57 protein-coding genes, 1 pseudogene and 1 riboswitch (2 of these 59 cut by a window edge) are annotated in these 57,443 nt (G+C 38.8%); of the genes and pseudogenes, 29 read left to right on the top strand and 29 right to left on the bottom strand.

The window, feature by feature from the left end:
- The 5 genes from PLEUR7319_RS0115000 to PLEUR7319_RS0114980 form a co-directional block, all read right to left on the bottom strand.
- Positions 1-759, bottom strand: the 5' portion of a protein-coding gene (locus tag PLEUR7319_RS0115000; RefSeq protein ID WP_019506047.1) for a DUF1338 domain-containing protein. The gene continues 159 nt to the left of window position 1, outside the view; 759 of the gene's 918 nt are visible here — the first part of the coding sequence; the start codon lies at positions 757-759; its stop codon lies beyond the left edge, outside the window.
- Positions 756-2,072, bottom strand: a complete 1,317-nt coding sequence (locus tag PLEUR7319_RS0114995) for an acetyl ornithine aminotransferase family protein (RefSeq protein WP_019506046.1) — start codon at positions 2,070-2,072, stop codon at positions 756-758. Before PLEUR7319_RS0114995 ends, PLEUR7319_RS0115000 begins: the two co-directional genes overlap by 4 nt.
- A gap of 67 nt (positions 2,073-2,139) precedes the next feature.
- Positions 2,140-3,633 carry an aldehyde dehydrogenase family protein gene (locus PLEUR7319_RS0114990; RefSeq protein ID WP_019506045.1) on the bottom strand — a complete coding sequence of 498 codons (1,494 nt, stop codon included), beginning with the start codon at positions 3,631-3,633 and terminating at the stop codon, positions 2,140-2,142.
- A gap of 340 nt (positions 3,634-3,973) precedes the next feature.
- The gene (locus PLEUR7319_RS0114985) at positions 3,974-5,044 is read right to left on the bottom strand and encodes a hypothetical protein (RefSeq protein ID WP_051044437.1); all 1,071 of its coding nucleotides are present in this window, start codon (positions 5,042-5,044) and stop codon (positions 3,974-3,976) included.
- A 163-nt stretch (positions 5,045-5,207) separates the two neighbouring features.
- Positions 5,208-6,287: an ATP-dependent 6-phosphofructokinase gene (locus tag PLEUR7319_RS0114980; RefSeq protein WP_019506043.1), complete on the bottom strand. Its 1,080-nt coding sequence runs from the start codon at positions 6,285-6,287 to the stop codon at positions 5,208-5,210.
- Between the two features lie 450 nt (positions 6,288-6,737).
- Between PLEUR7319_RS0114980 and PLEUR7319_RS0114975 the strand changes: the two genes are divergently transcribed.
- Positions 6,738-7,217, top strand: a complete 480-nt coding sequence (locus tag PLEUR7319_RS0114975; protein ID WP_019506042.1) for a GNAT family N-acetyltransferase — start codon at positions 6,738-6,740, stop codon at positions 7,215-7,217.
- 221 nt (positions 7,218-7,438) lie between these two features.
- Entirely contained in the window at positions 7,439-8,848 is a 1,410-nt protein-coding gene (locus tag PLEUR7319_RS0114970) for a glycoside hydrolase family 140 protein (protein WP_063822275.1), read from the top strand.
- 46 nt (positions 8,849-8,894) lie between these two features.
- Here the strand turns inward: PLEUR7319_RS0114970 and PLEUR7319_RS0114965 are convergent, their stop codons facing one another.
- Positions 8,895-10,058, bottom strand: a complete 1,164-nt coding sequence (locus PLEUR7319_RS0114965; RefSeq protein WP_036800080.1) for an RNA-guided endonuclease TnpB family protein — start codon at positions 10,056-10,058, stop codon at positions 8,895-8,897.
- A 456-nt stretch (positions 10,059-10,514) separates the two neighbouring features.
- Between PLEUR7319_RS0114965 and PLEUR7319_RS0114960 the strand changes: the two genes are divergently transcribed.
- Entirely contained in the window at positions 10,515-11,186 is a 672-nt protein-coding gene (locus PLEUR7319_RS0114960) for a Fe2+-dependent dioxygenase (RefSeq protein WP_019506039.1), read from the top strand.
- Between the two features lie 43 nt (positions 11,187-11,229).
- On the opposite strand, the gene PLEUR7319_RS0114955 is transcribed toward PLEUR7319_RS0114960, so the two are convergent.
- Complete coding sequence (locus PLEUR7319_RS0114955; RefSeq protein ID WP_019506038.1) at positions 11,230-12,123, bottom strand: LysR family transcriptional regulator; 894 nt, start codon at positions 12,121-12,123, stop codon at positions 11,230-11,232.
- A 133-nt stretch (positions 12,124-12,256) separates the two neighbouring features.
- Between PLEUR7319_RS0114955 and PLEUR7319_RS0114950 the strand changes: the two genes are divergently transcribed.
- Both PLEUR7319_RS0114950 and PLEUR7319_RS41320 read left to right on the top strand, forming a co-directional pair.
- Positions 12,257-12,958, top strand: a complete 702-nt coding sequence (locus tag PLEUR7319_RS0114950; protein ID WP_026102532.1) for a type 1 glutamine amidotransferase domain-containing protein — start codon at positions 12,257-12,259, stop codon at positions 12,956-12,958.
- A 37-nt stretch (positions 12,959-12,995) separates the two neighbouring features.
- On the top strand, positions 12,996-13,154 hold the full coding sequence (locus PLEUR7319_RS41320; RefSeq protein ID WP_019506036.1) for a hypothetical protein: 159 nt from the start codon (positions 12,996-12,998) through the stop codon (positions 13,152-13,154).
- Positions 13,155-13,163: 9 nt separating this feature from the next.
- Here PLEUR7319_RS41320 and PLEUR7319_RS38170 read toward each other — a convergent pair whose 3' ends face one another.
- Positions 13,164-13,577 carry a NirD/YgiW/YdeI family stress tolerance protein gene (locus tag PLEUR7319_RS38170; protein WP_019506035.1) on the bottom strand — a complete coding sequence of 138 codons (414 nt, stop codon included), beginning with the start codon at positions 13,575-13,577 and terminating at the stop codon, positions 13,164-13,166.
- An 886-nt stretch (positions 13,578-14,463) separates the two neighbouring features.
- Here PLEUR7319_RS38170 and PLEUR7319_RS0114935 point away from each other — a divergent pair.
- Complete coding sequence (locus PLEUR7319_RS0114935; RefSeq protein WP_019506034.1) at positions 14,464-15,144, top strand: hypothetical protein; 681 nt, start codon at positions 14,464-14,466, stop codon at positions 15,142-15,144.
- Between the two features lie 426 nt (positions 15,145-15,570).
- On the opposite strand, the gene PLEUR7319_RS0114930 is transcribed toward PLEUR7319_RS0114935, so the two are convergent.
- Complete coding sequence (locus PLEUR7319_RS0114930) at positions 15,571-16,341, bottom strand: SDR family oxidoreductase (RefSeq protein WP_019506033.1); 771 nt, start codon at positions 16,339-16,341, stop codon at positions 15,571-15,573.
- A 749-nt stretch (positions 16,342-17,090) separates the two neighbouring features.
- On the opposite strand from PLEUR7319_RS0114930, the gene PLEUR7319_RS0114925 reads away from it, so the two are divergent.
- Both PLEUR7319_RS0114925 and PLEUR7319_RS0114920 read left to right on the top strand, forming a co-directional pair.
- Complete coding sequence (locus PLEUR7319_RS0114925; RefSeq protein WP_019506032.1) at positions 17,091-17,702, top strand: chromophore lyase CpcT/CpeT; 612 nt, start codon at positions 17,091-17,093, stop codon at positions 17,700-17,702.
- Between the two features lie 65 nt (positions 17,703-17,767).
- Positions 17,768-18,616: a DNA-formamidopyrimidine glycosylase gene (locus PLEUR7319_RS0114920; protein ID WP_019506031.1), complete on the top strand. Its 849-nt coding sequence runs from the start codon at positions 17,768-17,770 to the stop codon at positions 18,614-18,616.
- Between the two features lie 310 nt (positions 18,617-18,926).
- On the opposite strand, the gene PLEUR7319_RS0114915 is transcribed toward PLEUR7319_RS0114920, so the two are convergent.
- The 7 genes from PLEUR7319_RS0114915 to PLEUR7319_RS0114885 all read right to left on the bottom strand — a co-directional run bounded on the left by PLEUR7319_RS0114915 (position 18,927) and on the right by PLEUR7319_RS0114885 (position 26,983).
- Positions 18,927-19,925 (bottom strand): sirohydrochlorin chelatase, encoded by a 999-nt coding sequence (locus tag PLEUR7319_RS0114915; RefSeq protein WP_019506030.1) that lies wholly within the window; start codon positions 19,923-19,925, stop codon positions 18,927-18,929.
- A gap of 33 nt (positions 19,926-19,958) precedes the next feature.
- A riboswitch (cobalamin riboswitch) is annotated at positions 19,959-20,121 on the bottom strand.
- 60 nt (positions 20,122-20,181) lie between these two features.
- The gene (locus PLEUR7319_RS0114910) at positions 20,182-21,252 is read right to left on the bottom strand and encodes a metallophosphoesterase (RefSeq protein ID WP_371265396.1); all 1,071 of its coding nucleotides are present in this window, start codon (positions 21,250-21,252) and stop codon (positions 20,182-20,184) included.
- A 93-nt stretch (positions 21,253-21,345) separates the two neighbouring features.
- Positions 21,346-22,368: a response regulator gene (locus PLEUR7319_RS38165; protein WP_019506028.1), complete on the bottom strand. Its 1,023-nt coding sequence runs from the start codon at positions 22,366-22,368 to the stop codon at positions 21,346-21,348.
- 363 nt (positions 22,369-22,731) lie between these two features.
- The gene (locus tag PLEUR7319_RS0114900) at positions 22,732-23,832 is read right to left on the bottom strand and encodes an extracellular solute-binding protein (protein ID WP_019506027.1); all 1,101 of its coding nucleotides are present in this window, start codon (positions 23,830-23,832) and stop codon (positions 22,732-22,734) included.
- Entirely contained in the window at positions 23,807-24,427 is a 621-nt protein-coding gene (locus PLEUR7319_RS0114895) for a hypothetical protein (protein ID WP_019506026.1), read from the bottom strand. Before PLEUR7319_RS0114895 ends, PLEUR7319_RS0114900 begins: the two co-directional genes overlap by 26 nt.
- 10 nt (positions 24,428-24,437) lie before the next feature.
- Positions 24,438-25,157, bottom strand: a complete 720-nt coding sequence (locus PLEUR7319_RS0114890; RefSeq protein ID WP_019506025.1) for a hypothetical protein — start codon at positions 25,155-25,157, stop codon at positions 24,438-24,440.
- 80 nt (positions 25,158-25,237) lie between these two features.
- Positions 25,238-26,983, bottom strand: coding sequence for a VWA domain-containing protein (locus PLEUR7319_RS0114885; protein ID WP_019506024.1), 1,746 nt, complete (start codon positions 26,981-26,983; stop codon positions 25,238-25,240).
- A 430-nt stretch (positions 26,984-27,413) separates the two neighbouring features.
- Here PLEUR7319_RS0114885 and PLEUR7319_RS0114880 point away from each other — a divergent pair, with 430 nt between their 5' ends.
- Entirely contained in the window at positions 27,414-27,839 is a 426-nt protein-coding gene (locus tag PLEUR7319_RS0114880) for a hypothetical protein (RefSeq protein WP_019506023.1), read from the top strand.
- A 155-nt stretch (positions 27,840-27,994) separates the two neighbouring features.
- Here PLEUR7319_RS0114880 and PLEUR7319_RS0114875 read toward each other — a convergent pair whose 3' ends face one another.
- Positions 27,995-29,479 (bottom strand): alkaline phosphatase D family protein, encoded by a 1,485-nt coding sequence (locus PLEUR7319_RS0114875; protein WP_019506022.1) that lies wholly within the window; start codon positions 29,477-29,479, stop codon positions 27,995-27,997.
- A gap of 354 nt (positions 29,480-29,833) precedes the next feature.
- Between PLEUR7319_RS0114875 and PLEUR7319_RS0114870 the strand changes: the two genes are divergently transcribed.
- The gene (locus PLEUR7319_RS0114870; protein ID WP_019506021.1) at positions 29,834-30,178 is read left to right on the top strand and encodes a 4a-hydroxytetrahydrobiopterin dehydratase; all 345 of its coding nucleotides are present in this window, start codon (positions 29,834-29,836) and stop codon (positions 30,176-30,178) included.
- Between the two features lie 23 nt (positions 30,179-30,201).
- Here PLEUR7319_RS0114870 and PLEUR7319_RS0114865 read toward each other — a convergent pair whose 3' ends face one another.
- Positions 30,202-30,891, bottom strand: a complete 690-nt coding sequence (locus PLEUR7319_RS0114865) for a phosphoribosyltransferase (protein WP_019506020.1) — start codon at positions 30,889-30,891, stop codon at positions 30,202-30,204.
- A 284-nt stretch (positions 30,892-31,175) separates the two neighbouring features.
- Between PLEUR7319_RS0114865 and PLEUR7319_RS0114860 the strand changes: the two genes are divergently transcribed.
- Both PLEUR7319_RS0114860 and PLEUR7319_RS0114855 read left to right on the top strand, forming a co-directional pair.
- Positions 31,176-33,398, top strand: coding sequence for a transketolase (locus PLEUR7319_RS0114860; protein WP_019506019.1), 2,223 nt, complete (start codon positions 31,176-31,178; stop codon positions 33,396-33,398).
- Positions 33,399-33,444: 46 nt separating this feature from the next.
- Complete coding sequence (locus PLEUR7319_RS0114855) at positions 33,445-35,289, top strand: type I polyketide synthase (protein ID WP_019506018.1); 1,845 nt, start codon at positions 33,445-33,447, stop codon at positions 35,287-35,289.
- A 50-nt stretch (positions 35,290-35,339) separates the two neighbouring features.
- On the opposite strand, the gene PLEUR7319_RS0114850 is transcribed toward PLEUR7319_RS0114855, so the two are convergent.
- On the bottom strand, positions 35,340-36,179 hold the full coding sequence (locus PLEUR7319_RS0114850; RefSeq protein WP_019506017.1) for a peptidoglycan-binding protein: 840 nt from the start codon (positions 36,177-36,179) through the stop codon (positions 35,340-35,342).
- 57 nt (positions 36,180-36,236) lie between these two features.
- Between PLEUR7319_RS0114850 and PLEUR7319_RS35455 the strand changes: the two genes are divergently transcribed.
- From PLEUR7319_RS35455 to PLEUR7319_RS0114810, 7 genes are all read left to right on the top strand, one after another.
- Entirely contained in the window at positions 36,237-36,995 is a 759-nt protein-coding gene (locus PLEUR7319_RS35455) for a S9 family peptidase (protein ID WP_144054315.1), read from the top strand.
- A 64-nt stretch (positions 36,996-37,059) separates the two neighbouring features.
- Positions 37,060-37,725, top strand: a complete 666-nt coding sequence (locus PLEUR7319_RS35450; RefSeq protein WP_019506015.1) for a hypothetical protein — start codon at positions 37,060-37,062, stop codon at positions 37,723-37,725.
- A 350-nt stretch (positions 37,726-38,075) separates the two neighbouring features.
- On the top strand, positions 38,076-38,255 hold the full coding sequence (locus tag PLEUR7319_RS0114835; protein WP_019506014.1) for a hypothetical protein: 180 nt from the start codon (positions 38,076-38,078) through the stop codon (positions 38,253-38,255).
- 51 nt (positions 38,256-38,306) lie between these two features.
- On the top strand, positions 38,307-38,468 hold the full coding sequence (locus PLEUR7319_RS41315) for a hypothetical protein (protein ID WP_019506013.1): 162 nt from the start codon (positions 38,307-38,309) through the stop codon (positions 38,466-38,468).
- Positions 38,469-38,581: 113 nt separating this feature from the next.
- A complete protein-coding gene (locus PLEUR7319_RS0114820; protein ID WP_019506011.1) occupies positions 38,582-39,118 on the top strand; it encodes an MAPEG family protein in 537 nt (178 codons plus the stop codon).
- A gap of 73 nt (positions 39,119-39,191) precedes the next feature.
- The gene (locus PLEUR7319_RS0114815) at positions 39,192-39,692 is read left to right on the top strand and encodes a cupin domain-containing protein (protein WP_019506010.1); all 501 of its coding nucleotides are present in this window, start codon (positions 39,192-39,194) and stop codon (positions 39,690-39,692) included.
- Positions 39,693-39,758: 66 nt separating this feature from the next.
- Positions 39,759-41,045: a glycosyltransferase gene (locus PLEUR7319_RS0114810; protein ID WP_019506009.1), complete on the top strand. Its 1,287-nt coding sequence runs from the start codon at positions 39,759-39,761 to the stop codon at positions 41,043-41,045.
- An 88-nt stretch (positions 41,046-41,133) separates the two neighbouring features.
- On the opposite strand, the gene PLEUR7319_RS0114805 is transcribed toward PLEUR7319_RS0114810, so the two are convergent.
- Positions 41,134-41,748, bottom strand: a complete 615-nt coding sequence (locus tag PLEUR7319_RS0114805) for a class I SAM-dependent methyltransferase (protein ID WP_019506008.1) — start codon at positions 41,746-41,748, stop codon at positions 41,134-41,136.
- Between the two features lie 239 nt (positions 41,749-41,987).
- On the opposite strand from PLEUR7319_RS0114805, the gene PLEUR7319_RS0114800 reads away from it, so the two are divergent.
- The 5 genes from PLEUR7319_RS0114800 to PLEUR7319_RS0114780 all read left to right on the top strand — a co-directional run bounded on the left by PLEUR7319_RS0114800 (position 41,988) and on the right by PLEUR7319_RS0114780 (position 46,064).
- Positions 41,988-42,335, top strand: coding sequence for a hypothetical protein (locus PLEUR7319_RS0114800; protein WP_019506007.1), 348 nt, complete (start codon positions 41,988-41,990; stop codon positions 42,333-42,335).
- Between the two features lie 240 nt (positions 42,336-42,575).
- Entirely contained in the window at positions 42,576-42,905 is a 330-nt protein-coding gene (locus PLEUR7319_RS40715; protein ID WP_144054313.1) for a hypothetical protein, read from the top strand.
- A gap of 27 nt (positions 42,906-42,932) precedes the next feature.
- Positions 42,933-43,313, top strand: a complete 381-nt coding sequence (locus tag PLEUR7319_RS0114790; RefSeq protein WP_019506005.1) for a hypothetical protein — start codon at positions 42,933-42,935, stop codon at positions 43,311-43,313.
- Positions 43,314-43,693: 380 nt separating this feature from the next.
- Positions 43,694-44,803 carry a hypothetical protein gene (locus PLEUR7319_RS0114785; protein ID WP_019506004.1) on the top strand — a complete coding sequence of 370 codons (1,110 nt, stop codon included), beginning with the start codon at positions 43,694-43,696 and terminating at the stop codon, positions 44,801-44,803.
- Positions 44,804-45,158: 355 nt separating this feature from the next.
- Positions 45,159-46,064 (top strand): alpha/beta fold hydrolase, encoded by a 906-nt coding sequence (locus PLEUR7319_RS0114780; protein WP_019506003.1) that lies wholly within the window; start codon positions 45,159-45,161, stop codon positions 46,062-46,064.
- Between the two features lie 12 nt (positions 46,065-46,076).
- Here PLEUR7319_RS0114780 and PLEUR7319_RS0114775 read toward each other — a convergent pair whose 3' ends face one another.
- From PLEUR7319_RS0114775 to PLEUR7319_RS0114760, 4 genes are all read right to left on the bottom strand, one after another.
- On the bottom strand, positions 46,077-47,348 hold the full coding sequence (locus PLEUR7319_RS0114775) for a pentapeptide repeat-containing protein (protein ID WP_019506002.1): 1,272 nt from the start codon (positions 47,346-47,348) through the stop codon (positions 46,077-46,079).
- Between the two features lie 121 nt (positions 47,349-47,469).
- A complete protein-coding gene (locus PLEUR7319_RS0114770) occupies positions 47,470-49,278 on the bottom strand; it encodes a serine/threonine-protein kinase (RefSeq protein ID WP_019506001.1) in 1,809 nt (602 codons plus the stop codon).
- Between the two features lie 138 nt (positions 49,279-49,416).
- Positions 49,417-49,956, bottom strand: coding sequence for a GIY-YIG nuclease family protein (locus tag PLEUR7319_RS0114765; protein WP_019506000.1), 540 nt, complete (start codon positions 49,954-49,956; stop codon positions 49,417-49,419).
- A gap of 55 nt (positions 49,957-50,011) precedes the next feature.
- A complete protein-coding gene (locus tag PLEUR7319_RS0114760) occupies positions 50,012-50,338 on the bottom strand; it encodes a hypothetical protein (RefSeq protein WP_019505999.1) in 327 nt (108 codons plus the stop codon).
- A 378-nt stretch (positions 50,339-50,716) separates the two neighbouring features.
- On the opposite strand from PLEUR7319_RS0114760, the gene PLEUR7319_RS0114755 reads away from it, so the two are divergent.
- The 3 genes from PLEUR7319_RS0114755 (at position 50,717) to PLEUR7319_RS0114745 (ending at position 52,030) form a co-directional block, all read left to right on the top strand.
- A complete protein-coding gene (locus tag PLEUR7319_RS0114755; protein WP_019505998.1) occupies positions 50,717-51,097 on the top strand; it encodes a hypothetical protein in 381 nt (126 codons plus the stop codon).
- A gap of 125 nt (positions 51,098-51,222) precedes the next feature.
- A complete protein-coding gene (locus PLEUR7319_RS0114750) occupies positions 51,223-51,582 on the top strand; it encodes a hypothetical protein (RefSeq protein WP_019505997.1) in 360 nt (119 codons plus the stop codon).
- Positions 51,583-51,646: 64 nt separating this feature from the next.
- Entirely contained in the window at positions 51,647-52,030 is a 384-nt protein-coding gene (locus PLEUR7319_RS0114745; protein ID WP_019505996.1) for a hypothetical protein, read from the top strand.
- A gap of 277 nt (positions 52,031-52,307) precedes the next feature.
- Here the strand turns inward: PLEUR7319_RS0114745 and PLEUR7319_RS35445 are convergent.
- The 4 genes and pseudogenes from PLEUR7319_RS35445 to PLEUR7319_RS40705 form a co-directional block, all read right to left on the bottom strand.
- Positions 52,308-53,482: pseudogene (locus tag PLEUR7319_RS35445) on the bottom strand (RNA-guided endonuclease InsQ/TnpB family protein).
- A gap of 103 nt (positions 53,483-53,585) precedes the next feature.
- Positions 53,586-53,945, bottom strand: coding sequence for a hypothetical protein (locus PLEUR7319_RS0114735; RefSeq protein ID WP_019505995.1), 360 nt, complete (start codon positions 53,943-53,945; stop codon positions 53,586-53,588).
- Positions 53,946-54,304: 359 nt separating this feature from the next.
- Positions 54,305-54,700: a hypothetical protein gene (locus PLEUR7319_RS0114730; RefSeq protein ID WP_019505994.1), complete on the bottom strand. Its 396-nt coding sequence runs from the start codon at positions 54,698-54,700 to the stop codon at positions 54,305-54,307.
- A 374-nt stretch (positions 54,701-55,074) separates the two neighbouring features.
- Positions 55,075-55,440 (bottom strand): hypothetical protein, encoded by a 366-nt coding sequence (locus PLEUR7319_RS40705; protein WP_144054312.1) that lies wholly within the window; start codon positions 55,438-55,440, stop codon positions 55,075-55,077.
- A 189-nt stretch (positions 55,441-55,629) separates the two neighbouring features.
- Here PLEUR7319_RS40705 and PLEUR7319_RS0114715 point away from each other — a divergent pair, with 189 nt between their 5' ends.
- On the top strand, positions 55,630-56,493 hold the full coding sequence (locus tag PLEUR7319_RS0114715) for a carbohydrate ABC transporter permease (RefSeq protein WP_019505991.1): 864 nt from the start codon (positions 55,630-55,632) through the stop codon (positions 56,491-56,493).
- A gap of 72 nt (positions 56,494-56,565) precedes the next feature.
- Complete coding sequence (locus PLEUR7319_RS0114710; protein WP_019505990.1) at positions 56,566-56,928, top strand: DUF4864 domain-containing protein; 363 nt, start codon at positions 56,566-56,568, stop codon at positions 56,926-56,928.
- A gap of 12 nt (positions 56,929-56,940) precedes the next feature.
- Here the strand turns inward: PLEUR7319_RS0114710 and PLEUR7319_RS0114705 are convergent, their stop codons facing one another.
- A protein-coding gene (locus PLEUR7319_RS0114705) for a hypothetical protein (RefSeq protein ID WP_019505989.1) crosses the window boundary here: on the bottom strand, positions 56,941-57,443 show its 3' portion. It continues 1,147 nt past the right edge of the window; the window shows 503 of its 1,650 coding nt (coding positions 1,148-1,650); its start codon lies off the right edge, out of view — the gene reads right to left on this strand; the stop codon is at positions 56,941-56,943.

Below are 57,443 nucleotides of genomic sequence, written 5' to 3'. Positions count from 1 at the left end.
TAGAACGGGAACTGATTCAATCACAGATTGAGTTGCAGTTTGCTTTAAACCACTAGCTTTTCCGCCTTCAAAGCTATCTTTCATTGGCACTCCTTGATTAGCTAGAGCATGAGCCGTACTTTCAAGATCGGGATAGATGGGGGTATTCTGACGATTAACGTAACCAGTGAAGTGATTCACACTGTAGCCATGCAAAAGTACCCAGGCTCCATACTGGCTAACTTCATTAACTTCTTCTACAGTAGTTCGTTTGGGCGGTGTCCAAGGGCGAGTAAAGATAGAAATCAGAGCTTTGGCGATCGCTTTTTCATCTTGCTGTGATGGAAGAGATGATTTTTGCCAAGCAGGTAGAGAGGAGAACGAACCAGATTGCACTGTATCTAGAATCGACTGAGCAATTGATGATGGTAATTGCTCTACAATCAGTTCGCTAATAAAGAGTTTCGGCAGATCGTATTGATCTTGTTCAGGATGACGATAGTGACGAGCATACAGATGGCGATCGCGAAAATGATATTCTCCTGCTGCCTCGTAGCCTAACCATTGCACAATACTTTCTAAGTAAGGAATTCCTAAATTTATCTTCCCGTCCGTACTATCCACCTCTAGTCGCAAGGAACGGAAGGCAATATGATCGTTAGCAACTGTGCCTCCTGCTGCTTGGATCATATTTTCATAGACACGGGCGTAGGCAACTCTTTGACGATAAATTAACCAGAGTTGAGTCCATAGTTCTTGAGCCAGGCGTGGAGAGTTCATGGGTAATTTTTCAGTATTTTGGTCAGAATATTTAAAGCGATATCAATCTGCTCGGCTGTAATTACCAGAGGAGGACAGAAGCGGATTGAAGCGCGACCGCAGCCAAGTAGTAATAGACCCCGATAAAAAGCGTCTTGGAGCAGGCGATCGCGAGTAGCAGTATCAGGATTACCATCTTGGTCAAAGATGTCGATTGCAACCATCAATCCTTTACCGCGAGGCAGCGAAATATAATTAGAACTTGTAGATAACTGGGTTAACCCTTTTTGTAACTGTTGCCCTCGTTCCTCAGCGTTCTCCATTAAGCCATTTTCCAATAGTTGCAAGGTAATATTAGCTGCTGCACAGGCTACTGGATTGCCCCCAAAAGTATTGGCGTGGGAACCAGGAGGCCAAGTCATAATTTCTGACCTGGCTATTACCGCCCCCAAAGGTAAACCACTGGCAATTCCTTTTGCTACGGTAATGATATCGGGCATCACCCCCCAATGTTCAATAGCAAATAGTTTTCCCGTGCGTCCCATACCTGATTGCACTTCATCAACAATGAGTAGGATTTTATGGCGATCGCATATCTCTCGCAATCGTTGCAAAAAGCCATCATCGGGTACTATATAACCTCCTTCTCCTTGAATTGCTTCAACCACAATGGCAGCTACATCTGAAGGCGGTAGCATCGAGGTGAATAAAGTTTGCTCTAGATAATCTAAACTAGCGTGAGTGCCATAAGGAATATGGGTTACTCCTGGGACTAAAGGACCAAAACCCTGCCGTTGGACAGATTTAGAGCCAGTGAGAGACATTGCTCCATAAGTACGTCCATGAAACCCACCCAGAAAAGCAATTACCCGCCAACGCTGAGTATAATACCTGGCTAATTTTAAAGCCCCTTCCAGGGATTCAGCGCCAGAGTTAGTAAATAATACTCTTGCCTTAGAACCTTGATCGGGCTGGGGAAATGGGGCTTTTGCCACTAGGGTCTCTGCTAGCTCCATCAACGGTTCGTAATAAAAATCCGCCCCACACATATGCAATAGCTGTTGTGACTGATCGTTAATTGCTTGAACAACTTGGGGATGAGCATGACCCGTAGCTGCCACAGCAATTCCGGCAGTCATATCCAAAAAGATATTTCCATCCACATCTTCAATTAAACAACCTTCACCTCTTTTTACCACCAGGGGATATTCTCGGGTGTAGGAAGGTGAGGTAACAGCGCGATCGCGCTCAATGATAGCCTGGGCTTTAGGACCAGGAAGGGACGTGACTAGTTGGGGTCCTTGAAGATTATGGGAGTGGGTTACAGTTTGCATAGGTATAACTTGGATCGGAGTTTATTGTAGGGGCGAAGGGCTGTTCGCCCCTACTGGAATATGGGAATTACCGATTATCAATCTGGGCGCGTTGTAGTTGTCCAGAAAAATCGACATACACGGTTTTCCAGTTTGAGAAGATATCTAGGGCAGTACTACCAGCTTCTCTATGACCGTTCCCAGTAGCTTTCACCCCACCAAAGGGCAGATGCACTTCTGCTCCAATGGTAGGACCGTTAATATAGGTGATTCCCGCTTCAATATCCCGCATTGCCTGGAAGGCTCGATTCACATTCTGGGTATAGACGGCAGAGGAAAGACCGTAGCAGGAATTGTTGAGAACGGCGATCGCCTCTTCAAATGAATCTACCTCAATCAGGGAGACTACGGGACCAAAGATTTCTTCCTGGGCTACGCGCATTTCAGACTTTACTCCGTCAAGAATGGTAGGTTCAAAGAAATATCCCTGTTCTAACCCTTCTCCTTGAGCTGGATGACCTCCAGTGAGGATGGTTACTCCTTCCTCCTGTGCCAGTTCCAGATAATACTTTACCCGATCTAACTGAGCAGCATTTACCAAGGGACCAACATCAGTGTTTGGGTCAATTCCTGAACCTAAGCGCAATTTACGAGTTTGTGCCAATAGCTTAGCTGTAAAATCTGCTTTAATATCTCGATGTAAAATTAATCGGCTAGTGGCAGTACAACGCTGTCCTGTAGTGCCAAAAGCTCCCCATAAAGCCCCCTCTAAAGCCAGATCGAGATTAGCATCTTCCATCACAATCTGGGCATTTTTGCCTCCCATTTCCAAGGAAACTCGCTTATGGGTACGACCACAGATGGCTGCTACCTCAGCTCCAGTTTTGGAAGAGCCAGTAAAAGAAACTAAATCAATCCCAAAATGATCGGTTAACGCACTACCGACCTTCTGTCCTGTTCCATGAACCAAGTTAAACACCCCTGGTGGTACTCCCGCAGCAGCAAAAATTTCGGTGAGTATAGTAGCGCAGGCAGGCACATCTTTAGCTGGTTTGAAAATCAGAGTATTGCCACATACTAGAGCAGGGAGTGCTTTCCAACAGGGAATTGCCACTGGAAAATTCCAAGGTGTGATTAGTGCTGCTACCCCAATTGGCATCCGCATAGTCATAGCAAATTTGTTACCCAACTCTGAAGGGGTTGTCTGACCAAACAAACGACGACCTTCTCCAGCATAGTAAAATGCACAATCAATTCCTTCTTGAACATCACCTCGGGCTTCTACCAAAACCTTTCCCATTTCCCGACTCATGAGAGATGCTAGCTCTTCTTTTCGAGCCTGTAATCCCTCGCCGATGCGGTGAACAATTTCTGATCGCACTGGCGCAGGTACTAGCCGCCAGGAAGAATAAGATCGTCGAGCAGCAGTAACAGCAGCATCTACATCAGCTCGATCCGACTTAGGGGCAGTAGCGACCAGTTCATTCCAGTCTGCTGGATTACGACTTTCAAAAGACTCTCCCGATTGGGCAGATTTCCACTGTCCATCAATGTAATTTTGACAACTAAGTGGTGCGCTCACTGGCTCATCCTCCTTGACATAGCGACAAGAGATTAAGTGAGGTGTTTTGTGTCTCAAATCCTTAAACAGCGAAAGTTTGAATTTTTCGTTGTATGGAATGGTTTTACTAGTTAACCTCACTGACCATTAAAGATTAACTTTCTTCCCTAATATTGGCTACTAGCATTCCAACATAAACGATGGCACATAGAATTTACTCTTAATTAGCAATACAAGGGAAAAAACTTTAGTATTATTGCTTGGTCTTCTTCAATTATAGGAGTTTCATCCAAAGCGCAGCCATTTTAGCTAATAGCTGATAGCTAATAACCAATGAATGCGAATACTACTAATTAGTTAATTAATTATTAATAGCAGACTCACTTTCGGTAATTACTTTCAGACGAACTATGCGATCGCCTTCTTCATCTAGAGGTACTTCAATGATGTCGCTAGTCAGAGATTCTAAACAGGTTAAGAGCGATCGCAATTGGGGATTAGATGCCCCCGTTTCCACATACAGGCGATCGGCAACATTGCCCATCCGTTTCCAAGTAGTATAAAGTTTGCCTACCGTTTGTTCGAGGGTAGTGGCTTGTTTAACTAGGTCCGCAGCAGTATTAATACAACCAAGGCGTAGAGCTTCTTCTAAAGCCATCTCCATATCCACTGCCTTATCCCTTAGGGTTTGTACCTGGGCTGCGGCATCAAGATATTTGGCTAAGTTTTTGGCTTCGGTGGTCATCATTTTGACCGTATCAATATCTGGACTTTCGGCAATTTCTTTTCTAATTTCAATTAAATGAGAATCAGGCAACTTTTCCATTTCCCTTACTAAGGGGGCAAGATGACGAGTAGGCAAGGAGCCTTCTGCTGCTTTTTCTTTAATCTCATCGGGAAGTAACTCCGAACTCATTGCTGTCCATTCGTCAGAGAGTTGTTTCACTTCCCGACGGGTAATGCGATCGCCCTTATGGGCTGCCTCACTTACTAACTGCTGCACTTCTGGAGCAGAGTTAGCAGTTTCGACAAATGCCCTTTTACTGAAGTTATTGATACTATCGGGATCTAACATTCCATCTGCCAATAATGTATCAGCACTATTTGCCAATTGAATTAGAGCATAAGCCTGAGACTTTGTAATTTCTCGGTCTTTTAACCAATTAAGAAATCCAGCACCTCTCCCTTCTCCGCCTTTCTTTTCCCGATCTCTGATTGAGCGTAAAATCCGCCCCCGCCAAATATCTGTTTGCAGATCGAAGCGATCGCATATTTGCCAGATCGTATCTAATTGATGTTGGAACTCCGATTCTTGAATGGCATCATCCTCTGGATCGGGCAAATTAAAATTAAAATCTGCCGGAATCTCCAAAGCAGCAACGATTTCTTCTGGAGAAACCCTTTTTCCATTAGCCACGGTCGTGTCATTCATGCGGAACGTTAAATAATATGTAAGTGCAGGTTGGCATAAGATCGCACTGAATCAGATTTGATCATGCGATCATTACCTAGGTTATTATGCCAAACAATAACAATCGATAAATTATCAATTGTTCATTATCCTCCTTCGAGGACGTAGTCAATTATTTATTGATTCAGTCTCCCAGACAAATACCTAAACCTCTAGCAGTTTTAACTAGAGTATCTTCTGGATCTACCGCTCGATAATTTTTGATCGCATCATCAATAGGGATGCTAGTAACTTGTCTATCTTGCCAAGCAACCATATGGTCATATTTTTCTTGAGCAATTAACTCCACAGCGGCTACTCCAAAAGCCGAAGCCAGAATACGATCTAGAGGCGAAGAAATGCCCCCCCGTTGAGTATGTCCTAAAACGGTGACTCTAGTTTCTGCCCCACTTTTTTGCGTAATTTGTTCCGCCAAATATTGACCAATTCCCCCTAAACGGCAATCAGCAAAATGACCTTGCTCCAAAATATCACCCGACTCAGTACAAACTGCCTCCGAGACAACGGCGATAGAATAATCTTGTCCTCTGGCTTGTCTTTTTTTAATATGTTGACAGATATTGTCAAGCTTATAGGGAATTTCAGGAATCATAATCATATTTGCTCCTCCAGCGATGCCTGCATTGAGAGCAATGTGCCCAGCATCTCTGCCCATTACTTCTAAAACCATCACTCGACTATGACTTGCAGCAGTAAAATGCAAGCGGTCAATAGCTTCTGTGGCGATATTAACTGCTGTATCAAAGCCAATAGAACGCTCAGTGATACCAACATCATTGTCAATGGTTTTGGGGATACCGACTAAATTGATACCTCCCTGTTGTGCTAGCTTTCGCAGAATAGCCAAACTACCATCTCCACCAATGCCAATTAGGGCATCCAAATCAAGTTGCTTGTAACCCTCAATAATTTCAGCAGAACGATCTGCCATGGTACCGTCTGACATCGGGAAAGCAAAAGGATCGCCCTTATTAGTTGTACCTAAAATTGTTCCCCCCATACTTAACAGACGATCAACTTGGGTTATATCTAAGGGGATAGCCTCTGGAGGACGGCTCATTAAGCCATGAGTAGCTTTACAGATACCTAAAACTTCCCAACCATAGACATTAACTGCACAACGAGTTACCGCCCGAATGACCGCATTTAATCCTGCACAGTCACCACCACTGGTCAAAATACCAATTCGTTTTCTTTCTGGCATTTTTTGATATTTGATTACCTACATTTAATTACCTACGCTTTAATTTTTCTGCCTGATGGTAATCAAAAGGATAAAGTTAAGCAAATTTCCATAAATGAATGTTAAATATCACTGATTTCAGTTGGAAAAAACTTAATTGAGAACTTCGTGTCTAGCCAAAAAAGACCAAATTTCCTCATAAGCCTGAATCATCATACCTGTGGTAAGTGCGAGATGACCACCTCTCAATCTCGGAAAGTTGAACATTCACTAGACGAGAGTTACCAATGAAGATAGCTAAGGCACAAATAAATATAAGGCTGCTACGTTTTATGATCTTTCTTTTCATTTTTTAGTTAGCTTATCTATTGTTTTAAATAGTTAGCCCAACTAAAACGCATCTAGTTTGAAACCTGTAGTTTTTAATGTAACTGTTTGAATCCTCCGGTATATTCTTGAGGTCATACCAAAATGCAAATTGAATCATACGACCCACACCACCTTGATGCAGTTATTCGTCTTTCGCTTCGGGCATGGACTCCGGTCTTTGATTCGATTCAGAAAGTGATGAACGCCGATGTATACCAGGCATTCTACCCCGATAATTGGCGTGTGAGCCAGCAAAAGGCTGTCGAGAACGTTTGCGCTGCGGAAGATACAAATGTATGGGTTGCTATCGATATAGGTTCCACAGTAGGTTTTGTAGCCGTGAAACTAGACTCCGAGTCCAGCATGGGTGAAATCTACATGGTAGCTGTCGATCCAGACTTTCAAGGTCAAGGCATTGGTAGCGCTCTAATAGAATTTGCTCTGGATTGGATGAAAAATGCTGGAATGTCTGTTGCGATGGTTGATACCGGAGGAGATCCCGGTCATGCCCCAGCACGTCGCACCTATGAAAAGGTCGGCTTTGAGCTGTTACCGATCGCCAGATACTTCGAGAAACTCTAAGTACAGTTGTAAGCCTCAAGATGTATTTGGATATTAGCTCATCAATTGCGATTGGCTTTGCCACTGCCCGAAGGGCAATCGCCATATAACAATCCCAATGACCGAGACAGGGTAAACCTTTAAGTTATTGAAAGGAAATTTAAATGCTTAATAGTAAATATCAATCCTTAAAATGTTTTATTTTACTTGGCTTAGGTGCTCTAATATTGATCGGATCTAAAATGCCAGTTCATGGTCAGGAAGGCGAGAACTTGAAAGGTTTAAATGTTGATGAAAGTGGACATTATCTGGTTTCAAAAGATGGAAAACCTTTCTTTTGGCTTGGAGACACTGCCTGGGAACTGTTTTCCAAACTGAACCAGGATGAAGTTTTAAAATATTTGTGGGATCGCAAGAATAAACAATTTAATGTTATTCAAGCGCGGATTATTGGTTTGCAAATTACTCAGCCAAATGCCTTTGGACATACTGCCTTCGATAATGGAGATCTTGACCAACCAAATGAAGACTATTGGCAACATGCAGATTTTATAATCAAACAAGCAGAGGAACTAGAACTTTACATGGCTCTTTTGCCAGCTTGGAGCAAAGCCCATGTGGAAAATAAGGGTAAGTCTGATGTTGGTTTAAGCTTGAATCCTAAGCGAGCATACCGTTATGGTCTTTTTCTAGGAGAGCGATACAAAAACTCGAACAATATAATTTGGATTTTGGGTGGTGATGTCCAGCCGACTAAACACAAGGTATACGATGAACTAGCCCGTGGCATTATTGAAGGTTATGGGCAGGAGAATTCTGATAACCTACTAATGTCATATCATCCCCCTGGTGGTACATTTAGACCCCCAGCAACATCAAGCGGCGAATTTTATCATGACAAGCCTTGGCTAGATTTCAATATGATCCAATCGGGGCATAGGCTCGGTAACAAAAATTACGAAAGAATTACTGAGGATTTTCAACGAACTCCCGTTAAGCCCACAATTGATTCTGAGCCTGGTTATGAAAAACATCCCATTCTTCATAATTTTAAAAACGGTCAATTTTCAGCATGGCATCTCCGCCGTCGTGCTTACTGGTCTATATTGGCAGGTGGATTTGGTTTCTCCTATGGCGGAAATGGGATCTGGCAGATGGATCAACCGGGAAATATCAAAAAATTTTCTCATCATAATTTCTATTGGTATGATGCCCTGCACTATGAAGGGGCTTATGATATGGCACACGTTCGACGATTATTTGAGTCTCGCCCTTTTATTCAACCGACTCGCATTCCCGACCAAAGTATTTTGATATCAGCTCCAGGAACTGTAGATGATCGCGTTCAAGCAGCCAGATCAGATGACTACAGTTACTGGATTGTATATATTACCAATGGACGCACAATAAAATTGGATCTTTCTCAACTATCTGGGACAAAAATTAATGCTTGGTGGTTTAATCCCCGAGACGGCTTAATATATGACTCAGACCTGCAAGTCACTGGGCAACCATTTGCGGTTTTCTCTAATGAGAAACGTCAAACTTTCGATCCACCAGAACAACCCAAACCAGAAAATGATTGGATACTTATCCTTGACGATGCTTCCCAGAAATATCCTGTTCCTGGACTGACATCCTCCCAACACTGACCGCTTGCGGTACAGTGTGGGGTTCCCAACTCAACCACCAAACTTATCAAAGCTCGCTTTCACTTATTTGACAGAGGTTCAAATGTCCTTGGGCGTTAATTCGGGAGTGCCCCCCCCTACTCAAATATTCCAATCCTTTTGCCAACAAATTACGGCTGGCATTTTCGTCTCTATCGAGAATACAGCCACACTCGCAAGCATGGGTTCTTTCAGACAAAGACTTTTTAACAATTCGATGACAAGAACTGCACTCTTGACTGGTGTACTGAGGTGGAACAGCAATGACAATTTTGCCAAAAACTTGTCCATAGTATTTCAACCATTCAAAGAATTGTCTCCATGCAGCGCAGGAAATGCTTTTGGCAAGATGACGATTCTTGACCATATTAGGCACCGTCAGTTTCTCAAACACCACCAAATCGTTAGATTTGACTACGCATCTTGCCAACTTCACGGCAAAATCTTTACGCTGGCGCGAGACTTTCAAGTGCTTTCTTCCCAGTTTATTAATTGCTTTTTTGCGCTTATTAGAGCCTTTAACCTTGCGACTAACCCGTCTTTGCAGACGTTTAAGAGCTTTTTCCGATTTTCTCAGATGACGAGGATTTTCAACCTTGTTACCTCGATTGTCGGTATAGAAGTGCATCAATCCAACATCAAGAGCAATCACTTGTTCGGTTGGTTGAACTTCTTCAAGTCGGTTAATGGCAACACAAAATTGAACATAATACCCGTCTGCTCTACGCACAACTCGAACTCTTTTGATTTGTTTGGGTTGATAATAGTTCAAGTCGAATGCTCCCATCATACGAAAGCTACCAGCCTTAAACTTGTCGGTGAAGGTGATAGATTGTCTATCTTCAGAGAGTTTGTAGCCAGTAGTTTTGTATTCAACAGAACGGGATTTTTTGAATCTGGGATAACCTTTTTTTTTGATAGCTGGATTTTTGCAGTTGTCATAAAAACGCTTAATCGCAGCCCACGCTCGTTCGGCAGATGCTTGACGAGCTTGAGAATTTAGCTTTTTAGCCCATTCGTATTCTTTAGCCAGAACCGCACACAGAGCAGACAAGTCGTATTGTCCGACACCGCGATTATCTATCCAGTGTCTCAGACAACTATTTCTGACAAAACCAGCAGTGCGAATCATTTCATCAATGACCGCAAACTGTTTTGTAGAACCTCTGAGTTTGGCTTCGAGTACAAACAAGACCAATATCCAAATATCTTATGGGATTATTTTACCATAAGGTCTGCTGACGCAGGGAGCGTTTGTTGGTCAAAATTCATCTCAACACCGACCTTCGGTACGGTGTGAGCCTTTTTTTGACATTTAAGGTAATTTTAGATGAAGAGTAAAAAGTTCTTAGTCGTTAGTCATTAGTTTTTAGTCGTTCAAATATAGTCTTAAACTATACCCAAACGAGTTTTTAGCACTCTTTTTTAAACTAAAAACTAAAAACTAAAAATTTCAGATATAGCGGTTCTCATAGTTATGAGGTACACTCTAAAATCCTGATTTTGGCTAATGGCTAATGGCTAATTGTCCATTGTTAATTAAGATGTACCTCACAGGTCTGAGAATTGCTATAAATAAATCTGCATCTAAGTTGTTATCTTACTTTAATTGCGCAATGCCAAAAATTTTATCTCCAGCTAAAATATTATGATTTTCTCAATCGATCAAATTCTCTCCTCTGAGGATTTAGCCGAGATCAAACAGGTTCTTCAGCAAGCAGAATTTATTGACGGTAAACTTACAGCGGGTTGGCATGCTAAGTTGGTTAAAAATAATCAGCAACTGAAATCAGGAACATCTCAAAATGAATTAAAAGCCAAAATTCGTGCTGCTTTAGCTAAAAATTCTTTATTTCAGTCTACTGTTCGCCCTAAATCAGTTCATTCTTTGCTTATTAGTCGTTACGATGTGGCAATGTCTTACGATACCCATGTAGATAATGCACTCATGAAAGGCAAATCTGGCTTATGCCGTTCTGATGTTTCTTTTACTCTGTTTCTTGACTCACCTCAAGACTATGAAGGAGGAGAGTTAGTAATTGAGGGAGTGCAAGAAGAGCAAAGTTATAAACTGGAGGCAGGTTCAGCTATTTTTTATCCTTCAACCACTTTACACCGTGTCAATCCTGTTACTAAAGGTACAAGGCTAGTCGTAGTAGGCTGGGTACAAAGTATAATTCGTGATGCCAGCGATCGCGAAATCCTCTTTGATTTAGATACTGCGCGTCGCGCTATTTTTGCTAAATCAGGTAAAACTCCGGAATTCGACCTCATTTCTAAAAGTATTGCTAACTTACTCCGTAAATGGGCAGATGTATAGCCACCTGTGATTCAGGCTATTTAGCTAACTAAAGTCTTAATTGTTATAAGAAATTTTGTAGTTCTGCTAAAAGGCGATCGCGAACAAAAGTTACTCTTGGATGTCTGAGATTACCTTTATTCCAGACCAAATATAAATTGTTAACAGGTGGTTGCTCTGGATTGCTGAGTAAAGATAGAGTACCGTTTTGTAGCTGTTCTTGACAAAGATATTGAGGTAATACTGTATAACCTTCTCCTAAAGAGACCAGTGATCGCACTATTCTGAGATCGGGAACAGTAATTGCTGCTTGGTGATTAATTTGAATTTGAAACACTGTGTCGAAATAGTCACGAATTAATGGCAAGTCCTCATCGTAAGCAATTAGAGGTTTTGTTAATAATTCCTGAGGAGAAAACGGCTTAATCAAATTATGTTTTGCCCAATCGGGTGCAGCAACTAAAATCAGGGTTTCTTGTTGAATGGGGTGAAAACCCAAGGCTTGATTTTGCGGTTGAGATGCAGTTACCGCCAAGTCAATCGCCCCATCGTTTAATAATTGGTAGATACGTTCTTTTCCTCCTAAGTGTATTCTGATCTTGAGATCGTGACCCAGCAAGGAAACAATAGCAGGAAGTAATTTGGCACTGAGGATCTCGGCTGGTGTAGCTAAGTGAATCGTCCCAGAAATATTGGCAATTCTAGCTCGTGCTGCATTAAATTTGACTTCGATTTGTTCTAGATGAGGAGCGATAGATCTGGCTAAATCATCGGCGATCGCAGTTGCCTTAACTCCTCTTGCATGGCGGACAAATAATTTTTTTTCAATCAATGTTTCGAGAGCTTTAATATGTGCTGATGCTGCTGGTTGCGTCATATGCAGTCTCTCAGCAGCTTTAGTTATCGAACCCAAACGGTATGCTTCAAGAAAAGTGCGTAATTGATCGAGATTATTCATTACTAGGGAACGGTAATGTTTCTAATTGCTAGCTATAAAATAAATTATGACTGTCATTAAAAACTATAAGTTCTTTTTTTACAGAGCCTCGGATAAAGTGAAGAAAAGTCAAGCAATTTTTTTCAAAACAACTATGAGTTCTCTGAAAATTTTGATCATCGTTACCTCTCATGCTGTTATGGGTAATACTGAAGAACCTACAGGTCTATGGCTAGAAGAATTAACAACACCCTACTATGCTTTTATTGATGCTGGTCTTTCAGTCTCTATTGCTTCAATTGATGGTGGTGCAATACCAATTGACCCTCGTAGTCAAAAATCTATTGGTGAAAATGCTGCTAGTGTAGATCGCTTTTTACAAGATCAATCTGCTATGGCAGAAGTTAAAAATACTCCAGGAGTAAATAATGTTGACCCAGAACAATACGATGCGATTTTTCTTCCGGGAGGTCACGGTACGATGTGGGACTTACCTCAAAGTCAGCCTTTAGCTACAGTTATTTCTCAAGTTTATGCTCAAGAAAAAGTTGTCGCAGCGGTTTGTCACGGTCCTGCGGGTTTGATTAATGCAACTAAGCCAGATGGAAGTCCTTTGGTTGCTGGACATAAAATTAGTGCTTTTACTAACTCAGAAGAGGATGCGGTAGGACTTTCCGACACCGTACCTTTCATGCTGGAGAGTAAATTACGAGAATTAGGGGCAAATTTTCATGGAGTTGATGACTTTCAACCCTTTGTTGTAGAAAGTGGCAATTTAATCACTGGTCAAAATCCCAGCTCATCTCTACTCGTCGCCAAAAAAGTTTTAGAAGCCCTTCAAGTAAAAGTTTCCTGACAAAAGTAAAAGAGAAAAACTTGAGACCAAAAAACCAATGAATCAAATAATTTCTCAACAAAAAACTATTCAATTATCAGCGATCGCTAAAGAATCAAGCATTGCACCAATAGCTTCCGTGCAAGCAATTGGAGATCTACGAGCGATCGCTCATAACAACTTAAATCATCTAATAAAGATGATTGAAAGTAGATAGATTAAGTTGCTAACGGCTAAGAGATTTATTTAAATTAACAACTTGAAGCTGATTTACCTTAATCTGAATATCCTCTGGAGTTAAATCTTTTTCTTTTTCTTCTAAATGCTCAGACTCAAAATCAATTATCCCCGAGATTTCCAGCATTGTATCCTGATCATAGGGATAATTGGCATCTTGAAGTTCAACTGTAATTTCATTGGTGCCATCCGTGAAAATATAGTCTGTTCCGTTAGAGTCTGCTTCATCTGACATTTTTTCAATGATTTTGCCCTGTAAGGTCACTTCTTTTCCGTCAATGGGGTTATCTAAAACAGAAGAAACAGTCTCTATTTTTGTTTGGCTCCAAGCATTTGCACAAACCAAAGAATTAATAGCTATCAAAGCAAAAACTGTATTGATTTTCTGGATACTTCTAATCATGATTAACAAAATTATCCAACTAAATTTTACTTAAATCGATTAACAAATTTCATACTCGAACAGACAAAATACACGCTCCAGTATGAAAGAAGTCGTAATTTGGATATAAACCGTGTCTACTTTGAAGGTGAGAGATACTGAATTCATCTCAGCATCTACAATTACCTGGTTAAAACCGGTAGTTCTTCAGATAACTTTAATTTAGGGGAAAGGGAAAAAAATCAATCAAATAAAACTTTAAGTTACCCCATAAGCATTTTCTAAAAGCCACTAAAATCGATGACTTTCAAAAATAAGATTAATATTTTGATAACACTCTCAGTTTTAATACACTAAGCCAAGCAAAAAGGTACACTAAGCCAAGCAAAAAGTTATTCTTGCAACACGTTATGAAGGTAATCATACCATAATAGCATCTTAAATTAAGTGACAGTTAAGTGATGCTAATGCATAGAAGTCATATGTCTCGAAATCTGTGAACATTAGACAGATTTGATTTGATTAAAAAGATATATTATTTCAGTCCTTAGCCCTGAATAAGTGTTTTAGATTACTATCCATGATGCTAATTAATCTTGACTTTATTTCAGTCTTTAGTCCCGAATAAGTGTTTTAGATTACTATTAGTGAGCGCCAAATACTGTTAATCTTATTTTAGTCTTTAATACTAGATAAGTATTCTAGATTACTATAGGCGATCGCTAATTAGTCTTGACTTGAGATACTATTATGCGCACAAGATTTGCCAAATTTAACCATAATACTTAGTTGTGGTTGATTTCTAAAAAGATTATCAACTTAATCTACAAAAAAGTAAAAATAAATTTTGTATCCCATGAGTCTTATAATTGCTATATATCAACTCTAATTTTAGTAATTAAAGTTTATGTTGGATCTAAAAGATTGTGCTATAAATTCAGATGATCGATTAACATATCTACAAGAATCAAAAGAAAATTTTGATTTAAATTCTCTTGAATCTATTACAGATTTTGGTTTTTGTGAAGATCAAATTACCGTTGATATGGCAACTACGTTACCAATAAATGAAGTAGTTGATACAGATAGCTCCCCGGAAATCATTTCCGATGCTAAGGAGAAATACTTAACGAACCAATATCCTAATCTTTCTATTATTTCCTCTGGGATAGAAGAAAATGATTCAGGAGTTTTAGAGGTTTTTTCGGAATTAATTACCTCTGAATCTTGGAGTACCTATTTTAATGATTTTCATAATTCTCATTTCTTTTATGGACTGCAAGATTACAAGATATGGTTACAAAAATCTGGCTTTAAAATTAAGCGTCTAGAATTAGTCCAAAAAAGTATTGCTCATCAAGGAAAAGAAGGATTATTAGGTTGGATACGAACTTCTTGGATGCCTTTTACCAAATCTGTACCTAGAGATAATCGAAATAACTGTATGATCCAATATATAAATTTATACTTAGAAAAAAATTCCTCAGATTCTCAAGGATTAATTAATGCTTCAGTGGTGAGATTAAAAGTTGGTGCTGGTCACACCCCCACACTTGAAACGGATGAGGCGACCAGTTCCCGAAGTTAATTCCAGCACGCGATCGCCATCTTTAGCTTGATTGAGAAAGAAAGATACATCAAGGTCGGTTTTGACGTAAGTATCCTACCAATGAGCTATTTGAGAATAATCCATTGCAGACATAACGATATACTTCTCTGAACGAAAGAATTGATCCGAATTATTACCTTAAAAGCTTTTAGCTCTAAAGTTTACGCTTTGTAAACGGCTGATAGCTGATAGTGAGACAGTCCTAAAGGACATTGTGCCCTTGCCCTAAAGGATACACCTTCGGATATGGTATACCGCTTCGCATATTGCGTTGGGCGGGTTCCCAAGGGGCTGTGGGCGGAACCTGCGTCCGCCCTTTATAAGCCCCGTCGACTTGAGCAAACTATCGTTGGCGGAGCCTTCTAGAAGAGTACCCGAAGGGCTGATAGCTGCGGCTATGCCGCTTTACACTGTTGGGGCCGAGAACAGCAAAATCTTTTCTAGTAATTGAGGAAAGATACGTTGACACCACACCGCAAGGTAACTCTGCCAACCCACGAGAATCTCGCCAGAATTTTTATAAAGCCCTGATATCAATGCCCGAGCTACTTTCTCTGGAGTCATGGGCATAACCCAACGAAATAACCTTAGATTACGTGCCATATCAGTATCAGTTAATGTGGGCAGCAGGGCAATAACTTTGATATTGTGACCGGCTAATTCACTCCGCAGAGCTTGGGTAAAGCCAAGGATGGCGAACTTGGTTGCTGAATAAGTTGACATAGTGGGAGCTGCCACCTTACCCATCAAACTAGATACATTGACAATGGTGCCTTCTTTTTGGTTAGCCATTCGTTTAGCCATCAAACGAGTAATGGTCATCATTCCCAGCAAATTGATCGAAATTTCTTCTTCAACTTTGGGGAGTTGAGTTTGTAAAAACGGTGCTTGGTGGGCTACTCCGGCACAGTTAACCAGTAAATGAATTGGTCTATGAGTACGCCATGCTTGGGCGATCGCAATGTTAATCGAAGATGATTTGGTTAAATCAACAGATAAAGTAGTGACCTTAACCCCCATATTGGTAATCTCTGCGGCAACTTCTGCTAATCGTTGGCGATCCCGGGCTACTAACAGTAAATGTTTGATTCCTTGTTGGGCTAATTCTAAAGCGATCGCTTTACCTATGCCCCGAGAAGCACCCGTAACTAAAGCTGTTTTTCCTTTAATATTCATAATTTCACCTCCCTACTATATTGCTTGAAAATAGAAATTATATTGCGTGATTATTAGTCTTTAGATGATGTTTAATTGAGTAAATATACAAACAGCCAAGTTGTTGAACTTACGAAAGTTCAATTATTTTTTCTAATATGCATAAAAATCTTTATTTATGCATTTAGCTTGTTAGAAAGACTAATATTTGTCTATATTGTTTCTTGTGGTGTATTGAGATATACCAAAAATGTTCTAGTTTAGAGTAATTTGCTATCTACTTATACTTCAATTAGTAGCTAATATCTTTTGAGAATTTTTATGCAATTCAAGCATCTGTAATGATTTATATTACTACCAAATTATTGGGGACATATAAGAAATAACTTTTGCGTGTTTTGGTTACTTTACACACCTTAACAAAAAAAAAATTAAATTGAGGTGATTTTTGGTATTAACGATTGCATTTAGCAAATTTCCGATTGGGACATAATTTGTAATCCAGTAAGCACTTGGCTTCTCGGTTTAACTTTAGATAAATTTATAATAAAGATAAATTTTGCTAATATCTAATCGCTTTACCGACATCTACCTCTTGATGGAAGCTAAAAGCTAATAGCTAATGGCTAATAGCTATTTATTAGTCATCATTTTGGTTTTTTTTGAAGATGGCAGATACTAAGAAAAATAATCGGTAATTTGTTTGACTGACTGAAAGCTCTAAAATCAGATACAACGGCTTTGCCAGATTTTTTAGAAGATATATTTAAATGACTCATTCTCAAGATATTGCGACCCTTAACCGTTGGATGGCAGCAGATTTTAGCAATCAAGCTCAAGCGTATGCAAATCCGCCATTTTTTGCCCATATTCGCGTCTGTATGCGTCCCTTACCCTATAATTTGTTGGACGGTACCAGTTTATTTTTAGAACAGGCTTATGATTTTATGCTCAACCAGCCCTATCGTTTACGGGTCATTAGGTTAAGTGCAGTAGATGATCGCATTGAGTTGGAAAACTATAAAGTAAAAGAGCAAGAGCGATTTTACGGTGCATCTCGTAATTTGGATTTGTTGAGTAATCTCACTCCAGATTTAATCGAGAAAATGGAAGGTTGTGATATGAACGTGACTTGGACAGGTAATAGTTTCCTGGGAGAGATCAAACCAGGAAAAGCGTGTATTGTGGAACGCCAAGGCAAAGTAACCTATTTAGACAACAGTTTTGAAATTAATGGCACTCAACTAATTAGCTATGATCGGGGACGAGATCCTGAAACAGATGAACTAGTCTGGGGATCAGTAGCGGGACCCTTCGAATTTAGTCCCCTGGAGAGTTTTGCCTCAGAAGTAATTTCTGCTAAAGATAAAAGTGCGACCTAAGATCAGTTTCATTCAGACTGATAAACTATTCTTGAACTAAATTGAACTGAGGAATAGTTTGCACCTTGCCAGAACTACCAGAAGTAGAAACAGTCCGCAGAGGATTAAATCAATTAACTGTTAAACAACCAATCCAGGGAGGAGAAGTTTTATTAGCGAGGACTTTAGCTTATCCTGCTGACATAGAACAATTTTGGCAAGGTATTACAGGAGTGGGGATCAGTCAGTGGCAAAGACGGGGGAAGTATCTTTTGGCTCAGTTAGAGAATGATTCTGGAAAACCTGCTGGATGTTTGGGAGTACATCTCCGTATGACGGGACAATTATTATGGGTCAAGCAAGATAACCCTCTACAGAAACATACTCGTATTCGTCTCTTGTTTGACGGAAATCAAGAATTACGATTTGTGGATACCCGTACATTTGGTAAATTTTGGTTGGTACCACCTCAAATAGAACGAGAGTCAATTATTACGGGACTACAAAAACTGGGACCCGAACCTTTTGATGCTGATTTTTCCTTAGATTATTTTACTCAGAAGCTAAATAATCGTCGTCGTCACATTAAAACTTTGCTTTTAGATCAAGCGATCGTCGCAGGTATTGGCAATATTTATGCTGACGAAGCTTTATTTAAAAGTGGGATCAAACCGGACACCCTAGCCAATAATTTAACAGCCAGACAAATAAAACGATTGCATCAGGCAATTATTGATGTTCTGCAAACTGCCATTGATAAAGGTGGTACTACCTTTAGTGACTTTTTAGACTTGTTAGGGGTTAGCGGCAACTATGGTGATACAGCTTTAGTTTATGGCAGAAAAGGAGAACCTTGTCGAGTCTGCGGTACTCCCATAGAGAAAATAAAGCTAGGAGGGCGATCATCGCATTTTTGCTCCAATTGTCAGGATTGAGAAGCGAGAATTCGGAGTTCGGAGTTCGGAGTTATTAGTTTTAAACTGAGTTCGAGATAAGTTGGAAGACTTATTGAGCAATTGATTGAACATGGGGGACGCTGGGGTTTCCAAGGGGCTGTGGGGCGAAGCGTTTTCGCCCCCTTGTACGCCCCGCCCAGCATGTCCAACCACGTTGTTGAAAAACCATGATTTTCCTTAAATCATGAAAAGGTAGGGAGAAAATAAGACCAAAAAGCTTAGAGCTTAAAGCTTAAAGCTGACCTCACCCTTAAATTGTCTTAACCCGAACAGGGGTTAAGTAAATCGCTCAAGGTGTTTTCCAAATGCGCTGATGATAATCTTCTAGTTTGGCGTAGGGATCACCATTAGGGTGATGATGATGGTGTCCGTGATGGTGATGAGCATGATGATGATACCCGTTTCCATGTCCATCTACTGCGGCTAAGCGAAACTTGCACATTTCACAATTCATCGCTACTTGCCCTAACTGAGCTTCAATTTCTCGCTCTCTAATTACCTGTAATAGTTGAGGTGCAATTCCCATTTCAGATAAGCAGGCAATATCGATATCGGGGTGTTGTTCCTGTTGTTGAGCGGAAATGTTAATGATTTTGGACATCAAAGTCCCCGTAAATAGAAAATAAGGGAGAACAATAATGCGTTTGGCTTGATATAGGTATGCCCGACGAAAACCTTCTTCTAAACGGGGATGACTAATACCAATAAAACAAGTTTCTACTGTCTTGTAACCACTTCCTTCCCAGATTACTCTAGCTAGTTTGCAGACATCTCCATTGGCATCGGGATCGCTAGAACCTCTCCCGACAAATAATAAGACAGTATCTTCTCGGGAGATATTGTGGGGATTTTTATCGGGTCGATCTAATTCTGCCAAGCGATCGCGCCACAGCTCGATAATTTTCGGCGTGATGCCAAAGTGACGACCATAATTAAAGCTTAACTTTGGATAAGGCGATCGCGCTCGATCTAGTTCGTTGGTAACGTCAAATTTGTTATGTCTGGCAGCAAACAACAAAATTGGCAAAGCAGTAATTTCTGTATAGCCTTGCTCGATACAGGCTTCTACTCCTTGTTGAATTGTTGGCTCAGTTAGTTCTAAAAAACAGGGAATAACAGGACGAGAAGTGTCTAATTTTTGGTAGGTTTCGACAAAATCCAGAAAAGTTTGTCTACCACTTGCGTTTCTGGTACCATGACCGATTGCTAGTAAGGGTTTGGGATTGGGTAAAGGTGGTAATTGCAGTGAATTAAAAATCGATCGCTCTAAAGAATTTGCTATAACCATTAGTTGAATATCCGTACCTCGCAGATATATATGGAGTTAACTGTTGCAATCGGCGGGCATCCTGACTAAGAGATTTACGATAAATATTCACATATATATCTCATCACAGTTGCGGGACAGCGTTGGATTTTCACCAATCTTTCCCCATTACTTCTAATGGCTGATTTCCATTAGAACCGATTATCTGGTAGCTCGGACTTAATGGTAACTTTTATAAGATTAGTTTTTTCTAAATTAAACATAAATTATATTTGCCTTAGAAATCATGTCTAAAAATAGTACCGTTCTCTCCCGTAATTGATAGAGGGAGTTCTTCTAAAGAAATTATTTCCCAAGTGCTGGGATCGTAGGTGGTATAGATAAGCTGGGTTTTTGTCAGATCTAAATCAACAATCGTGATGGTTTGGTGAGGCAGGGCATCACTATGAATTAATTGTCTTGATCCCTGACCTAATGCTCCTGCGTGCAATAATTCTAATTCCCCTTTTTTACCTGGATAGTATGCGTGATGATGTCCACTAATATATAGGTGAACTTGATTTTTTTCTAAGAGCGATCGCAATTCTTGAGCATTAGCTAAGTATTCCCCTGGCTTATTTTTGGTGGCCGCGACAGGATATAGAGGTAGATGTCCAATGGAAATACGCATGGAAGCTTGTTGGGCTGCTTCACTTTTTAGTGCCTTCTTAACCCAAGCTAATTGTTGTTCAGAAATAATATGAGTACTAGCATCCCAGACTAAGAAAAATATACTATTTTGCCGAAAACTATAATAAAAAGGAAAATTAGCCCGATCTACGAAGTCTAAACCTAATTTATGCTGCTTTTGACTCCAATATGCTTTAGCTAAATCTCTCTCGTTTTCAAAAATCAAGGTTTGGTTCTTAATTGCTCCTGAACCATCATGATTACCAATAGTAAATCCAAAAGGAATATTGTATTGACGTAAAGGCGCAGCCACATGACGATCAAAAGCCGTCCACATAGCTTCAATTTGTGACTGGGTAAGGGATGCTTTTTGTCCGGCAATCATATCCCCACCGGAGAGAACTAAATCAGGTTGCCATTCTGGTATTAGGGCGATCGCCCGATCCACTTCGGGTTCGTATTCTGTTGAACCATACTGACTATTAAGATCGCTAATCACGACGATCCGGAAGTCTTTGCGAGGTGGTAAATATAAGTCTTGGACAATAGTTTCTGTTTGAGACGATATTTCCTGAGCTGATTCTATTGAGCTTTGATTAGCTAGCGTGTAGTGAAAACAAAAACTTGAGATCAATCCAACAATTAACATCCACGTAAAAGCAAATCGTCGTCTATCGATCATCGGAAAATAGATTCTCAATTTGTACTAAAACAAAATTATTCTAATCCTACAGATTAATATGAACAATATTTCTAAGCTGATTTTTGATTTTCATCTCTCTGAACCGAGGATATCTGACTCTAGTTGTGGATGAACTTTGACTTGGCTAGTATGAACTTTATTAACTCCTTTAATAGTTTTGGCGATATTTTCCATACGCCTTAAAATAGCCGTATCAGCAATTTTTCCTTTCAAAATAATAGCATCGTGTTCTTGGGCTACATGAACAGTAGAAATACCTTTGATTAATGGATCTTCTTCAAAAGCCCTAGTTACTCTTTGAGCTATGCCATGAAGACTAAATTCTCCATCAATACCAATTCTTTCTGTAGGAATATCATTCTTTTGCAGACTATGGGTTTTAGTATGAAGATTAAACAGAGTTAACCCAATTATTGGCATAGTGAGCAACCAAAACATCCAGATCAGCCACATATATTTTGTCTGATTAATTAGATTTTTTTTAATTTTAGGTAACTCTTGAATATTATTATTTAAGCTATTATTTAGTCTATCAATTTCTGCTTGATTTTTGCGACAGGTAGATTGCAAATTGGCAATTATTTGATGTGTTTTTACATAAGTTGGTCTGGCTTCTGGCAACTTAAGATCGGGCTTTAAAGGAGTTATCTGTTTTAGTTTACTTAAGATCACACCTGAGTCTGTATGCACTAATAATTTTTCAAGTAGTCCAGGTCCAATTTGAGTATATCCTTTATAAATGTTGCGAATAGCTATAGCAATATCTTCAGCATCCGTATCTTTTAATAGATAGCCTTTGGCTCCCATAGCCAAAGATTTAGTAATATAGTCATCAGTATCATAAGAAGTAAGGATTAAAACTTTAGTATTAATAAATTTATTAGTGATTTCTTTGGTCGTGCTAGCTCCATCTAAACCGGGCATTTCCATATTCATTAATACCACATCTGGTTGCAGTGCTTTTACTTGGTCGATGGCAGCAAAACCATTGCTTGCAGTACCAACTATTTGCAAATCTTTTTCTGGTTCAAGAGATATTTTGAGTGCTTCTCGAACCATTTTTTGATCGTCTACTATCAGAATGCGAATCATGCTAAATCAATAAATTAATTATAAAATAATCACTCTAAAAACCAGAATGCTTAAGTATTTTTAAGTACTTGTTATCACTTACTATTTATTACTTACTATGATTGCCTATAGTTATTTTTAATGTAAACTGCTTTACACAATCTTTATTCCCCTATAGGGAGTAGCTTCATACAGCGTTGATCAAATTAGTAAGGTATCGCCAATTAACTATCAACTATTTACAATCAACAAAAAAGTTATTGACCGTATTTCATTTAAATGAAAATCTTTATATAAGTAGTATCCCACTAAAGTAGCGATAAAAAATAGTCTTTAGGCTTTTTTGAATATTAATTTGATAACTTTTTTATAACTGCTCAATAATTAACGAACTCGATTCCATAAACGTTGAATCTCGGCAATTTCCTGTGAATTTGGAGGTTGTTCTATCTTTACGGAGGGATTTGAGATGACACCAGGAATATTTTGTGACCAAGGGCTATTAGAAACCGATGATAAATTTAGATTTGGAATTACAGGACGAAAGCCATACTGGACAAAAACCTGTTGTTGTTGTGGCTGGGTAATAAAATCAATAAATTTCTGAGCTACTTTAGCGGTATTTTGATCGATATTTTGTCGGACAATAGCAGCAGTAGCAATAGTTTGAATAGTTGGATTGGGATAGTATATTTGGTATGGTTGGCTCTGGGCAAGTTTAGTTTGAGACCAACGATGTAAAGCAATACTTTCATATACTGTAGCTACATCTCCATCGTTAGCACCGCGGGTAATAAATTCTTGTAGCAAAATATCCGTGGAACGGGGTGCTTGATATACTGATTTTTTAATTAGGGTATACAGAGATTCAAGTTCTGTCTGGGTATTGTTGAGAGAATTATTTTGTTTGGATTGCCCCCATAAGCTCAAAGTTAATTGACCGCTATTAGAACGAGTGGGATTAGTCATGACAAAATCGAAGCTACCCCAGTTAGATTTCCCGCCAATTTTTGACCAGTTCCTTTGTTGCATTGCTCGTTCAATACTGGACCAAGAAAAATTACCATCAGCAAAAAGAATATCGCCTCGTTCCTGCCAGGCTATTGCCACTAAAATAGTTTTGGCGATCGCTTGAGGAGAATAGTAAAATGGTTCACTATTATTTTGTGCTTTCCAGCGATTATCTAATTCGGATAAGATTTGTTCATTTGCCGGAATTAAAATAGCTGGGCTAAAATCATTTTTTTGGTCAATATAATTATTAACCATATCCTGAGAACCTTGAAATTTTAATTCTAAATCTACGCGAGAATTATTCTGCTCAAATCTAGTTTCTAACTCTTGTAACGGCTCTTTTAATTCTGTTCCACTAACAACAATAATAGTTTGTTTAACCCCAGGTATAGGTGCATAGGTCAAACCTAAAGAAGCTAAAATAATTCCTAAAGAAGTAATAATTTTATTTTGCTTGGATTGATGAATCATGTTCTTGGGTCACTGTAAATTTATTGATTTGTCTGAATATAGGTTGAACAATAATAATCAGAATTAACCAGCCTAAAATTGATATAAATATATTGATGTAAAAATATTTACTTTGAGGATATATTTTTAAAACATTATTTCTGATATTTAAAAGATAAGATTTAGGATTAGGCTGTTCTTTTATATAGTTGAGTATCACTTCTGCCGTAGATTGTGCATCAGATAAATAGGAGTAATAGTTATATAAAATAAGACCATTTTCTGTTTTCAAGTAAAGGTTATATTTTTTTTCTAATGTTCCATATCGTTCTTTACTATCTCTGATTTTATGAACTGAACCAGTTATCTTGTTTTTAATTACAACATCTATTAATCTAAAAGAAGTTTTTTCTTGTCTAATTAACCGATCAAATCTTAATTCTTCTTGTTCGCAGATTACATAGTTTGGTTCTAAGCGATCGCAAATAGTTTTAGCTCCCACTGAAGTCAGAAAAATAATTGAACTAGAGAATAAAAAGTAAATTAATAAAATTGTCCCAATAAATGTATTACCAATAAATCTAACTATCAAGTTACTTATCTGTTTAGAAAACATATACAGTTATTTAGATAATTAATAAATCAACATTTGCCTGTACAGTTTTCAGTTCCTCACTCAATTCTTTTAATTCATTGATTTCTTCTGAATTATTCAAATTAGAAGTTTGTAAGCGATTTTGCAACTGTTGTAATAATCCTGCCGATTCAATCACTAAAGTATTTAAAGAAACTACCTGTGCTTGACGAGCATCTTGACCTTGTTGTACTAATTTAAGATTATTTTCCAGACTGGCTACCAATTGTTTTAATTGTTTTTTAGCAATACCAGAGCTATTTTGTTGTTTAGCCTTTGCTTCAGCTAATTGTTTTTCTAGTTCAGCTATCGATAATAAAGAATTAGAACCTTGTAAATGTTGTACTAATTGCTTGACTTTTTCCGGTAATTCTTGGGTGCGATCGCAGGCATACTCAACGGCTGTAAGTAATTCTAGTTGTGTTGATGAAGTCAACATTTGTTGGGCTTCGTTGCGTAAGTCTTCAGCTTTGTCAATCAATAATATTACTTGCTGTTGTACTGACTTAATTTCTTTAGCTAATGCTGGATTATCTAAATTAATTTTATTGATTTCATTTTGACTCAAAAGAATAGAGGTTCCCGTGGCGATCGCCGTTGCAGTCGGCAACATAATTAAACTAGGTAAATGAATTAGGCGTATTCCAATTACCAAAGTTATTCCCCCAGCTAAAATAGCTAACGGATAATATAATGGATTGACTAATTTCATAATTTTTACTGATTAATAATATTGTCGGATAAGAAATTAATTCATAACTATTAATTGTCAATTGTCAATTGTTCACTAAATTAAAATTCCACTTGTAAATCTGCCATCAAACTAGAAATAGTTTGTGGATTACCTTTGCGATAGTATCCTCCATTTAACTCAGCAATCTTTTGTAAGGCTTGAGGATTAAATTCTCCCTCTTGTCCATAACCAACTGTAAAAAAAGCAATATTTTCTCCCGATTCAAAATTACTTTCTTGCAATTTCTGTGAGAGTTGTTGAAGATTTATTTTGGAGCCAGAATCTTCGCCATCAGTTAATATCAACACAGCATTAATGGCATCTGGACGAGGATTTTTGAGTAACCAATCACGAGCATAAAGGCTACTATCGTACAGTCTTGTTTTGCCATTAGCTTTCAAGTTACTAATGAATTTTATACCTTTATTTTTTCCAGCTTGATTGCCTTCCACTAATACTGGAGGATTAATTTGAGAATTAAAGCTAATTAACGCAATTTTTTCTTTTTCTCCTAAGTTTTGAATATAGTTCAGTAAAGTACTTTTGATGGCTGCTATTTTAGTTCCTTGCATCGAACCTGAAGTATCAACGACAATTGCGACTTGAGAAGCTTTTTTGGCATAATTTTGCCAACTTTCTAACATCGCCTCTACAACTTCAGGCTGGGGTGGACGATAAGATTCATACTTTGGTTGAGGATTAACACCAAATTGAGGTGAAAATTTCCTGCCTAACTTGACTCCAGGAACACCGGGACGTAAGCCTAAATTAGTAGCAATTTGTTGAACTTTTGGTTGACGCATAAACTCAATTATTTTAGTTGCAGCTTCTTTTTCTGCTGAACTTACCCAAGGAGCATTGGGTAAAATTGCTCGTATATTAGAACTAAAAGTAGCTTGAGGATAAACAGCCTGGTATTGAGTTTGATTATTACCCGTTTGGCTATTAGCTGATATCACCAAAGATTCATAAACTGAACCAACAGAAGCCCAAAATACACCATTTTCTACCATTGAACGCGCTAGATTTCCGGTAGATTTGCCATAGCGAGTGATTTTACTTTGAATCTCTTTGACTTGCTGTTGATATTTTTGTACATCTGTTATGGTTAAATCTTCAGGTTGTTTGTTAGCAACAGATGTAAATTGAGCAACTAACGTTTGTAAACCAGAATTGGAGCGAGTTGGTGCAGTATGAACATAAGTAATAGGTATGGGTGGCGCACTACTATCTAGCTGTTGATGATTTTCGGTTTTGGCTAAAGTTGTGTAGAGATCGTTACTTTTTTCCAATCCTTTAGCAAATTGCTTTGTGGTCATAAAAACCATTGGACTATAGGCAATTAAAGGAGAATCAGTAATGCTAGGAATATAATTTTGTCCGGGGAAAAGTTTATCCATTTGATAAACCAACTGGCTTTGATAAATTTCTCCATCTACAGAAAGTAAGGTCGGAAAATCTGCTGCTTCGGGGGTAATATTACCTGTTTGAAACTGCTTAGCTAAAGCAAGTACATCTTCCACCACATCTCCACTACCCTTAGCTTCGCAGGTCAGGTAAAAATTTTGTCCATTATTAATTTTCGGTTGAGTTTGATTTAATTGAGTTGCTGCTTGTCGGCAGAATTGAGCTAAATCACTACCAACTAAAAATTTGACTTCAAATCCTTTGGTACTAGGGTTACTATTTCTACTTTGATTTGTTTGGCTGTTACTACAGGAGGTTAAAAACAATAATGTAGATAAAAAAGTAACAATAATACTTTTTTTATTTCCTGATTGAGTAAAAAAACACCAATATTTCATAAATATATAATTTTGATTGGTTATTAGATAGAAACTTGCCGTAAATGATATTTTGATCAACTGAACATTACAGGAGCTTTGATTATAAAGTTCCCAAAAATTCGGTATTAGTAACAGTTAATATCTTTAATAACCTGCTTGATTTACTCGGTTAAACTAAGCGAAGGCAATTTTATTATTAGTTTTAATTTTTCGTTTTTAGGAACTAGCAGACCACCAAAGTAATCAAATAAGAAAAGTAATAATTCGCGCTTAATGATTGAATTTGAATTTTTATGGCGATTAGGCTTCGCGCGATGGCGAAGCCGAGTCCTTTAGGGTAGCCGACCGATCGCCAAATTAAGCTAGATATATTTTGAGGAGAAATGTGCATATTCTGTCAACTCGAAACGTAATCAATAATTAATACAAACTTTTAAGGTAAAAAATTATGTCTAAGAAATTCTTATCTATTGGTATAGCTGCCGCAACTATATTATTAATTCCCAATGTTGTTCGTGCGAACCAAGTAGTTATTCAGCACGGAAGCAGCAGTGCCACAGCCGTTGGCAACAATAATTTTGCTGCTAGTGGTGTTCATCAGTCTGCAGTCCAAAACCAGCATGGCAATCCCAATGGCTCTGGACAAATGGTCATTCAAGGGGGGCATAGTAATGCTGCCGCCATTGGTCAAAATAATGCAGTAATTAATCACATCGATCAAGCTAGTGTTCAAAATCAACACGGAAACTATGGAACTCCTCAGAATCAATTAGCAGTGCAACAGGCTACAGGGAATTCAGCAGCGATCGGCGAAAATAATCTAATTATTAATGGTACGGGTCAATACAATCTACAAAATCAGTGGAGTTATTAACAAAAAGCTGATAGTGAGACACTTCGTTGCGAGGGTTCCCCTCGTTAAAGAAAGTGTCGTTGGCGGAGCCTTCTCGAAGAGTACCTAAAGGGCTGATAGCTAATAGCTATCAATTCCTAAGGAAGGAGGAATCAGGAAAATGTACAAGCTTCTTACTAAAAAGTAAAAGTATGTTGAATCAAAGTATTTTTCATTCTTTTTAATTCAACTTTTACTTCAATCTTATTACCATCATCAATAAAGTTTAATACTCCCCATTGTCCTTTTCCGACAATAGCGCCATTTTTACTTTTTACTTTTGAATCAATAATATATTTTTTACCGTTATATGGTCCACCTTTAAAAGATGATCTACTATCTAAAGAAGCTGCATGAATTACAGGAAAAGAACCACCCCCTCCTATTGCATAATTGTTAGCTGTTCCTTCTGCGCCATCATCTAATGCCAACATATGTGCATCGCCAGAAATCATCAGTAGTTTATCAATATCATTTTCTTTAACAAAATTAGCAATTAAGGTTCGTTCTTGATGAAATTTATTCCATGAATTAGTTGGCGCATCTGGTTCGGCTATCCAAGGAATACTGTTAACCCAAATAGTTAGTCCTTCACGGTTATTTTTTTGTTGCTGTTTGGCAAATTTTAGCTGTTCAAAAAACCATTCTGTTTGTTCCTTACCTAGAAGAGTTCGATTAAGTTTGCCTACTATACCGATCTGCTCTTGATGAAAACGATTGTCAGTCATAATAAATCTAACTCTACCAATAATAAAAGATTGATAGATAGCACCGCGACTTTCAATTTTGTTTAATTTTTCTACCAGAGGATAAGAAGGTACTTGTTCTCGATAAGCTTCACTAGCTACATACTTTAAATTATAAGAACTATCAGAATCGTCAGTTCCATAATCATGATCGTCCCAAATATATGCTAGAGGAATATTTTGATAGAGATTTCTCTGTCTAGATTGATTCATAATCAGATCGTAATTATCTCGATAATCATCAAGCTGATTTTCTTTTAAACCTAGAAAAGGCAAATCATTTCTATAGTGTAAATCTCCCATGTGAATAAACATTGCCAAATTAGAATCTTGTCCGGATTTAGCTTGGTATTTATATTGTCGAATGAGATCGAATACTTGAGAGTTACTCACACCATAGCTAGAAAACTGGCTTATCGTACCACCAGCACAGGAAGAACAGGCGATCGCAAAATCATATGGCTGATTAACTTTTACTGTTTTAAATTGTAATGTTCCTTGACGAGGATATCTCCGACCATCGGCAATAATTACGTAGTAGTAAATAGTATCTTCTGCTAAATCAGTTAGATTAAACGTGGCTATTTGATTATTTAATGAACTAGTTTTTGCTTTTTGTATTGCCTTATTTGTCGGATTTAAATCGGTATTTGTATGATAAAAAACTTGAATGTAATTTTTGCCTTCTTTAACTGGATGATTTAGTTTAGCTTTGATAGTTATTGAGTTGTCAGTGACTGCACCAATCCAGCACCAATCACATTTGATCGTATTTAATTCTTGAGTAATAGATTTTTTAGGATGAGCAAGTAGACAAAAAAGTATAGCTAAAAAAAATCTACGATTAAATCTACGGTAAATCCAAAATTTTTGCATAGAAGTTATCTCAATCTTTATTGAATAAATTGAATTAAAATTCGTCGATGATTTCTAAGCGTAGTTTTTGGTGTGCAACAAGCGATCGCGAAGCGTACCCTGCGGGTAATCGCCTCTGGCGGTGGGCGGAGCCCAATCGCGGTTGCGAAGCAAGTCCGTAGGACTCAGCGTACACCCATTCGAGTGCAAGCCCTGCGGGTAATCGCCTCTGGTGGTGGGCGGAGCCCAATCGTAAATTGATTTGATTAATGAAGGTTAAACCCATAGGGAATCGATTAAGAGTAGACTGAGAATAAATAGATCTCCACAATTGACTATTTACTTATAGTTTGAATCAAAATTGGAGTAAGGTTCATGACAGAATTATTAGAGCAAAAATGTATTCCCTGTACTGGTAGTTTACCTCCAGCTACAGAAGAAGAAATTAATACCTATAAAACTCAAATACCTGATTGGGAAATAATTACTGAAAAAGGGGTCTTGCATTTACAGCGGGTTTATCAATTCCCTGATTTTAAAACCGCCCTAGCTTTTACTAACTTGGTAGGAGAAGCTGCAGAGGAAGAGGGACATCATCCAGCTCTACTGACTGAGTGGGGTAAAGTAACAGTAACTTGGTGGACTCATGCCATTAACGGATTACATCAGAATGATTTTATTATGGCAGCTAAAAGTGATTGCCTTGCCAATTCTATCTAGTTTAAGTATTGATAACTATTAAATTAACAAGATCCGGCTAAAGTATTGCGAGTTTGTTGAGATAGCAGCTCGCATACTTCTTGATCGGTTGTTTGAGAAAAATCTTGGTACCAAAAGCCCACCGCGTTAAAAGCTTTTGGTGTATTCAGACATACAATATCATCTACTTGAGTTGTTAATTGTTCGATTGCTGACCAAGATGCAACTGGAGTAGCAATAATAATTTTTTTGGGCTTTTGCTTACGTAAAGCAGTTACCGCAGCGAGCATAGTTAGACCAGTAGCAATGCCATCATCAACGAGAATAACAATACAATCGCGAATTTTGAGTGGGGATCGGGATTTCCTATACAGGCGATCGCGCCTTTTTAATTCAACTGTTTCTTGGGCGACAATTATGTTTATTTGCTCTTCGGTAACTCTGTGCATTAGAGTCGAGTTTTCATCAATTATAGTGACTTTGCTATCGTGGTCATGAATCAATGTCGCTTCGGAAATTGCCCCCATTGCTGTTTCTGGATAAAAAGGAAGACCAAGTTTTCTGACTAAACAAACATCCAAAGCGAGATTTAAATTTTTAGCAATTTCATATGCCACAGGTACACCTCCGCGAGGAAGACCTAACACGATAGCATCAGGATTATTGGCATATGGAGTCAGTTTTTGAGCTAATTTTCGTCCAGCTTCTCGTCTATCAGAAAAAGGTCTATTCATTGTTATCTCTCTACCTAGGACTAATTACTCAATCTCGGATAAAAACCAAGAGCTAGAAATTACTGGTGAAACGGCTACTAACAATGATTTTATGCGGCTGAGCGTTTATAGTATGTTTATTCTAATTGATTTACTACAAGTATAGATCGCATATCTAGACAAGCTCAGAGCTTTTATAAATATTTACCAATAGAACTCATAGAGATATTTTGCCGTTTTTCAACCGCCCAAAATTGTAAGATCTACTTAATAATTGCAGTTTGATAAACGAAGGAAATATTTTTATGACCGTTGCCACTAACATTCCCGCCTTTTGCCAAGGTATTCAGCATTTTAAAGCCAGCTTGCCTGGTTTTGATCAATATGGGCAAACACCAGCGATTTCAGATGGACAAACAGCGATCGCCTCTCCCTCCGATCAAGCAGCAGTTTATCAAACCATGTTGGCGGCTGATGCTTTACGCTACCTCACTCTTCAAATTACTGCTAGTAAACAGTCAGGGCATCCAGGAGGATTTGCCAGTATTGCCGATACCATTGCTTCTTTGGTGATGTTAGGACATAAAAATATCATTACTGAAGTGGGTCATCATGCTCCGGGCTTTTACAGTAACGTCTTTTTAGATACTTCCCTCGAAGCGATGGGCATTAATAACGTTCAGGATCTGCGCGATCGCTTTCGAGAAATGCACGGGCTACTGGGACACCTTTCAGGACAAATTCCTGGTTTGCTCAACCCCGCTGGTCCCCTAGGACAAGGACAACACTTTGCTATGGCAGGGGCGAAACTTCATCCTGGAGTTTTATTTCCCGTAACTATTGGTGATGGTGGTTTAGGCGAACCCTACATTATGAGTAGCTTTGGACATTTTAATACTTCCTATCCTCAAGTTACTAACTTTTTACCGATCTTGGTTTGGAATGGTTTTTCCCAGGAACATCACAGTATGGTCTCTACGAAAACCAACGAAGAGATGATTGCTTACTGGCAAGGTAACGGTTTTGCCGAAGTAATTCTCGTCAACGCCAAAGATTATGATGATGCCAATCAGCCAGGAGAATATGTAGATAGTACTGAGTTCTCTTTTGAACAGAGAATGAAATTTACTCAAGCAATCCTAGAAGCTACAAACCAAGCTGCTACATCGGCATTAGGCGGAAAACTAACAGTTTTAATCGTCAAACAACTCAAAGGGGCAGGAGTACACAAACGAGGCGCACAATCCCATAACCTCTACCCTGGGGATAGTGTAGACAAAGATTATATTGTTTCCGCTCTCCAGGATAGAGCTCTAACCCCTGAAGCATGGCAACTTGTCCGCAATAATCATGTCCGTTCTAGTGGTGGTGCTGCGGAAAAAACTGTCGTGACAGAACAAGATTATCCACTGACAGATTTAGGCAATATTCCCCTAGAAGAATATCCTATCGGTGGTGAGAAAAAAGTTGCTACTACTGCCATGGGAGCGATCGCTGTTTATGTAGGACAACAAGATAAAAACTTTATTGTCACCAATGCTGATGGGAATGCTGCCTCAGGCATTAAAAATATCAATACTGCTTTAAAAATTATCCACCCCACTACCGACGAAACCTATTTCCAACAACCCCAAGGGCAGGTCTATGAACCTTTGAGCGAAGATGCTTGTGCTGGGCTAGCAGTAGGGCAGGCTTTATTTGGCGCACGGAGTCTTTGGTGTTCTTATGAATCTTTTGCCATTAATGGCTTACCAATCTGGCAAACAGTGACTCAAGCTATGGCAGAATTACGTCGTTCCACTCCTTCGACGGTTACTCTATTTACCGCAGGAGCATTAGAACAAGGACGCAACGGTTGGACGCATCAACGCCCTGAAATTGAGAACTACTTTGCTGCGATGATGCGTAATGGAAATATCTTTCCTCTCTTTCCCTGCGATGCCAATAGTATTCAGGTTTGTTATGAATGGGCATTAGGTACGAAAAATAAAGGGATTACGATTACTGCCAGTAAATCTCCTCTGGAAATTCGCACTACCCTTGAACAAAGTCGCCAAGGATTAACTACAGGTGCCATAGTTTTACAGGAAATCGAGCCTCCCGCAGCCCCTCTCAATCAAGGGGGGAAAGTCGTTGTCTTTGCTGTAATTGGTGATATGACTCTAATTCCTGCCTTTGAAGCTGCCGAACAGTTAAAATCTCAGGGTATTGGTTCTAAGATTGTTTCCATAATCAACCCGCGTCGTCTCTATCGTTCTAGTGATGTAGCTTGGGATAGTTGCAGTGAACCAGATGATAATTTTCTCAGTGATAGCGAATTTACTAACCTGTTTGACGGAGATGCTCTTATAGGAGTTACTGGGGGATCAAGTGCAATGTTAGAACCAGTTATGTTGCGTAGTAATAGTAAGCGTGATGTATTTGCCTGGAAACAAGGTGAAACTGCTTCTAGTGCGAGACAAATTATGGACTTTAATGGTATTACCGCTGCTAATTTTGTGCAACGAGCAATAGAATTAATTAGTTAGTCACAGATTACTCTGTAGTTTTGCTTCCTCTTTGATTAAACTGACAATGTCTTCTGCATACGATAACTTATCCCCCACCAAACAAGCTTTGCTCGCACTCAAACAGATGCGGCAGAAATTAGCAGCTTACCAAGAACCGATCGCAGTCATTGGCATGGGGTGTCGTTTTCCTGGTGCATCTAATCCCGAAGCATACTGGCAGTTATTAAAAGAGGGACAAGACGCAATTACTAAAGTTCCCCCCCAACATTGGGATATTGAGCAGTATTATGACTCCGATCTCAATGCACCTGGCAAAATCTGTACTCCTTACGGCGGCTTCGTTCCTTATTTGCAAGAATTTGAAGCTCCTTTTTTTCGGATTGCCCCCAGGGAAGCTACCAGCCTCGATCCGCAACAGCGTTTATTACTCGAAGTGAGTTGGGAAGCAATAGAAAATGCGGGCATTGCTCCCCAACAGCTGATGGGAAGTCCAACAGGAGTATTTGTTGGTATTTGTAGCCCAGATTATTGGCATCAGCTACTGAGCCGTGAATTTACAACTATTGATGCTTATCTAACTACAGGGAATACTCATAGTTTGGCTTCGGGACGTTTATCTTTTCACTATGGCTTTCAAGGTCCTAGCATATCTCTGGATACTGCTTGTTCTTCTGCTTTGGTCGCCTTACATCTGGCAATCCAAAGCTTACGTAATCAGGAATGCACTATGGCAGTGGTAGGAGGTGTCAACCGTCTGATTAGTCCCCAGGCGAGTATCAACTTGTCCAAGTCCCGGATGTTATCTCCTGATGGTCGCTGTAAAACCTTTGATGACAATGCTGATGGCTTTGTTCGTTCTGAAGGTTGCGGGGTAATTTTAATCAAGCGTTTGAGTCAGGCGATCGCCGATCGCGATCGCATTTTGGCAGTTTTAAAAGGCTCGGCTGTCAATCAAGATGGACGCACTAGTGGCTTGACAACCCCCAGCAGTCTATCTCAAGCAGAAGTAATTAAGCAGGCATTAAATAATAGTCAAGTAGAATCAGAGCAGATTAGCTATCTTGAAGCTCACGGTACAGGGACATCTCTGGGGGATTTAATTGAAGTTGAGGCATTGAGTAAAATTTTTAATGCTCGTTCTCCAACTAAACCAATAGTCTTAGGAGCAGTAAAAACTAATATCGGTCATACAGAAGGAGCATCTGGTATTGCTAGCCTAATTAAAGTCATCTTAGCCTTACAGCATCAGTCAATCCCACGAAACCTAAATTTAAATCAGCCCAACACTCAAATAGATTGGCAAAATTTACCTTTTACTTTGCCCGATCGAGCTATTTCCTGGGCTAGAAGCGAACAACCTCGTATTGCTGGCATCAGTGCTTTTGGGTTTAGTGGAACCAATGCCCACGTAGTTGTGGAAGAAGTGTCTTTACCATCAGAGCCAAAAGCAGATAAGCAGACGAGTTTAATTGAGATTTTGACCCTTTCAGCTCGCTCAGAAAAGGCCCTGCAACAAATGATTGCCGATTACACTAAATACCTCTCATCTCATCCCGATTTATCCTTGGGAGATATCTGCTTTACTGCCAATACAGGGCGATCGCAGTTTAATTATCGTTTAGCAATTCTGGCTAACTCGACTGCGGAATTACTAGCTAAATTAAATCAGATCACAAATGGCAATACTCCCGTCAATGTCTGGGAGGGAAAAGCCAAAATATCAGAAAACTTAATTGATACTCAATCTTTAGCTCAGGATTTACCCAGCAGACAAGAAGCTTTGGCTACATTAGCTCAACAGTATGTCACTGGTGGCAATATCGATTGGTCAGGATTGTATGGCAAAACTAATTATCACAAGATAACTCTACCAACATACCCATTTCAAAGACAAAAATACTGGTTTTAAAATTAGCTTTTTGCTTTTTGGATATTATGTCAGTTCAAAATGACGGTCAATTATGCGATCGCTCTATTACTCCTTAATAGCCCCGCTCCTGTCCTAAAGGCAGTGGTGAATTGTTGTATTCCGTGAGTACCACCATTAACTCTCCGTCTAGCAGCTCGTAGATTTGATTTGGCTAAATCTTGGCGGATTACATTCTCTTTGTCTTTGAGAAAATAAGCTAATAAATCGGCTGCAATCTTAGGGTCGTTTGCCAGTTCGGGATTATTCACCAGACGTGTGCCTAAACCTAAACGCCGACTATATCGCCGATAGTTTGCTTTACCAGTCAGCTGAATAAAACCTCGTCCTTTATATTTTGCTCCGTCCCCCAATGCTCCATTACCCAAGTCAGCACGAAAATCATAGCGGTTAAAAGCATGTTTGCCTGGAGTAGTATTGTATCGAGATCGAAACTCGCTTATAGGTGCAAAGCTAGCAGATTCAGCGCGGATTGTACTTAAAGCGATCAAAACCATATTGCGATCGCCTAAGTCCAATTTTTCTAAGGCGTTTAAAATTAATGGTAGATACTTCACGATATTGCTCCGGGGAGCATCATAAAAAATTTGGCTGACCGCATCTACGGTAAATAGACCCGTATCCAAGGTGCAATCTTGCCTCTTTCTATTCAAAGCAGCCCAAGTATTACGTCCTGCAATACCATCAGGTGTCAAACCAACACTTTTTTGAAAGGCAATTAAGGCTTTTGCTGTATCTTGACCAAAAATGCCATCAATCGAACCGGGATTAAAATTATGTTCTTGCAGTTTTGTTTGTAAAGTGATCACTTCTCCACCTGACGAACCTTGCGTAAGGAGGGGAAATACTTCTCGAATAGACTTAGATTTCATGATTTAAGCTTGATAGTGAATTCAGTTTTAAAGGGAACAGGGCATTGGGAATAGTCTTTGTATTCTCTAATTACATACTATCCCCTTGAACCAAAGAGCAAAGAAGCCCACACATTATGCTCTCGACAGAGAGAACTGGCGATCGCCCAACGTAGCCAGCAAAAATTGTACTTTGACCATCAAGACATGGACTACTATTTTGCCTGGATTTTAGGTCGTCATATTTACGATGGTAGCAAGGCGAAGGAATGTTTTAATGTCGCCTCACGGATCATTGATGGCGATGCAGAAAGCTGGCAGCAAGAGTGGCTTAAACTAGCTCAAGAAATAGAGAAACTAGGTTCGCAAGCTTTAAATCGAGGCGATCTCATCAATGGACGGAAGTTATACTTGCGGGCTTGTACTTATTATCGAGCGCCCTTATTTATCATGAATCCGCCAAATTCCGCTTTTTCAACCAACTGGAAAAATATGAAATTCTGTTTCCAAACGGCGGCTTCCTTATTTGAGCCACCCATTGAGAGTATACAAGTTCCCTTTCATGACAAACATTTACCTGGCTATTTTTGGAAAGTTGGCGCTCGGAAACAAAAACGTCCTACCCTCATTGTTATAGGTGGACTAGAGACCTTTGCTGAAGATTGTTATTTTATGACTGGGTTAACTGATACTAAGCGTGGCTATAACGTCATGACAGTCGATCTGCCAGGTCAAGGAGTTAATCCTGAGAGAGGGATGTTTTTAGGAGCGAGAATGGGAAATTCGGTAAAAACAGTAGTGGACTATGCTTTGACCCGTCCTGAAGTAGGGTTTTGAGGTAAAAGTTTTTCCTGTCCGCGAAACTCAAGGCTTTATCTGGATTTGGTGGGGTGAAAAGCGATTGGACGTAGCCCACCGCCCTGAAGAGCGATCGCCTTTACCCGAACCACCTAGATTTAAGCAACTTGATACCAATTTGGCACATACCGCAGAAGCATCTCAGGTATGGAATGTTAATTACGCCCGGATTATGGAGAATAATTTTGACGTTCATCATCTTCCTTTCGTACATCGCTCTGTTACTGCCGGTGTAGGTACTCTAATCGATCCTTATCACGTCGAAACAGATGGTGATTTAATTACTACTTGGGGACAATTACGCCAGGATGATGGCAAATCTGCTGAAGAATCGCCTGGGTGGTTTTTTAGAATTACCGTAGTCTTTCCCCAATTGTCTTTGATTGAATTATCACCAAAGGTACGTCTTCTGGTTATAGTTACACCCATTGATGAAAATAACTCCTGGGTTGCAATTCGTTACTATCAGGATTATGTAAAAATACCGTTACTCGGTCGATTGCTAGCCTGGCTGATTCTGATGGTTGAGTTTAAAATATTTCAAGAACGACAGGATTTACCAGTACTGCGATCGCTAAAACCCAAGCAAGCTGACCTCAAATCAAATAAATTTGTTGCTGCCGATGCTGGTAGCGCACAATACTTGAAACGACATGAACATTTGCTCAAGGTGAGTTCGAAGTTGGGAATTCGGAGTTCGGAATTATAGTCATTTCAATTAACAATAGAGAAAAATAAGTTATATCAAGTACGGATAATTAATTGAAATAAACAGGCTTATTGCAGACCTGAAAAACTTGTTACTTGTTACTTGTTACTTGACCTCATTCTTAATTTAAGTATTCAACCGAACTTGATATTAGTTGTTAAGTTACCTGCTTAAGTTGCTATCTTTCCTCGACACGATCTGGCAGCTACAGCAAACTGAAAGTATAAAGTTTAATTTCTTAAACTCAGTCTGTTACTTGCATAGGCGAACAGCCAACAGGTTAGTGACCCCTAAAGCAATTCTGATTAGGTTACTTGACTTCCCTCAATCTAAATTCATGGAGGGACACTATGAAAGTTCAATGGCACAAACTATGGATTAAAACCATTCTCTGGTTAGGGACAGAAATTCTATTCACATTTATCGGACTTGATGACTTAGCCGATTACAGTGAATTCCTCTGTCAGCAACAAGAGTTGGCATCAAGGGGAAAAGCCTATCCAACACTAACAGTGAATTCTGTCTTTTAGGAATAACTCTATCCACAGATAAATAAAAAACTTCGCTAGCAGGGATTCACTATGAATAGTTATGTAATCTCTGGCGGTAAAGAAGGAAAAGAACGTTTAAGCCTTCTATCCCAGGTGATGCTGCTATTTACTTCTCAGTTTTTGTCCACAGTTGGACTTGAGCGAGGAATGCAATGTTTAGACCTTGGTTGTGGAGGTGGCGATGTAACTTGATTGATTGCCAGCATGGTTGGTTCACAAGGACGTGTGATCGGCATTGACAGCGATCGCGAGATTCTGGAGTTAAATCGCCAATTAGTTACATTGAATTTAAAGAAAATCAAAAAATGATTACTTTTGCTAGTCTCAATCAGCAACAAAAATTTGTTGTCTGGAGTTCAACTACTGCTGTTATTTTCTCCACAGTATTTGTCTTAATTGCTTATTTTTTGATTCCTGTATCTTTACCACTATTAAATACACAGGAACAACGGCTAATTTGGACTCTCCAATTTCAGATATTTCCTGCCTTAATGCTATTAGCTGGAATTGTTGCAGTTAGCCTTAATCGATTTATTAATAACTTCATCAATCCTTTAGCTGGTGGAGAATCGACTTCAATGCGCGTTCACCAACGTTATCTGAGCAATACCCTAGAGCAAACTATCTTATTTATTGTTGCCAGTTTGATACTTTCTAGCTTCTTAGATAGCTACAGCATCAAGTTAATCCCTATTGTCACAATTTTATTTGTACTAGGCAGAATTGCTTTTTGGTGGGGTTATTTACAACACCCTCTGAACCGAAGTTTTGGCATGGCAGTCACCTTATATCCTACTATCGTCATTCTTTCTTACGATGCCTTTTGCCTTCTCTACGGATAATTTACCAATAGATTCAGACTTTCTAAGTAAACAAATCATATCTAAATCAAAGATTATTTCAAGGAGAAATACGATGATTTCTAATACTTTAAAACAAACAACAACAGCAACATTTAAATTTATCAAAACTGCGGTTATTCTGATGCTGTTATTAGCAGGAATGTTAATAACTTCTCAATCAGCCTGGTCCCTAGAGAATGCCTCTAGTATGATTGCCGATTCATCAACTTTAAACTGGAAACCTCTAAAGGGAATCCCAGACGGTGCAAAAGTCGCTGTACTGGCTGGCAATCCAGCTAAGTCAGCTTCAGAGGTGGTCATTAGCTTACCTGCGGGATATTTGTTCCCTCATCACTCCCATACCAGTCCAGAGATTCTTTTTTGGAGCAAGGGTGAATTTACTTATATTGCTGACGATGGTACTAAACAGAATTTACAGCCTGATACATATCTCAATTTACCAAGTGGCACAAAACATTCTGTAGTCTGTGGTCAAGAGCCATGTCTAGTTTATGCTCGGTACGATAAACCATTCGACCTGCTGTTGAGTTCTGCACCGAAAAACGAATCATAAAGGCAAAGTATATTGCATCTCAAGAAATTATTGGAATTCAATCTCGACTTTAAGAAGGTATTTCCTATGCATATTACAATTCTAACCATTGGTTCCCGTGGCGATATTCAGCCTTTCATTGCCTTAGGAATAGGCTTAAAACAAGCGGGACATCAAGTCCGACTGGCGACTCATTATAACTTCAAGTCCTTAATTGACAGCTATGGACTGGACTTTTTTCCCATCGCAGGAGATGCTCAAGCCAATCTGTTGTCTGAGTCTGGTCAAAAATTGCTAGATTCTGGAGGAAATACCTTCACTTTTATGCTTCGCTACGCTCAGATGCTTGAGCCGATGGCTAAAAGGGCTTTGATTGACTCTTGGAATGCCTGTCAAGGAACCGATGCCATAATTGCCCATGGAGCAGCCTTTTGGGGATACAACATTGCCGAAAAATTAGAAGTGCCATTCTATCTAGCAGGACTGCAACCGTTTTCTCCCAATCCAGATTTTCCCCATCCCATGATTCCGCCTACTTTACACCTAGGAGGTCTAGTCAATCGATTGACCTACATATTAATGTGGCGACTATTCGGGCAGCTTTTTCGTAAACCCATTAATAAATGGCGCCGTAATACCCTTAATTTACCAACTGGGCAGCAGAATCTTTTTGAAGGCAATAGGTGGCAGCGAATTCCAATTCTATATGGTTATAGTCCCAACGTCATAGCTAAGCCCGCCAACTGGACTGAACAACTCCAGGTAACTGGGTACTGGTTCTTGGATAGTCCTCCCGACTTTTCACCCCCACCTGAGTTAGTAAATTTTCTGAAAGCGGGTAAGCCTCCAGTCTATATTGGTTTTGGCTCGATGACGGGTCGCAATCCTGAATTAATGACCGAAATTGCTTTATCAGCTTTGGCAAAAACCGATCAGCGAGGTATTTTACTTACGGGCTGGGGAGGAATTAGTAACGCCGATTTGCCGGATTCCATCCTTAAAATTGATTCTATTCCCCATGACTGGTTATTCCCCCAAATGGCTGCGATAGTTCACCACGGTGGTGCAGGAACTACCGCAGCAGCTTTGAGAGCTGGTGTACCGAGTATTGTCATCCCCTTTATTGCTGACCAGCCATTTTGGGGACATCGCTTAGCAATGTTAGGTGTTGCACCCAAGCCAATTTCCAGGAAAAAGTTAACAGAGAAACGGCTCGCAACGGCAATTAAAACAGCTATTGAAGATAAGACAATGCGCCAGCAAGCGGCTATACTCGGTCAAAAAATTTCTTTAGAAGATGGAGTAGCGCAGGCAGTGGAGGCATTTCATCAGTATATTGCTTCTGAATTAGTGCCGTTATCACTGACTAAATAATTGTAGCGACCTTCAGACAAAATATCTCATCTTTCAGCCAAACTGCTGAATATAGAGTCAAAAGCAATATTTGGAACTTTCGCTAAGGTTACTCTATGGGAGTCGAAAAAATAGTTAGCAAAATCCCAGGCAGAAGGTAATGATGAGCGATCGCCAATAAACCAGCTTCTGCTCCCAATTGCTCTCGTTGCTGCCGATTATACAATCTCATTTCACCAATCCAGGGGACAAAACTGGAAAAATTATGCTCTCCTCTATAGGCATCAACGAGGTAAAAGCGTCCTCCGGGAGCGAGAACACGACTGACTTCCTGAAAAACTGGCTGTGGATGAGGATAATGAAGAAAGCTTATGGTACAGAAAACAGCATCAAACTGTTCATCTGCAAAGGAGAGAGATTCTGCCCTACCGCTAACAAAAATTAATCTTTTGCGGTATTGATTTCGCCCTCTTGCCTCATTGAGCATCTTAGGAGAAAGGTCTAAACCTATTGCCCTCATAGTGGGGAACTCAGCCGCAAGACGACTCATTAGGCGACCAGTACCGCATCCTAAGTCAAGAACAGAAGCATTTTTCTGTAACTTGACATACTCTAGTAGTCGTTGATGAATCGCTTGATAAAAGACAGTGGTAAGCAAGCAGTCATAGTAAGGAGCCCAAAGATTAAAAATATTTTCTTTTTGTTGGTAAAAATTGTTAGTCATAAATTTTGAGGTGTGAGGGAGCGTATGATCTCAACTCAGAATTTCTGAGCTTTAACGATAACTTTATTTTCTCCTGAGGATTTCTCTAAATTAACTTCAGAAAAAATAAATAAAAAAATCAAATGCCAACCCTACCGATTTTTTATTTTTTTTGAGCGACTATTGCTATAGAGCTAGAAAAAACAACTAGTTCATTGACAAGGTTGATTTGATAGATTTTATAGAGAATATTCACGCTTATGAATACTAAGACATTCGCTACCGGAACAAAAAGATTCATTATTGGCTTATGCGCTATTTCTGCTCTGGGGATTTTTACTCTTCCCACCAGAGCAGATGATGCAGTCATACAAGATTCTACTCAAGAAACGCTCAACACAGGAGAAGGAAACACTTCGATTCAAAATTCTAATCAAGAAAGTCGAATTGATCGCCGCTCCCGAGATGAATACGGTAATTATGACAGCAGCGATGCTGGTATTGTGCAAACCAACGACCAATACTGCGATCAGTTAGGAGAAGATAATCTTTGTGTTCAGAATACTGATCAGCGTAGCGATGTTCGTGAACGCCGCAGTCGCTACTAAACAGAGAATATACTCGCGTGCCATAAACAGAGTGATTTTGGTAATAGTTTGATTGGGCAGCTAGGCACTGTCTTATAATTTGAGGGAGAAAGGATCAAAAGCCTCAGCCTCAAAAGCCAAGAATTTACTCAGCCTTCACCGTGCTTACGATGGTGGAGGTGACTTAAGAAATGCTTCAAGCAGATATCAGTAACAATCTCTCCTTTCTCCCTCAAAACTTAAAAGTTGAGGATTCAACTAATGCAACTTAAAAAGCTAATATTCTTTTTCGTTATCTTGGCTTTCTTGTCACCTTCAACAGCAAATAGTCGTGAAATTGATGTAGAAGCAGGTGATGTCAGAATCAGAACTGAGGAAGATGGTCAAGTTTCTGTCGATACAGACAGTAATAGTGTCGAGGTAAACAGGTCTAGTCGTCGTTCCACCCACTGGTGGCAACCCTGGCATTATTTAAACCGTGACCGAAGTAGTAACGATTGTAGCAGCAGCACTTACCAACGGTCTACGCAAAGCACGAGAACTAATGGACATGTGGAGGAAAGTAGTGTATCTACCAGTACTTGCCACTAAACAATGGAAATTTTGGAGAGATAATTAATGAAATTGACAGGGTATTATCTAAGCTTGTTATCTTTTTCAGGCTTGCTCATTGTTGGGTCTTCTGTAAACAATTCGGCTATGGCTCAATGCGTGCAAGCTGATGTGGGAGTTCAATATAACATCAGTGGTTCGGAAGAACCAACAGAACGCAGCAATGATGTAGATATGCAAAGCAATGGGGATTGTAGAGGAAATGCCAGTGTAACCACAGGAGTACAAGGAAACCAAGGTGGCAATGGTTCGGTACGCCAAGACCGGACAGTTCGTCATCGTTTTGAAGATAGCGATAATGATGCTGAAGCAGGGGGGTCAACAGTTCAAATTCAAACTAATCCCCAAATTGATGTGTACAATCCGGCTGATAAATTAAATTACTAAAGTTTTCTAGCGTTGTATACGTAACATACAACGCGAGCTTATTAACTATCATCGATATATCGAGGGAAATATTCGCAACGCTTCTACTGTTTTGTTAATTAATTAATAACGGGTAAATTATTTTTCCGTGTCCCCGTGTTTCTCCATCTCTGCATTAACTCAATCCATCAATTAAAAGTTGACAGATTTTTACTCTCGCGAGAAAAATTTCTGCGTTGCACTTACTCGAAAGGTGACTCCAGACTGCTTGAATTGAATTCAAGCACTGTGCATCGAAATTATATTCATCCTGGCAATACGGAATCATGCTTCTAGTGTTTGTTAGCTCAAAGACTAGTAGGTGAATTTCTAGATCAGAGATCCAATAAAGGAGTTAATTTATGTCTTTAGCTGAAAATGCAATTCCACAACTCGTAATCCAAGAAACTGATATCCCTGAAGGTGATAATAATTACGTTGAGCAAGTTATTAACCAGGATATTATCATCCATGTAATAGAAATCCCCGATTTAGATAATACGGCAGGTATCCAGAATTTTATTCAAACAGATCTCGATATCGGAAATAATAATCAAGTCGCTCAAAATATTAATCAAACTACGGTAGACTTTCCTTTATTTTCTCTTAACTCTGACCAATCAAACTCCCAAGCTATAGACAATAATAGTTTGAGCTTAGATTTTAATGAATATATTAACAATGATGGCGTTTTAGATACAGTTCAATTTACTAGGCAACAAGCATTTGTTGAGGGAAATGATAATATTTTAGATTTTTATTCTGAACAAAGAATCTTCGATATATCTGGGTACGACGAATTTGGGTTCAACCCAGATTATGTGTTTGATGAAACCAAAACTTTTGATGATTTTCTCGAAAATTTTGCTAGTGATAATTTACTCGATTCGGCTCAACTAGGTGTTCAGGATGTTAGAGTTTTTGGTAACAATAATGATGTTATTCAGGAATTAGATCAAAGTCTCGCTACTTTTCTTTTCATAGATGAAGATTATCTCGAAGATTTACCCGAAAATTCATCAGATTTACCTCCAGAGCAGTTTGTTTTTCAAGAAAGTTTTTTAGACACTAATAACAATACTATTGAGCAAACTATTAATCAAAATATCCAGTTTGATTTTAGTTTTAGTGACGAAATAGATGATGAGCTAACAGGTTTAACCGGAACAGAATTAGCCAATCCCAACTTCAATATTGATGACTTTATTTTACCTATATTAGATCAGGCAGTCGCAGGTTCTCCCTTATTTGAAAATCATGAGGTATTAGCTAGTCAAAGAAATCAGCAAATAGCCGATGTCTTTGGTAATAACAATACGGACATTAAAAATAATAATCAAATTATTATTCTCGATGAAGGCGAAACCAGAGAATTTGAATTTGAAAATCCTAATAGTACTTTTGCAGCAAGTTTAGATAATTATTTTAATGGTCAAGATGATTTTGTATTTGCTGATAGCAATTTAATTTAAATCTTTGAATTTAACAGCTATAAGCTGTAAGCTATAAGCTAAGGGCTTTACCCGTTGAATAAAAAGCTAATAGTTAAAGGCTAAGAACAGATTATTAGGGTTTCATGCCTTAAATCATCAAGGTTTTATTTAATATCTATTTTTTTTAGAGATTTCAGAAATTTTTAAGGCTATAATTGCTCTTAGGGTGAATAGTCTCTAAAATTAACCTTGTCACATATGAAGGGACACAAAAACTTTCACCCTTTTTTTTGTGGAAAGTTTTTTAGGACACTTGCTATCTTGAGATTAAGTGTCGAAATTATTAACTTACTATTGCCCTAAAGGGCTAGGTTTCAGACCCATTAATTAAATGATGAGCAATTCTCCTCAATATTATTCTTGGCGAGGTTATCGCTGTGCGTACACAGTTGATAGCTTAGATAAGCCTCTAACCAATACACCCGCTTTGGTTCTGATTCATCCCATTGGTGTAGGTTTATCAGGTATCTTCTGGCAACGTTTTATTGCAACTTGGTTAGCCCAAAATCCTGATTCTGTGGTTTATAATCCTGATTTACTTGGATGCGGTGCTAGTGATATGCCTGCTGTGGCTTATTATCCCGTTGATTGGGCGCAACAAATCCAACACTTTATCGCAACCATAGTTAAAAAGCCTGTTATTCTTGTTGTTCAAGGAGCATCATTTCCCATTGCGATTAACTTAGTACAAAAATCTGCCGAAGCGAACGAGATCAAAGGATTAGTTTTATCTGCTCCTCCTGCTTGGCGCACAATAACAGACAAGGCAAAACCACAACAGCAAAAATTGTTATGGAATTTGTTATTTAATTCTCCCGTTGGTTTAGGTCAGCTTTTTTATCGCTATGCTCGTCGTCGTCAGTTTATTGAATCTTTTTCGATCCGACAATTATTTGCCAAAGCCGAACAGGTCGATGATCATTGGTTAGATGAGTTAACCGCAGGAGCGAAAAATCCTCAGAGTCGTTATGCTGTTTTTTCTTTTTTGGCGGGATTTTGGCGAGAGGATTATGCTTCGGCTATTTCCCAAATTGAACAGCCCACTTTAGTTGTTTTCGGAGAACAATCGTCAAGTATTAGTCGTGAAGGTAAATCCGAAACTCTACAAGAACGATTAGATGCCTATCTTAAGCATCTTCCCCAGGGTCAAGGTTGCTTTATTCCGGGGCGTAATGTGCTTCCCTACGAATCTACATCAGAGTTTGTTCGGGTTGTTGCCGATTTTATTCAGCAATCTTGAGTACAAAATTATTTATCTCCCCAATCTATTCGGAATTCCTTCACAACCTCCAGGTACTGTCGCTCTGGACTTTTCACCACACCAAGAACATAGATAATATCGCTGTTCTTCACTAAGTCGTTTGACTCCAGAAAGATTGGCTTTTTCGACGACAACGCCTGTATGTTTGCCTGTTTCATAGTCTGGTTGTAAGGTGATGCTTCTGGGGGTAGCAGTTTCTACAGAACCATAAAATAAGCGAGTCCCTTTCATATCTGCCCCTGCGAGATTGGCTTCATATAGTACAGTACGAGCAAGATTAGCTTTAACCAGATCGCAATGAGAAAGATTTGCTCGAACCATATTAGAATCGCTTAAATCAGTCCAACGCAGGTCTTGTCCAACTAAATAAGCTCCTGCCAGCATGACACCTAAATCGATTACTCTAGTTCCATAAGGGCGATCTTCTGAATATCCGCCACTACCATCGAGAATTGCTCTCCCTAGACGATTATCTCTTTTGAGAGGAGTTAATAAGCGAGATTGAGATAAAAAACGAATAACTTTGGCTTTCCCATTTTCGTTGATGCTAGAAAGAATTGATGCGGTTCTTCCTTCTGCGATCGCTCTTTCCTGGGGCCAATCTTCTAATAAACCTTCTTCGTTTAAGGTCAAATCGGAAATACCCTGAAAATAAGCATCAATGGTTTGTTGTTGAGTAATTCGGTTTTGTTGAATGGTTAAGTCTTTAGAAATTACATACTGCGCCCAAGCGACATATACAGCTAAGACGGCTATCGAAATTTGACCTAAAGCTCCAATCCAGTCTGCCCAAGAGCCAAACTCATCATATTTGAACTGAGTTAGCCAGTTACCAACGTTGTTATAGACTCCCAGATAATTACACAATCCGGCGATCGCTGCTGTAAAACCTATAAATGCGAGGATAGTTCTTCTTTCTTGAACAGTAAGGAACTTAGTTACCCAGACTTTAACGGAAGTAAAAACCACTCCTAAAGACAGTAATAAAGCTGAGCTGGCACTGATTATTCCCAACCAGGGCAGCCGAAACCATAACCCTAAGACCATTAGCAATACAGCAATGACGATTAATTGAGACTGAGAAAAACTAACTTTAGTCTTATAGTTTTTTTTGGCGATCGCTGGTCGCTTAATCCCTATCGATTCTGATGGCTCTGATTGGACTAGGGACAAAGGTTGTTCATCAAGTTCTACTTTATTGTTTTCTGGCTCGGCTATATTTTCTGGATTAATATCAGGCGTAGAATCAGACCTTTCCTTCATTCTTATAGATTATTCGTATAATATTTCGTCTATCATACTCAAACAGAGTACCAGAATTGTCGAACCAACGAATGATCTACAAATATCATGTTGTTTCTGATTACTGATTACTGATTACTGATTACTGAAATCCCCTTTCCCAAACGGAGATATTAATTCGATCTTTAGAATCTCGTTGTACTTTGCCTTCGAGATTGCTGACCTTAAAGAAACTAAAGTTAGCCTGACGATCATAAACACTACGCAGTTTTTCTTTAACTCCAGCAGGGGCATTTCCCCCCAGCATTTTAGCTAAAGTTTGCTGCATTGCTCCCAGGCTCACTGACTGGTTGAGGGCAACATCAGTTTGTCTTATTTTTCCTGTATCGTCTGATTGATAGCTAATGTTGGCCTGGTCGGGAACAACATCATAATAAACTAATACCTGACTATTAGGTCGCCACCCTCTTCTTGTTGAATTTGGTTCCCCCAGAGTACTCATGAGCTGGCTTTCAGATGTCCCAGTAGTCAAAATTGGGATACTGATTTCGGTTTCTGGTGTTGATGCTGGTTCTAGCTCAATTTTAGCCAGTTTTTTTGGCGGTTTTTCCTCCACGAAAACTTCTGGCTGTTCTTCTGTCGTTTCGGGTTCAGAATTTCGGACTTTTTTCCTAATTTCTGCAGCAATTTTTCTTAATCTAGCTCTTCTAGCAGCATTTTTAGCTGCTTCGTTTCGCTCAACCTCTTTTTTGTCTGCTTCAGCCTGTTTCTGGTCTGATTCTTTCTGGTTGATGTCGTCCTGTTTTTCTATAGTTGGAAACAAATCTGGTGTACGAGTTGGTGGTTTGACCTCAGCTTGTTGAGTTGAAGTTTCTGGCGATCGCAATAAGCTAGAGATCACAGCAAAACCGGCGGCAAAAGTTCCTGCACCTATCCCTATAGCAATGAGCATAAACAAAGCAACATTAGCTAATAAACCACGTTTTTTAGGCTTATTAGCTCCCTTGGGTTCCATAGCAATAGTATGGTGTTTGTTTCCTCGGGAAATATATTGCTCACTAGCAGAATTGCTCCTTGGAGCCAGATTCAAGGTAGCTCCTGTAGGATGAGTAGTTCGAGGGGCATTGAGTCCACTGTTGATGGCAACTAGCATTTCCTGAGCAGTAGCAAAGCGATCGCGAGGGTGAAACCGAATTGCTTGATCAATGACCGCAGCCAGTTTGGGATCTAGATTAAAGGCGTGTTCTTGCCAAATTATCTCCCCAGTGCGAGGATTGGTTTCTAGCTCGTTGGGGGATTTTCCTGTCAACAAGAAAATAGCTGTCAATCCCAAGCTATATAAATCGCTTGAGTATATAGGGCGACCTGCCGCTTGTTCTGAAGACATATAGCCAGGAGTACCGATAGAAGCAGAATAGGTACTATTTGAGTTCTGATTGATCTCAGTCGCCATTGCCTCTTTGACAGCGCCAAAATCGATCAAAAAGGGCAAATTATCCCCTTGACGCAAAATAATATTTTCGGGCTTAATATCTCGATGAATTATGCGGCGACTGTGAACATAATTCAAGACAGGTAATAATTGCAAGAGAATTTGTCTGACTTCATCGCGATGAAGATTACCTTCTCGTTCCCAATATTGATCTAAAGTTAGTCCTTCAATCCACTCTTGAACTAAGTAAAACTTACCATCCTCAGAAAAATAAGCATAAAGCTGAGGAATTTGATTACTGTTTTCTCCCAGCTCTTCCAAGATTGCCGCCTCACGCTGAAAACGCTCCTTCATCCATAAAGGTGTTTTCGGTTGCTTGACAATTGGTTTCAACTGCTTGAGGACACATTTGCGTCCTGAAGGCATATGTGTATCTTCTGTAAGATATGTTTCACCAAAACCCCCTCTACCAAGAGTTTTAATAATGCGATAGCGGTTGTTTAGCATTACAGCTTTCATACTTAGGTACAACGAGTGGTTATATATCCAGAAACAACTCAGTTAGTAGTTAAGAGAAGACAATCATCTCTGATGTTAGGCGTTATCCAAGCTCATCCTTGCGGAATCTTGAGATTGTCGCCTAATTTACTTATTGGTCTACTTTAAGTCTAATAGACCTTTCTCTTTTAGTTTGGGATTAAAACGAATATTCATTTTAACTCCGCGATCGCTTAACTCTTTTTGAATTTGGGCTTCAACCCGTCTGGCTACTTTTTTTCTTATTTTAATTTGTCCTAACTCATCGATCTGTTGATATTGTGACTTTTCTTCCTCTGTCATAGCCGGATTGGCATCAATTGGTTCAGTCCAAACAGATTTTTGGGTTTTATTACCCACTGGAGTTGCTCCATTTTCTTGAATCCAAGCAGAGGCAATATCTTCTAAAATTTTGCGACTGGGACGAGTGATGGTTTGTAATTTTATCCAATAACAGTTGTGCGGCTGACGAACTAAGTGTTGTTTCAGACTCAGGTAAATATCACGGGAATATCCCACGTACTGCATTTCTTGAGCCTGATCGAAGATGGCATATACGCCAATTTTTCCCTGTATATCTTCATCAATACACCCATCATGATCTAAGTATGCCAAATATTCCAAACTAGAAAGAGGCAATATTTCGATTTGGGTAGACATATTAATTAATAATGTTTTTAAACTACTGGTTGAAATTTAACTATTAACTAGATTTCTAATAATTAACCTTACGATAGATAGCGCAGAGTCGGCTTGGTTTAAAGATTTTCGCTTGAAACATAAAGTTCGGTGGTACGTTAATGATAATGTACTCATCAGAATTATGATATTTTTCAAACTCTGAGGGCATCCCCTTGGGAGTATGCTGACTGTAGGGAACAGGTTGAAACAATAGGTCTGTAAACTCTATTTCAGTTTCATGTAATTTTTGGCTAATTTGTGCGGTAAAAGCCTTATTGGTCAACAAACTAAATAAAATTTCTCTTGATTCAGAATTAAGAGTAAAGCTTGTATCAAAGTTTTTGACTATTTTTAAACCCATTTTTAGGCATCGATATATTATCGATTTGTAAAAGAACTAAGGGAAATAGTATCAGAAATTTCAAGTCAAATTCCTGGCTGTTAATTTTCGTATCTCATGATTTCCAGAAAATGGTAGCTCCTTAAATCATTAAAGAAACCAGAAAACTAAAACAGACAAACATCTTATAGCAATCCTAAATAATATTAAAGAATTTCTATTGCCTATTGCCTGTTGTCTATTACCTGACCATTGACAGTAATTTTCAATTCAAATGGGACTATTATAAGTTGTTTGCAAAGTAAAGAAAAAGATAAATTTTCTTAAAATGGAACCCTAACTTCACAGGTGCGTCTAGTTTCTGGACAAGGTTAATTTTATAGAGACTATTTTCACACTATGAACCAACAAATCTTTGCTCATAACAGTAAACAAGTAGTTTTTACTTTACTCGCTATTTCTACTATTGGTTTAGTTGTTTCTCCGGCAAAAGCTGATGATGCACTGATCCAAGAATCAATTCAAGAATCAGTAATTACAGGTAGCGATAATGTTTCGGTACAAAATTCTAATCAAAGGAACCAACAGTATACTGAATATCGCAATCGTTCTGGCTATGGTCGTTATGGTTACGACAATTACGAGGATCAAGGAAACACTGGCATAGTACAGCGTAGTGATCAATTCTGTGATCAGTTAGGTGAGTATAATACTTGCGTTCAAGATGCTCAACAATCTAATGTCAGTCACACTCGTCGTATTCGCCGTAGTCGCTACTAAGTAATCAACTGTTGACAATTACTTAGTGTATTTAGGAAAGATTGAGGAAAAAGCTAGTTGAAGTAAACACTCGCTTTTTCCTTATTTCCTATAGCTGTTTATTACCTGAATTAAAATTTTTTACCATGAAACCAACTAAATTAATGGGGTTAGTGGCAATAGGTATGATGTTACCCAGTACTTTAATTGCTTCTAGTATTTCTGTAAATGCTAGTACAGTTCAAGTAAAAACTTCTAATTTAGAAGCTACTACCCACAGTGACGGAAGTGTTTACGTTAATTCTGGAGGAACCTCGGTAAAAGTTCCCAGTCGTCGCTCCTATCGATATTGGAGTCCATGGCGTTCTTGGCGTTTTCCTTGGCAAAGCTATCGTAGTGTTCCCTCTAACTGTCATCAAAGTTCCTATCAGTCGACTAGTCATGTTACTCGATCTAGTAACAGGATAGTTCAACACAGTGTTTCTTCTAGCCATAAGTGCAATTAAAGGAGTTGAAACTATTTATGAAATTACAAGCTAATTGCTTGCTCGAAGATGAGGAGGAATTGAGATGAAGTTAATCGGATTAGCATGGGGATTACTATCAATTTATGGCAGTTTACTAAGTTTCGATCGGTTTACCTCTCCTGCTGTTGCTCAGTGCGTCCAAGCTGATATTTCCGTCCAATACAATATTAGTGGTTCCCAAGAACCGACTGAGCGAACTAATGATGTTGACTTCCAAAATACTGGTGCTTGTCATGGTAACGTCAGCGTCACCACTGGAGTCCAAGGAAACGTAGGCGGTAATGGCAGGGTTCGTCAAAATAGAATAGTTCGTCACCGTATTGAAAATGGAAATGGTAACAACAGTTACTCAGATCACTCCATTGTGCAGATTAAGAGTAATCCAGCGATCGATGTTTATAATGCTGCTGATAATCTAAAGTACTAAAACAATAAGAGCTTGGTAATGCCAAGCTCTATCTCTATTTCTAGATTGAAAAAAAAGCGATCGCAACCAAGTTAGAAGATATGATAATAGCTCTGCAAAATTTAATCATAACCATCCCATGATAATGCAACGCCCAAAAACTTTTATGGTGTGCGTCAGTTAGTTGGAAAAGAACCAGAGGACGGTGTTTGGATAGCTGTCGTAGATGCGATCGCATCCCCTAAGATTGACACTCCCCACGCATGAATGCGGGAGATTCTTGGTTCGTAGAAAAAACTTACCCTGACAAATTCTCATCAGCCAAGATAGAGGTTTCGTCTCCCCAAGCTTTAGATCCCGTGTGTCCCACGGTACTTAATCCTAAAGAGAGGATGTTTCTGGCTGCATTTTCATCTCGGTCGAGAACACAGCCACACTTACACTTATGAGTTCTGGTGCTGAGAGTTTTAGTTACTTTAGCTCCGCAACCAGAGCAGTTAACAGAAGTATACTGCGGTGGTACGGCAACTGTTACTTTGCCAAACTTATAGCCAAAGTACTCTAACCACACTCTAAATTGATACCAGCCAGCGTCGGTTATCGACTTGGCAAGATTGTGATTTTTACCATCTTGCCAATTCTTAAGTCTTCATAAGCGACTACATCGTTAGATGTGATTACGCACCGTGCCAATTTCACGGCATGGTCTTTACGTTGCCTACTTATCTTAAGATGCTTTAGGGCGTATCTTTTTCTCGCTTGGTGATAGTTCTTAGACTGTGGTTTTTTACTTTTGACGTACTTTTTAGACTTGCTTCGGTTTAAGCGATTGAGTGCTTTTTCACCTCTTCGATAAAACCGAGGATTCTCAATCTGATTCCCTTTGTCGTCGGTATAGAAATAGTTCAAGCCAACGTCTAACCCAATTTCAGAATAAGATGGTTCTACTCTTTCTCGGTTGTCGGCATCGACTAAAAACTGACCATAATAACCATCAGCACGTCTAACTATTCGTACTCGTTTGAATTGTTTGATATCGTACCAATTCAAATCTCTTGTACCTTTGAGCTTGACCCGACCGATATTATTGTGATCGGTGAAGGTTATCTGTTTTCTGTTTTCAGAAAGCTTCCAACCTGTAGTCTTATACTCGACCGAGCGAGAATGCTTCTTGAACTTAGGAAATCCCTTTTTTCCAGGAGTTTTATGTTTACAGTTTTGATAGAAACGAGATATTGCAGCCCAGGCTCGATCTGCACTGCTTTGTCTGGCCATTGAATTTAGCTTGTGAGCAAAGGGGAATTCAGCAGCTAGTACTTTACAGTATGCCGATAGCTGGTATTTTCCTACTCCTTTATTGTCCATCCAATATCGCAATGCTTTGTTGCGTATGAATTGTGCCGTTCTGATGGCTTCATCCATCGCATCGTATTGAGTTGGCTTGGCTTGTATCTTCATCTCTAGAACTAACATGTTCTTATGCTATCATATAAGCATAAACTAACCCAGTAAGTGCTAGCCGTGCCTTATATCCCCATGTCTGAAGCCAGGGGCTTTACGGCACGAATCGGTAAGATTATTCTTCTTCAATTACCTGGCGAATACTTTGTTCTAGGCGATCAAGGTCCAATTTACCCTCATCTCTACTGATACGGCGTACTGTACCATTGACCTGACTAAGATCAGTAAGTAAATCTTGCAGAATTTCTTGTTGTTGACGAGATTGAGTAATTTCTTTGGGTTCGCCTACCAAATCTCGCACGATAGTAGCCTCAGAACGAGAAGCGATAACAGGGTTACTTTCCCCTTCAATATGAACCAAAGTACGCTTTCCAGGTCCTCGATCTTCTTCTATGGGAACTAGAGCAGTAACGCGATCTGAACGTACATATTTGCCAAATCCTAAATGGACTAGAACTGATGATTGAATTTTCATACTTTTTCCGAAGTGATATGATATTGTTTAGTAAACTTTTCAGGCTATAACTAACTACTCTATTGTAAAAAAAATTAAGTTTTTTTGATTAGTGTTACTACTGCTTTTTCAGGTGCTTTTCTCCTCTTGAAATTTAAACAAATATTAGTTAATTTTTTTATTAGTTAAATATTTACGGATTTATCAATATCCTGGGGTCAAAAATACTTGCAATCTAGAACACATCAAACTTCACTACTATCAAAGCTACCCTAATATTAATCCCAGTGGTATTGTTCCTCAAGGACCATTAATTAGTTTTGATTAAATTTCCGTCAATTATCATTGATTCATCAAAATACAGGAAGCTAAGAAACATCTTATACTGTTGATACTTTTAGAGAATATACAGAAAAATGTTCAATTGAAGCATCTTTGATAAATACAACAAAAAAAGTTTGATTATCTTTATCTTCTGTTTGAATATCTAGTTGATATTTTTTCTTAATTTTCAACCCGATCATTTTAAACCAGAAGTTGTGTTTAGGTATATAAACAATTGGACGATAAACTGATGTATCTTGTTCTTTATAATAAAGATCGTTAGCCAAATCTAATTCATCTAAAATATCTGTTTTTAATAACAATAAATTAATAACTATAATTCCTTGTCCTAAAAGCTCATAGTTTTTAACAGCATATTTTTTTAAAAATAATTGATTGTTAATTACAAATTTTTTATTATTACTTTTATATATAGAAAAACTATTTGCCATGGGATATTACTATATTTCAAATCAAAGTTTTTTAATATTATTTAACCTTAATTATTTTAGTTTTATGTAATGTTAAGTAGATAGGCATAATAATTTATAAAACCCAACTAATTAATCTTTTCCCTATCACCCATCCCCTAACCCCTAACCCCGGCAAAAACCGTTTTATATTTAATTTCACCCACCTACTCATTTATTAGCTCTTCTATTTCATATAAGTTGATAAATTCGTTGAATACCTATTGTTACATAAGTACTTAGGGTTAATGTCAAGATAACAGAAAAATTTGTTGATGCCTAGAGTAAGAATATCGAAAAAAGGGTCTAATTTTACGATTGATTTACTTCGTTCTGAAGAGATATTGCTCTAGTCCTCACTTTTCTTCCATCATGACAATTACTCCCCGAGGTTCTTTCATCAAAATACCATGAGAATCCACAATTATTTGGGCTACAGAACTCGCGTCGAAAGCTGATTCCTGTATGCGTTCCTGTAGTTCAAGAGTGCTAGTAATATCATTGATTTCGATTCTTTCCGCAGACAATAGGCGATCGCGTCTATTTTTACTAGGTACGCGGCGAAAAATTCGATGTTGTAAGCTAACCGGGGTGAGGTACGCCGACTGAGAATATTTGCCATCAGCAATCGGTGAAGGGGATCGAGATGTTGGACAATGACAAACCTCATATACTAGGCTGAAAAATAAAATATTTTTTATATATATGAGTATTGTCGTCAATGTTAGACATTCAGCTTTTAGAACAAAAAATAAAAGACGCTCAAGATCATTTAGGAGATTGGCTAAAGTCAAAAGTCAGGAAAATTCTTCAACAACCTGAGGCTCTAAACTGACAACTTAAATATAATTTTATTACCCCAGAACCTGTAACATTAATTTAGTAATGATTCCGGCTTAGTAAAGTCAACTATGTCATCGACCAATCAAAATCAACAAACAGTTAACCAACTATTAGGTAAAGTATTACTCATAGTTGGTATTTGCTCCACTGTAATCTTCTTTTTGGCACCCATTCTCTGGCAAATATTGACTTCGGTAAAGCTAAATGAGGACATATCAGCGATTCCTAATGTCTATTTTCCTGGTAACATAACCTTTGAACACTACAGAGAACTGTTTACTCGTCGTCCATTTGTAAACTATATTTTCAATAGTGCCTTGGTAGCAAGTATCTCAACTGTATTATGCCTTGTATTTGGTTCTCCAGCTGCTTATGCTCTAACGAGAATGAATCTAAAAGGAGAAAAGTTGATTTTGACAGGGGTTTTAATTATTACTTTATTTCCTTATGTACTATTGTTTCTAGGACTATTAGAAATAGTTAAAGCAATAGGTCTAGGTAACAATTACCTAGCATTAATCATTCCTTATACTGCGATCAACTTGCCTCTAACTATTTTAGTAATGAGGAGCTTTTTCCAACAACTACCTAAAGATCTTGAAGATGCTGCCAAAATTGATGGTTATAAGACACTTGGAATGTTGGTAAATATAGTGTTACCGATGACATTACCAGCTTTAGCAACCACTGGTATTTTAACTTTCATTTTTGCTTGGAACGAATATATTTTCGCTTTGACTTTTATTACCGAAGAAGCCAAAAAAACTATTCCCGTAGCTACTGCTCAATTAGGAGGCGCAACGCTATTTGATATTCCCTATGGACCGATCGCCGCAGCTACAGTTTTGGGTACTCTACCATTAGTTGTGCTTGTCTTGATTTTCCAACGTCAGATTGTACAAGGATTAACAGCGGGCGCAGTAAAGGGCTAAACGGGAAAATAAATAGTTTTAAATACGATTCAGCCTTCACAACAGCAAGTTTTATCTAGAAAGTCGCCACAAATGTACATTACAGAACATGATAAGGCAATAATCCGTCAGCTAGTGGAAAAACAGCTACAGGCATTTCAACAAAATGATGGAGAAACAGCTTTTGCGCTTACTAGCCCAACCGTTCAGAGTAAATTTGAGCAAACAGAAGATTTTATAATGATGCTTAAGGATAAGTATCATTGCATTTTTTCTTCTCGTTCAATTATGTTTCGTGGATTTACTCTAATTAGTAATTATCCAGCATTGGTCTCAGTGGTTATGGATCAAGGTGGAAATCTAGCTCAAGGAGTTTTTATTCTGCAACATCAACCAGACTATAGTTGGCGTATTCACGGTTACGAACTACTTTCTATCGATGAGAAAATTATTTAAGTTTTAGATTAACTAATCAAACCAAGATAATATTTGTGCCCGATCCTGATTGAGATTGTTGATTCTTGACTGATACTGATTGATTGTTTGCTTGATCTCTTCTAGTTTTGTATTTGCCATATTGGCGATCGCATCTATCTGTTGCTGATATAGTTGATTTTCTTGCTCTAAGAAAATAATTAAAGTTTGAATTACTTTATCAACTAGCAACCGAATTAAATTTTGATACTTATTTTCAACAGTTCGCTTTAACTCATTTTTATGCTGTTTTAGTTTCATTTTTCGGATATCTTGACCAATCAACAAATTAATTGCCTGAAAAATCAGAATAACAAAACCGATAAATTTACCAGTACCAAAAAACAACTTAGTAATCAAATAGATCCCAGTACCTACTAATACTGAGATTAACAAACGAAACCAGCTACTTTGAGTAAAGCTATAGTCAAAGAGAATTCTGCTATTAGTTTTAAGGCAACTTGAATCAATAAATTTTGCCAAATCTAAGTCAGGCT

Source organism: Pleurocapsa sp. PCC 7319 (genome assembly GCF_000332195.1).
Taxonomy (GTDB): Bacteria; Cyanobacteriota; Cyanobacteriia; order Cyanobacteriales; family Xenococcaceae; genus Waterburya.
The sequence above is the reverse complement of the archived record's forward strand: the minus strand, read 5'-3'. Positions and strand labels throughout refer to the sequence as shown.

Coding starts and splice junctions, on each gene's coding strand:
- PLEUR7319_RS0114745 (WP_019505996.1), top strand. CDS start 51,647: ATGAAGTTAATCGGATTAGCATGGGGATTACTATCAATTTATGGCAGT.
- PLEUR7319_RS0114930 (WP_019506033.1), bottom strand. CDS start 16,341: ATGAATATTAAAGGAAAAACAGCTTTAGTTACGGGTGCTTCTCGGGGC.
- PLEUR7319_RS0114855 (WP_019506018.1), top strand. CDS start 33,445: ATGTCTTCTGCATACGATAACTTATCCCCCACCAAACAAGCTTTGCTC.
- PLEUR7319_RS0114770 (WP_019506001.1), bottom strand. CDS start 49,278: ATGAAAGCTGTAATGCTAAACAACCGCTATCGCATTATTAAAACTCTT.
- PLEUR7319_RS0114760 (WP_019505999.1), bottom strand. CDS start 50,338: ATGGGTTTAAAAATAGTCAAAAACTTTGATACAAGCTTTACTCTTAAT.
- PLEUR7319_RS0114985 (WP_051044437.1), bottom strand. CDS start 5,044: ATGAATGACACGACCGTGGCTAATGGAAAAAGGGTTTCTCCAGAAGAA.
- PLEUR7319_RS40715 (WP_144054313.1), top strand. CDS start 42,576: ATGCAACTTAAAAAGCTAATATTCTTTTTCGTTATCTTGGCTTTCTTG.
- PLEUR7319_RS0114870 (WP_019506021.1), top strand. CDS start 29,834: ATGACAGAATTATTAGAGCAAAAATGTATTCCCTGTACTGGTAGTTTA.
- PLEUR7319_RS0114710 (WP_019505990.1), top strand. CDS start 56,566: ATGTACATTACAGAACATGATAAGGCAATAATCCGTCAGCTAGTGGAA.
- PLEUR7319_RS0114815 (WP_019506010.1), top strand. CDS start 39,192: ATGATTTCTAATACTTTAAAACAAACAACAACAGCAACATTTAAATTT.
- PLEUR7319_RS0114885 (WP_019506024.1), bottom strand. CDS start 26,983: ATGAAATATTGGTGTTTTTTTACTCAATCAGGAAATAAAAAAAGTATT.
- PLEUR7319_RS0114715 (WP_019505991.1), top strand. CDS start 55,630: ATGTCATCGACCAATCAAAATCAACAAACAGTTAACCAACTATTAGGT.
- PLEUR7319_RS0114835 (WP_019506014.1), top strand. CDS start 38,076: ATGAAAGTTCAATGGCACAAACTATGGATTAAAACCATTCTCTGGTTA.
- PLEUR7319_RS0114995 (WP_019506046.1), bottom strand. CDS start 2,072: ATGCAAACTGTAACCCACTCCCATAATCTTCAAGGACCCCAACTAGTC.
- PLEUR7319_RS0114750 (WP_019505997.1), top strand. CDS start 51,223: ATGAAACCAACTAAATTAATGGGGTTAGTGGCAATAGGTATGATGTTA.
- PLEUR7319_RS0114780 (WP_019506003.1), top strand. CDS start 45,159: ATGAGCAATTCTCCTCAATATTATTCTTGGCGAGGTTATCGCTGTGCG.
- PLEUR7319_RS0114880 (WP_019506023.1), top strand. CDS start 27,414: ATGTCTAAGAAATTCTTATCTATTGGTATAGCTGCCGCAACTATATTA.
- PLEUR7319_RS0114790 (WP_019506005.1), top strand. CDS start 42,933: ATGAAATTGACAGGGTATTATCTAAGCTTGTTATCTTTTTCAGGCTTG.
- PLEUR7319_RS38165 (WP_019506028.1), bottom strand. CDS start 22,368: ATGATTCGCATTCTGATAGTAGACGATCAAAAAATGGTTCGAGAAGCA.
- PLEUR7319_RS41320 (WP_019506036.1), top strand. CDS start 12,996: ATGAATCAAATAATTTCTCAACAAAAAACTATTCAATTATCAGCGATC.
- PLEUR7319_RS0114785 (WP_019506004.1), top strand. CDS start 43,694: ATGTCTTTAGCTGAAAATGCAATTCCACAACTCGTAATCCAAGAAACT.
- PLEUR7319_RS0114935 (WP_019506034.1), top strand. CDS start 14,464: ATGTTGGATCTAAAAGATTGTGCTATAAATTCAGATGATCGATTAACA.
- PLEUR7319_RS0114755 (WP_019505998.1), top strand. CDS start 50,717: ATGAACCAACAAATCTTTGCTCATAACAGTAAACAAGTAGTTTTTACT.
- PLEUR7319_RS0114900 (WP_019506027.1), bottom strand. CDS start 23,832: ATGATTCATCAATCCAAGCAAAATAAAATTATTACTTCTTTAGGAATT.
- PLEUR7319_RS0114950 (WP_026102532.1), top strand. CDS start 12,257: ATGAGTTCTCTGAAAATTTTGATCATCGTTACCTCTCATGCTGTTATG.
- PLEUR7319_RS0114735 (WP_019505995.1), bottom strand. CDS start 53,945: ATGAAAATTCAATCATCAGTTCTAGTCCATTTAGGATTTGGCAAATAT.
- PLEUR7319_RS41315 (WP_019506013.1), top strand. CDS start 38,307: ATGAATAGTTATGTAATCTCTGGCGGTAAAGAAGGAAAAGAACGTTTA.
- PLEUR7319_RS0114960 (WP_019506039.1), top strand. CDS start 10,515: ATGATTTTCTCAATCGATCAAATTCTCTCCTCTGAGGATTTAGCCGAG.
- PLEUR7319_RS0114875 (WP_019506022.1), bottom strand. CDS start 29,479: ATGCAAAAATTTTGGATTTACCGTAGATTTAATCGTAGATTTTTTTTA.
- PLEUR7319_RS0114975 (WP_019506042.1), top strand. CDS start 6,738: ATGCAAATTGAATCATACGACCCACACCACCTTGATGCAGTTATTCGT.
- PLEUR7319_RS0114860 (WP_019506019.1), top strand. CDS start 31,176: ATGACCGTTGCCACTAACATTCCCGCCTTTTGCCAAGGTATTCAGCAT.
- PLEUR7319_RS0114925 (WP_019506032.1), top strand. CDS start 17,091: ATGACTCATTCTCAAGATATTGCGACCCTTAACCGTTGGATGGCAGCA.
- PLEUR7319_RS0114730 (WP_019505994.1), bottom strand. CDS start 54,700: ATGGCAAATAGTTTTTCTATATATAAAAGTAATAATAAAAAATTTGTA.
- PLEUR7319_RS0114775 (WP_019506002.1), bottom strand. CDS start 47,348: ATGAAGGAAAGGTCTGATTCTACGCCTGATATTAATCCAGAAAATATA.
- PLEUR7319_RS38170 (WP_019506035.1), bottom strand. CDS start 13,577: ATGATTAGAAGTATCCAGAAAATCAATACAGTTTTTGCTTTGATAGCT.
- PLEUR7319_RS0114980 (WP_019506043.1), bottom strand. CDS start 6,287: ATGCCAGAAAGAAAACGAATTGGTATTTTGACCAGTGGTGGTGACTGT.
- PLEUR7319_RS0114970 (WP_063822275.1), top strand. CDS start 7,439: ATGCCAGTTCATGGTCAGGAAGGCGAGAACTTGAAAGGTTTAAATGTT.
- PLEUR7319_RS0114800 (WP_019506007.1), top strand. CDS start 41,988: ATGAATACTAAGACATTCGCTACCGGAACAAAAAGATTCATTATTGGC.
- PLEUR7319_RS0114865 (WP_019506020.1), bottom strand. CDS start 30,891: ATGAATAGACCTTTTTCTGATAGACGAGAAGCTGGACGAAAATTAGCT.
- PLEUR7319_RS0114805 (WP_019506008.1), bottom strand. CDS start 41,748: ATGACTAACAATTTTTACCAACAAAAAGAAAATATTTTTAATCTTTGG.
- PLEUR7319_RS0114915 (WP_019506030.1), bottom strand. CDS start 19,925: ATGGTTATAGCAAATTCTTTAGAGCGATCGATTTTTAATTCACTGCAA.
- PLEUR7319_RS0114820 (WP_019506011.1), top strand. CDS start 38,582: ATGATTACTTTTGCTAGTCTCAATCAGCAACAAAAATTTGTTGTCTGG.
- PLEUR7319_RS0114765 (WP_019506000.1), bottom strand. CDS start 49,956: ATGTCTACCCAAATCGAAATATTGCCTCTTTCTAGTTTGGAATATTTG.
- PLEUR7319_RS0114955 (WP_019506038.1), bottom strand. CDS start 12,123: ATGAATAATCTCGATCAATTACGCACTTTTCTTGAAGCATACCGTTTG.
- PLEUR7319_RS0114890 (WP_019506025.1), bottom strand. CDS start 25,157: ATGAAATTAGTCAATCCATTATATTATCCGTTAGCTATTTTAGCTGGG.
- PLEUR7319_RS0114810 (WP_019506009.1), top strand. CDS start 39,759: ATGCATATTACAATTCTAACCATTGGTTCCCGTGGCGATATTCAGCCT.
- PLEUR7319_RS0114850 (WP_019506017.1), bottom strand. CDS start 36,179: ATGAAATCTAAGTCTATTCGAGAAGTATTTCCCCTCCTTACGCAAGGT.
- PLEUR7319_RS0114895 (WP_019506026.1), bottom strand. CDS start 24,427: ATGTTTTCTAAACAGATAAGTAACTTGATAGTTAGATTTATTGGTAAT.